The sequence below is a fragment of the Enterobacter sp. CFEC122 genome (genome assembly GCF_052983755.1).
Map to the genome: position 1 here is coordinate 1 of NZ_JBRIQR010000021.1, position 57275 is coordinate 57275.

A 57275-nucleotide genomic window follows, 5' to 3' on the forward strand; every position below is an offset into this window, starting at 1 on the left:
TGAACGCCGGGTGTATACAGCCCAGATATTCGCTTCCTGATACCACTGAGGCAACACGTGAACCAGCTCATCTCGTTCAATATACTGCGCAACATCCCATTCCGACCGCAATGTAATGCCATGGCCTTTCAGTGCCCAAATAAGCACCACACTGCCGCTGTTGGAAGAATGAAAACCGTTTAGTCGGCAATGTGTCTGCTGCTTACCGTCTGTTAATATCCAATTGCCAAATGCCGAGTTTTTTTCCTGAATCATCAGGCAATCATGCTGCACAAGCGCACTAACAGACTCTGGTTTGCCGTGGCGTTCGAGGTATTCAGGGGAAGCACACAGGATCCGTCGATTAGTGGCTAACTGCCGTGCGATATACAATTCGTTGATGTCATCCCCAACGCGAATTTCAATATCCACCCCCTCTTCCACCAGATCCACTTCACGATCCGTTAGCGTGAGTTTTACCGTAATATCAGGATAGGCGATCATAAATGACGACAGCGCCTCTGCGACATATTTATGCCCAAAACCAAATGAGCAGTTGATGGTGATATTACCAGCCAACACGCCACGTTGATTATCCAGACGACTTACAAAACCATCCATTTCACTGACGACCTGCATAGCCCCACCCAGCGCATTTTCGCCTTCCGGTGTGAGGCGCATCACTCTGTTATTACGAAAAAAAAGCCGGGCGTTGAGACATTTTTCAAGGATAGCGATACGTTTGCTGATATAGGAGGGAGATAGCCCCAACTCCAGCGCTGCCCGGGCAAATCCACCGTTGCGGGCAACGGTGACAAAAACGAAAAGATCTTCAACAGAAGGCCAGCTCTCAAGGGGCTGGCGATGTTTTTTTCCTACAGGTGTCGTTTTCATAGCATCAGTGCGAAGTTGCAAAGGATGACCGAGTTATAGCACTGAATGTAAAAAGGACTGAAGTTTCTGGATAAAGTACTCAGGGCACTCTTCCTGCGGGGAGTGTCCGCAAGGCAATGCTTCCCCTTGAACGTTCAGCGCCTTTTCTTTCCAAGTATCAACCACATCATACAGTTGCCCTACCGTTCCCAGTCCGCCCCACAGCAGCTGCAACGGGCACCGGATACGCGCCGACGTATCTGCGGCATCATCGTCCAAATCAATCGTCGCAGCAGCCCGATAGTCCTCACAGATCGCGTGGATCATCTCAGGATTCTGGTAACAGCGTAGGTATTCATTGAATGCTTCCTGCGAGGTCGCGCCCTCTATTTTGAGCTGACCCGAAATATGCTTACGCAGAAAAAATGCCGGATCGTGCGCAATCATCGTTTCGGGTAACGGGAAGGGTTGAATCAGGAAAAACCACCAGAAGTAACGCGTGGCAAAGGATTTATCGGTCAAGGCGTACATCGTCGCGGTTGGGGCAATGTCGATAAAAGTACAACATGTCACACGATCCGGATAATCCAGCGCGAGCCTGTGGCCTACGCGTCCTCCACGATCGTGCCCTACGAAGGCAAAACGGGAAAAGCCGAGCGCGTCCATTAACATGACAATATCCTGCGCCATGGTGCGCTTTGAATAGGTACGGTGCGCCGGATCGCTCGTTGGTTTATCGCTGTCGCCATAGCCACGTAAATCCGGCAAAATGACTGTATGATTTTGCGCCAATGTCGGTGCGACTTTCCGCCATGTCGTATGATTCTGCGGATGCCCATGTAGCAGTACCAAAGGTGAACCGCTGCCTCCGATAGCCACTCTTACCGTCAGACCATTTTCCAGACGAACATCCTTGAGCGCAAACCCCGGAATAAACGGAGAAGCGCCGCATTCAATCAGTGTACTCATCACTTTCTCCCGTCATACCAGCTAACAGATGATGTTAAATAACGGCTATCCCGGACGACATTACGCAGGGTTCCAATATGTTCAATCTCAACTTCAATAACATCACCATCGTATAAAAACAGCGGCGGAACGCGTTTTTTGCCCACTCCACCAGGCGACCCTGTGAGGATCGTGTCGCCAGGGGAAAGCAGAGTAAAGGTGCTTATATAAGCAATGAGTGAAGCGATAGGATGGATCATATTTGCCGTAGATTCGTTCTGCACCTCCCGTCCGTTTAGTCGCGTCAGTAAACGTAGCGCCTGGGGATCGGGAATGTCGTCTGTGGTCACCAGACACGGACCGAATGCTCCTGTCGAAGGCCAGTTTTTTCCAGCCGTAAACCAGCTATGCTGCCAGTCCCTCACTGAACCATCCATATAGCAGCTGTATCCGGCGACATAATCTAAAGCATCCTCAGCGCTGACACGGGAGCATGGCCGCCCAATTACTACGGCTAATTCACCTTCGTAGTCGAACTCATTGGTATTTTCAGGCTTCAGCAGCGGGCCATTATGCCCGGTCTGAGAATCCGCAAAGCGGACAAAAAGAGTTGGAGCCGGGTTGGTTTCATTAAACTCAATACGCTTATCGGCGTAATTCATTCCGACACAGATGATCTTCTGCGGATCGTCAATCACCGGCAGAAAGGCGACATCCTGGTAGTAATAATCCGCCGGCTCATCACACCATAACGCCGCATCCGTCAGCGCGTTAGCACATAGTAGAGATTTCAACGTGGGATATTTGTTGCCAAGCCGCCGCGAGAGATCGATTATTCCGGTTTCCTGCATAATGCCGTAGCATTTGCCACCGTTCACAAGATATTGAACCAGTTTCATTACAGTCTTCTTCCTTAACCGCGCGGGGATGCAGGGCGTTTCAACCACGGCCGCCGTGAATAATGCGCAACCTCAAAATTTTCAATATCCGGCAAGTATTGCAATGTCCAGGCTATCGCATCTTCGCCTGCGACCAGCATTTCCCGTTTGAGTTCACTGATTACAAAGGAGATCGTTTCCTCTGCCGCCGTAATTTCGCAGCGATCGAGTGAAACAGTGATAGCATTGGTATCAGCACTCGCGGCAAGCTGCGCCAGGCGCGCCAAAGCAGGTTCATCTAATGAGACAGTGAGGATCCCGTTGCGTTGGCAGTTATCATCGAAAATGCCTGCAAATGTGCTACCTATCAGCCCCCGTACTCCTAGTTGTTTTAATCCCCATACGGCGTGTTCGCGACTCGATCCACAGCCAAAATTGGGGCCAACCAGCAGGAATGTCGCGCTCTGCCAGCCCGGCATGTTCAGAATAAAATCAGGATTTGGTTGGCCGCCAGCCATAAAGCGACGATCGAAAAACACCCCTTTATCCAGCCCCTGGCGATCGATCCCTTTCAGGAACTGTTTTGGCATAATCACATCGGTGTCGATATTCGGTTCCAGCATCGGCGCAATTCGCCCGCTGATTTGCTTAAACGTATCCATCTTATTCCCCTGCCTGAAGTAATGAGCGAACATCGACCAGATGCCCAGCTACCGCCGCCGCTGCAACCATCGCCGGACTCATCAAATGCGTTCTTGCTCCAGCGCCCTGTCGTCCAGGGAAATTACGGTTCGTACCTGATGCACAGCGATCTCCGGGCGACAACACATCTTCATTCATCGCAAGGCACATTGAGCAACCTGACTGCCGCCATTCAAAACCGGCAGCAATAAAGATTTTCGCCAGCCCTTCTTCTTCCGCCTGGCGTCTGACCATTGTTGAACCGGGCACAATGATCCCGCGAACATGGCTGGCGATTTTGCGCCCTTCAAGCACCTTCGCAACGGCACGCAAATCCTCAATGCGGCCATTTGTGCATGAACCAATAAAAGCGTGAGAGATACGAATATCTTTCAGCAACATGCCAGCCGTTAATCCCATGTAATGAAGGGCCTTCTCAAGCGCCAGGCGTTTAAGCTGATTGGTTTCCTGTTCCGGGAAAGGGACACGTCCGGTGATGGAACCCGTTTGATCCGGGCTGATTCCCCAGGTGACTTTAGGCTCAAGATCATGGCAGTTGATCGCCACCGTCTTATCAAATACCGCTTCAGCATCGCTGCTCAACTGTGACCATTCCAGCAATGCCTGCTGCCAGAGTTCACCTACAGGCATTTGCGGTTTACCGTAGATATAGTCAAAAACCTTTTTATCCGGCGCAATAATGGCACCACGCGCCCCCGCTTCTACCGCCATGTTGCAGAGCGTCATTCGTCCTTCAACGCTCAACGCGCTGATGGCCTCCCCCTCAAATTCAATGGCATATCCGGTAGCGCCATCAGCGCCAATACGTTCAAGCAATTCAAGAACAATATCTTTTGCGGAACAGGCGAAAGGTAGCTCTCCCTGAACGCTTACGCGCATGGTTTTGAGCTTGCGGTAAACCAGCGTCTGCGTGGCCAGCAGATGTTCAATTTCCGACGTCCCGATACCAAAGCCCAGCGCGCCAAATGCACCGTAGGTTGTCGTGTGACTATCCCCGGCGGCGATCACCATTCCAGGCATCACTAGCCCTTGTTCATGAGCAACCACGTGTTCAATCCCCTGACGCGGATCCAGCACATCAAATAATGTGATGCCAAAGTCGGCGGCATTTTCCCGAAAGTAATCAACCTGTAGCTGTCCTCCCGGATCTGTCATTAAGACATCCCGTTGCGACCGAGTAGGATTAACATGGTCAATATTCAATAAAAACGTGTCGGGGTGCCGAACGGTGCGACCGCGCTCTCTTAACCCGCTAAATGCCTGCGGGCTGGTATATTCATTAAGTATTGAACGATCAATATAAAGTAAAACATGCCCTTCGTTATCAAGTTCACGAATGGTATGTGACTCAACTAATTTCTCATACAGCGTTTTAGCAGACATATATATTCCTGGAGCAACGAATATCCGGGTAGCCAAATATTCACAGTTTAAGCTTTTAGCTATAGTGACACATTAATGAAAAAATGATGATTCCATTATGGAAAGTATAAAAAAACACTTCGTGTCTATAATCAGAAAGTCTCCTGAATTGACTGTGTTTTGATTTGCGGTTGTTTCTCATATTTTGCGAAAATAAACCGGCAGATAAATAATCCAATCCCCAGCATCACCAGACATGATACCGCAATAGCATTCCATCCCTGCCAGGAGAAAAGATACCCGTTTAAATACCCCATTACTGCACCGCCAGAGTAGTAGCAAAGCAGATAAAACGATGTCGCCTGTCCTTTTGCTTTTGGACTCCTTGAACTGACCCAGGCTAATACGGTGGAATGAGCAGAGAAAAATGCGACTGACAGTAAAACGATACCTGAGATGAAAACCCACAGATAGGGGGCGATCAGCGTGAGAAATGCACCGACCATCATACAGATGAGCAGCATACTGATCGCATTCATCGACCCAATATTCAACGCGACACGGGCAGCATATGGCGCAAGAAAAAAAGTTAATGAGAAGCTGACAGGAATCAAACCTATCCAAGTGTAGCTCAGCTCATAAGGCGGTCGATGCAGGTAAAACGCCAGAAAATTAAAGATGGACGTAAAAGAGCCGAAAAGAATAAATCCAATGACAAAACATAATGATACGCGGATATTCTTAAAATGTTCCAACCCGCCTTTCAACACTGCACCAAGCTGTAGTGAAGGTGTAGGAATAAACTGTCGGGATGTCGGGAGAAACAACTTCACCGCGAGTGCCATAGCAATCAGAACACCACCGAAGATAAAGAAAATCGTATCTATAGATACGTGCTCCATCATCAAAGTTGCAAACACACGACCAGACATACTCCCTAGCGAATTGCCGAAAATAAAATATCCAGTAACAATCCCTGCCAAAGCAGGAGAGACTTCTTCACTGATATAGACTGTAACAGCCGCCGTAATACCACTTACTGCAATGCCGAGCAAAGCGCGGTATACCACCAGCATCGGCCATGATGATGCAGTTGCGCACAGTAGAGTTAAAGTACCTCCTGCCAGCAACGAATAAAAAATGATTGGCTTTCGCCCAAAACGGTCAGATAACGTGCCGCTAAATAACATGGCTAATGCCAGAAACCCCACCTCAGCAGACAAAATCATCCCTACCTGATTCAATGGGATATTATAAACCTCACTTAACTTTGGTAATAAAGCCTGGATTGAATATAAAGACGCCAACTCTGCCAACCCAGCCAGAGGTAATATCATTAAAATAGGCAAGTACTTACCTATTGTCTCTTCAATATTATTTTTCATACACAATGTTCCGTAAAAGATCCTGATTGCCATATGCCTGTTTGCCAACAAACATCCGCGTATACAATATTTATCTTTTACGTTTACAGAATTGACAGCGTTCACATTTTATTTTTCTTAATAGAGACAAAATGGAATCAAGTGTTTTATGAAATGTAGATCATCTAAGAATGACGCGGTAATGGCAACGTAGTAAGTTATGAACTATACCCGTGATCATTGAAGATGCTTGATTTCGAAGAAAATCAGGATCATGTTAACGGCTATGAATATTGAGCTGACCGCAGAACAAAAAATCGCACTCGAAGCATTGCAACGAAAAAGTCGTGCCCCCCATATCCGCGACCGGGTCCGCTGCGAATTGCTTTCGTCAGAAGTCTGGTCAACCGGCATGATTTGAATCGCCACGGATAATTGGACTGACCCCGTCTCCATAGACGATCCTGCCCTATAGTTGAGCATAGCAACTGTCCTCGAACCCGATTACGAAGCATGTTGGTGATACAACGGATCCCATGCTTCATTATTTTTCAGCATTGCGTTAAGGATGGTCAGTAGTTTTCTGATGCAGGCGGTCAGTGCAACCTTTTTTGGTTTTCCTGCGGCAACGAGGCGTGTATAGAATTCTTTAATTACTGGGTTGTGCCTCGTCCCGACCAGTGCGGACATATAGAGAGCTGTTCGGACGGAGGCTCGCCCTCCAAATACCGTTCGGCGACCGCGCATTGTGCCGGAATCTCTGTTTACTGGAGCAACCCCAATAAGCGCACTAATTTCACGTCGTGACAACGTTCCAAGCTCCGGAACCTCAGCCAGCAGCACGGCAACAGTCGCTGCACCAACACCTTTAACGGCGCTCAATAATGCAGATAATTCACTGAAATTTTTCGAAATATAGGCTGACATTTCAGCTTCTATACGAGCCATTTCACTTTTTAATACCGAAATAATAAATCTGATACTTTCGTGATTCTGAGGATGCGATGGATGCAATCTGTTTCGCTCAGCTGTAAGCATTATCGTTAATTGTCGGCGTCTGACCACCATTGCTGCCAGCAACTGCCTGTGAGCATCAGGTAAGGGACGAATATATTTTTCCCGCTCAGGATGCTGGTTAATAACTTTTGCCATTTGTAGCAGGACTCTGGCATCTATTTGGTCGGTCTTAGCCAGATAGCCCATTGCGCGGGCAAAATCTCGCGCCTGTCGGGGATTGATAACAACCACATCAAAACCTTCAGACTGAAGATAGCCAGCCACACCAGACTCAAGTCCCCCGGTGGCTTCCATCAGGATCAGTTGAGTTTCATTTCGCTTTAACTCTTTGAGTATCTGATTAAAACCGCCATCTTCATTTGGCACAGTGAATGACTGGGCAATATTGCTGATTGCAATATCCAGAGTGCTTTTCGAAACATCAATGCCTGCACAACGTTGATTTGACACGCTCATCTATACCCCTCCTTGCAAATACGATTTGAAGTTCAGACAACTGTTCGGGCTTCAGATGAACGACTCAGCCTGTGCGTCAGTCGCTATGCTGCGGGCTTGAATAACCCCAGGAGGAATCGGACTACACGGGCTTTGCCAAATCTAAGCCAGAACATAGTAATCCACTTTCAAGATACAAGGGGGAGCATATGGGCACACCACGTTTTACACCTGAATTTAAGGAAGAAGCCGTCCGTCAGATAACGGAACGAGGTTATTCCGTTGCCGAAGTATCCGAGCGCCTTGGCGTTTCTGCGCACAGCCTCTACAAGTGGCTCCGCGCTATCAAGCCTGATAACAGCGAACAGCATGCCCGGGATTTACTGGAAGCCAAAAGCGAGATCCTGAAACTACGGGCGCAGCTAAAACGCACCGAAGAAGAACGGGATATTCTGAAAAAGGCCGCGCGGTACTTTGCAAGGGAGCCCGACTGAAGTACCGCTTTATCAATGAACATCGCACTGTATGGGGTGTGATGACGATGTGTCGGGTACTGAATGTCGCCCGGGCCGGATTCTATGCGTGGCTGCACAACCCGGTCTCGGCGCGTGATAAAGATAACCAGCGCCTGCTGATGCTTATCCGCGACTCCTATTCACTGAGCGGAGGCGTATACGGTTACCGGCGGGTTCATGGCGATCTGAACGAAATCGGGGAAACCTGCGGTAAAAACCGGGTGGGTCGCATCATGCAACTGAACCGGATTAAAGCTGTACGCGGCTATAAAGTGCCACGTCGTTTCGCCGGCAGACCTTCCGTGGTTGCGCCTAATCGCGTGCAGCGGCAGTTTACCGTTGTCCGGGCCAATCAGGTCTGGGTCACCGATATTACTTATATCCGCACCTGGCAGGGATGGCTGTATCTGGCGGTGGTTATCGATCTCTTCGCCCGTAATGTGGTCGGCTGGTCAATGAAGCCCACTCTCTCACGCGAACTGGCACTCGACGCACTGATGATGGCGGTCTGGCGACGTAAACCGGACGGCGAGGTCATCGTACATAGCGATCAAGGTAGCCAGTATGGCAGTGACGACTGGCAGCGCTTCTGCCGGGCCAATAACCTGGCGCCGAGCATGAGCCGGCGTGGCAATTGCTGGGATAATGCGGTGGCTGAATCGTTCTTCAGTTCACTGAAAAAAGAAAGCATCAGGAAGAGAATATACAAAACCCGGGATCTGGCCCGGGCGGATATCTTCGATTAGATTGAAGTCTTCTATAACCGGGCCCGGCGCCACAGTCACCTCGGCGGCGTCAGTCCGGAGGCCTTCGAACAGGCCTCGTCGTGAGGACAGAATTTGTCTACTGTTGTGGGGGCAGTCCAAACTCATTTTTAGACATACCGTTCTCCTTAACTGATAACGTAAATGTTTACTCTTCAGAAGAGCTGGTACGCGCCCATTAAGCCCGCCTTACAACTGGCGCTCAACCCCCCCCTTTGCCAGCCCCAGCATCGGCTAAGGAGTTATCCTACCTAAAATAGTAGGCATTAAAATTTTAGTTTATGGTTTTTTAGCCGTTAACTATTAATGGCGATCCACTTAAAAAAATTACGCAGTAAAAATGTGCACCAGCGTAGTGCATGTGAAGGTCTTTTATGACAGCGTTTTTCCGGGCAAAAAAGAATGAAAGTCAACACCAGTAAAAAACATGAGCTACTTATTGAACGACTGTGTGAAACATTTGGCGCTCTATACCAGGGTAACGTGATTGATAAATCATGGCTCTGCGAAACGTTCGGTATAACAGAGCGTACGGCGTACCGCGATTTAGCCAGACTGTCTCATCTTCTTGATGAAGTCTCGACCGGGCGCTACAAACTTAACCCTCTCTTTCTGCCCTCACTTCATATCGGCCATCTCGCCGAGTTTGCCAGTTTTGCCGGTGTCGCCCACCTTTTTCCGCACAATGACGGCAAATCACTGCGTGATCAAATGAAAAATGCAGACAATATCAAGATCCAGGGAAGCAGCAGCCGGGATAATCATCAATTTAGTAGCCTGATGGACAAGCTTGATAACGCCATAACCGCTCACCGGGTGATAAGCTGCAATTATCGCAGTAAATCCCGCTTTATTCAGCCCTACCGCCTGATTAACCACTACGGACTATGGTATCTGGCTGGCGTCGATGAAGACAGCCTAAAAGCCTTTGAACTGGCCCGTCTTGAACAACTGGCGGTGACAGATAAACCCTTTTGTGCCGATCCCTCTGTGATAAAGGAACTCAACGAAACGACCGGCATTCGGTTCGGCAAGCGTACCGAAGCCACTTTGTGGGTTTCTGCTCATGCCTCCGCCTACGTCACCCGACGCCCGCTTTTCCCTGGGCAGCGCATCACACAAACCCACCCGGACGGTAGCCTGACGCTTATCACGGATGTTAGCGATCAGCACACGCTGTTCCGCTGGCTACGCTACTGGTTGCCCGATATTCGCATTCTGTCCCCGGTATCGCTGAAGGAGGCATTCAGCACAGATTTCCATACGCGGGCGACAACTTATGCAGAATACGATGCGGGCTGATGCAATAATCTCACGGCTGCATCTTTTTTTATAAGGCTTTTACCGGGAAGGACTGACACAACCTGTCTCAGGCTATAGATAAGATTTTACTGACCAGACGCATTGCTGTCAGACGCCATAAAAATTCCCGGCACAGACCACAGGACTTGATGTTCAGTGAACGCAAGGGCTGTTTATCTCCACCAGATGGTAATCATTGCGCTTTAGAAGGATGCTTTATGTCAGTTGATGTTGAAACGCCTCATTTACTTTATCAAAAAATATCTCTGGAGGTTGGGCGTATTATCAGCAATCTCACCGAGAACACTACCAACGAGAAGCTACAAGAAACCAATGAAGATGCGCGAGGGAAATTAGAAGCCTTCCGCAAGGCCTTAGATGCAAATATTGAGAGTCTGAAACGAAACGCAGAGTGGGATCGATTTACTATTGCTTTTTATGGCGAAACCAACGCAGGAAAATCAACGGTCATTGAGACACTGCGAATATTGTTAAAAGAAGAGAGCAAGCAACAACGTCAGAAAGCTTTCCGTGAATTTCAACACCACCACCAGCTCAATGATAGCGATATTGAAAAATTGCAACAGTCGCTGGATGACAATCAAAAAAACGCCAGTGAACTAACCCAGGCGATAGAAGCCATTAATTCACAGTACATTGAGCGGGAAACGACACTACAGCAGCAAATCAATGCCCTAAGCGCGCTCATTCTCGCGCAGCAGCAGTTGAGCTCCATATGGCAAAAATTGCTTAACTTGTGGCGAAAAACGCCAGAACAAAAAGAACATTCATACTTACTTGTGAAACAACGTGCGCTGGATATTGAAAAAGCCGCTGAATTAAAAGAGCTGGAAAATCAAAAAACTGACTGCGATGCGCAAACAGCAGAACTACAGCAGTTGCAGGCAGCACAACAGGCAAAATTTGCCGAATTAGCAAAACTGGCAGATGGTGAAATCATTGGCACGGGTGTTTCAGATTTTACCATGGACACTACACTCTATCCTTTCGAAGCCAATCAACAGCGCTTTGCCTTGCTGGATGTTCCGGGTATTGAAGGTAAAGAGAGCAAAGTGCTGGCACAAATCCAGCAGGCGGTAGAGAAAGCCCATGCCGTGTTCTACGTCACCAGCAAAGCCACAGCGCCGCAAAAAGGTGATGAAAATAACCCAGGCACACTGGAAAAAATCAAATCGCACCTTAATGCTCAGACTGAAGTCTGGACATTGTTTAATAAGCGGATTACTAATCCGATGCAATTAAACCGCCCGACGTTGCTAAGCCCTGATGAAGAACACAGTCTGGAGGATTTGAATGAAAAAATGCGCGAACAGCTTGGGGATAATTACTGCGATACCTGGACAGTAAGCGCAATGCCCGCATTTCTGAGCGTGGCTGAACATCTTGTCCCGGGCTCCGAGAACCTCAAAAAACAAAGTAAGTTATTAGAAAGCCTTGGCAAAGATGTTGTTCTCGATAAAACGGGGTTGACCGGTTTTTTAAACCTGTTGACACAAAAGCTTGTCGCGAACAGTAAAGAAAAAATTACCCATTCGAATATCAATAAAGCACGGAAAACAGTGGAAGATGCTACCGTAGAAATTACGCGTCTGCAGAAAGAAACCTACGGCAAATTGTCTAAGCAATTAGATGACGAAATGCAGAACGCCCATCAGTTGTTAGATATATCGCTTGCTTCTCTGAAATCACGCCTCTCAAACCAGGGCGAAGAAGCTGTCGAAAAATTTAAAAATAAAACCCGCAGACATGTTTATGCCGAGATCGACAGCGATATCAGCAATGACCGTTTCAAAAGCACACTGGAAAATTGTCTTACACGGCAACATGCGGAACTGGAAAAAGAACTTCCGGGGCTTCTCAAACGTGAACTGGATATTTTTAAGGATGAAACTGAAGATATCGTCCGACGCTTCCAACAGTATGCCAAAGAGATCCTGGCAACCTATTCCAGGCTGCAACAGCATAAGTTTGATGGTCAATTCGATGTAAAAATCGATATTGATAACGGTATAAAACTCACCAGTCTGCTGGCTACGTTTGTTGGCGGAGCTCTTTTGTTCTGGAACCCTGCTGGATGGATCGTGCTGGCGCCGGCGCTGGCCGGGCTGGTATTCGCATTTTACAAAGCCGTGCGCAGTTTCTTCAGTTCCAGCTACAAAATGTCGCAGCAGCGCCAGTCCGCGGATGAAAACCTGAATAAAGTCGCACGCAGCATCAATGAATCCATCAGTGAAGGGCTGACCAGCGCGTTCCCCGAACTTGAAGAGAAAGTGGAACAGCTAAAAGCCATGTTACGTGAACCTGTACGCCAGGCTTCGCATACTAACGAAATCCTAAAAGACGCAAGTCAAAAATTACAACAGTTATCCGAAAGCATTGGAATATCAGGAGCGAAATAATGGAAAAGACACTGGATGTATTTAAAACCCAGCAAACGCAAAATATTGAACTACTGAACAACCTGAGTCATTTCCTGCAACAGGGTGAATCTGTCGGTGTTCAGATGGATCCCAAATTGTTGCAGAAGTTGCAGGCCGCAAAAGAGAGTGCTGCGAATGGCAAGCTGCACATTGCTCTGATTGGTGGTTTTTCTGAGGGTAAAACCTCAATTGCCGCCGCCTGGATGGAAAAACTGGATAAATCCAGCATGAAAATCAGCCATCAGGAATCGTCCAACGAAGTCAAAATTTACGATGTGGGTTCAGATTTCGTGCTGATTGACACCCCCGGGTTATTCGGTTTTAAAGAGCAGTTCAATGAAGATATTCAGTCAATTGAAAAGTATAAGGATATGACGAAGAAGTACGTCAGCGAAGCGCACCTTGTACTGTATGTTATGAACTCCACTAATCCGATCAAAGAGAGCCACAAACAAGATCTGGAGTGGTTGTTTCGCACGCTGAATTTACTGGATCGCACTGTCTTTGTGCTCAGTCGTTTTGATGAAGTGGCTGATGTGGAAGATGAAGCCGATTATTATTCAAACGCCAGTATTAAACGTCAAAACGTTGCCTCCCGCTTACAAGACCTTATCGCCTTAACCCCGAAGGAACACGATGCATTGAGTATTGTGGCCGTAGCGGCAAACCCGTTTGATATGGGGATGGAATACTGGCTGGAGAATCCGGATAAATTTCGTGCTTTGTCACATATTAGTGAGTTACAGCAGGCCACCAGTAAAAAGATCGAGCATGGCGGCGGAATACTTGCGCTGGGTGAAGAGACAAAAAGAAGTGTTATTCGCGATGTTCTGACTCGCCAGTTACCAGTGGCGATTGAGAATGATGAACGGATTTCCCGGGAAGTTGCTGACCTTAGCGCGATCCATCAGCGCATGCGTAAAGAAATGGCTGCAATGGAAAGCAATATTTCAGAAACCCGCATCAAGCTAAAAGAATTCATCGTCGGCTATTTCAGTGACTTGATCCTGCAAGCCAAAGGATTGAGCCTGGAAACCTACACCGAATTTTTCGAACGTGAAGTTGGCGATAAAGGCATTATTATCTCCACGCGCTTAGAAAATGAATTTGAACGTCGGTTGCATACCGTTACTCAGGCATTACAACGCATGGAAATGGGTTATCAAGCTGATATCAGCCACTACAACGGCAATCTGACCGCCATGGGAAAACAGGGGCTGGATTATGTTGTAAAAAGCAAAATTATCAACAACACAACGGTTATCGCCGCGCGAGATGGCGTTGTTTCACTGGCGAAAATGGTTGGCGTTGATCTTGGTAAAATGCTGAAATTTAACCCGTGGGGGGCCTTAAACCTGGCTAAAGGATTGAATGGCGCATTGTCGGTACTGGGGCTGGCAATGGAAGCATGGGACTCATGGGAACAGCATAAGCGCGAAAAACTGTTTGCTGAGGCCGTTACTAAAATGGAAGAAAACTTCACCAGCCAGCGAGAGAACACGCTGGTAATGTTAGGTGCGTCAGATTTTATTCCTACATTTTTTACCGGTTACGCAAAACTGCACGATGAACTGGACTTACTTGAGCAATCGCTTAGTGAAAGTAAACAACGCCAGAAACGCTTTGCCGACTGGCGGTCACAAGCGGAGGCCATCGACGCTGAATTCACGCGTGTAAAGGCCTGAGAGATACGCTTACCGATGTTCTCCTGAAGAGGATGCGACATCAAACTAGCGTATTGCAACACGACAAAGCTCATAACGACCTTCGGCGTTCATATCCACTATTTTTTGGACTGCGCCCCAAAAGTTGATCACCGACTTAGTAAGGTGCAGTTTTCATCGCTCTGGCCAAATCATTAATCGCCACCTGACCGGAACCTGTCGATAGCAGTGGAAGGGATAGGGAATGCATATTTCTGACTGAACACCTTCGCCAGATACAGCAAGGGCCGGAGAGAAATCCCCGGCCCTTTTGCTTTTCCCGGGGATACTCCCAAACAGTAACCACGTTGATTTATGGCGATGTTACCACCCGTGGCAGTCACCTATTTTTTATGACTCAGGCAATCCCGATGAAATGCCACCCGCGCCATAAAAATCTCCCTCTGTTCATCAGTCATGTTACCTGCCATATCTCCGGGGTCGAGGCGCTTGCCGTTTTGCTCCAGCCTGATCAGGCTACGGGCAAGAAAATCCAGCCCGGTAAATGATGTACTGCTGTCGAATTTTGGTAGCGTGTTGACCTGCTCCCCGTTGATTAATACACCGCGATGTTAGTAATGTCTTCATAAGCCACATGAGGACATCCCCATGAAGAAGCGTTTTTAGGTATTTTGCCCTGTCGTTCATCCCGCAACTGCTTTACCCATCGCGTCATGGTAGAAAGACCCACATCCATAGCACTGGCCGCAGCTGCAACGGTGTAGTTCTGATCAAGGACCAACTGAGCGGATTCGCGTTTAAACTCTGCGCTGAAATTTCTTTTTTTCATTGAGGCACCTGTAATGTTCTGAGGTGAGCATATCACCTCTGTTCAGGTGGCCAAATTCAGTAAACCACTTCAGTTGAAATCAAAACTCGAATTAGTGAAAAAAGAGCAAGAGCTTATCAAAAAAAGAAAAATACCTGAATGGAACGGCGTAAACTTTATTGATAACAAAAAACAAAGATAAAAGAAAAGAGAATTTTCATAAAGAATGGGAAAGCACACTTTCAATCATTCAGAATATCTCAAGCCAGATAAATGATTACAGGCCTATATGGGTATTAGAAGATACACCGATGTTCTGGCAAACCGATCAGTTTTTACATGCTTATTATTATAAGCAAGTTCATCAGCAAGGTAATACTTATCCTTTTGAGGATTTTTATCGTACTAACAGTAAAAACCCACAAGCAGCATTGATGAGTATACTCTCCTGGTGGAAAAGCCTATCAGTTCCGCCGTCTAATGAGGATATTCATCTTGGGATTTACGCTCCCTACATTCACGAAAACTTGTCAAAAAATAATATTGGCTCATTGACTGAGGATAAGCTCCATCAAATATTCTATTCTACACATGCAACAATGGACCATGTGATAAAAATGAGTACTGAAACATTTGTCCAACCTGCCACAAAATCATTAAACAAGAAAGATCGTGCCGTTTTATTTACAAAATGAATCATGGGCCAAACAAATCAAAAAGGCGTGACTATTGCTGAATTACTCAATTATGTGCTCTACGGTGGAATGCCTTCTTTTATGTGGGAAAGGATCTATCAGGCAGGGAAAGATGAGCAATATAAATTCCAGCATTACGGTATTAACTCCATTGCTGAAGTTGTTGGCTGGGCCAGACCTGATGATACGCCTCCCAGAAATGGCAGAACCAATAAAGCATTGCGGGCATTGGGCCATCCAGTACATGTGAATATTTGAACATATCCCTCCCTACTCCAGTAAATATAACTCTCACTCAATGAAGCAGTTCAAAGGCGTGCTCAGTTGACTAGAACACGCCTACCGGTGACAGATAGTACAAAATAGAGTTATTTTACATATCAATACTCTATCCAATCGGCCAAAATCACTATGCATATTACTTTGAACCCAGAATGATTTTTCCCATTAAAGCATGCTTTGATTCAGGCACTTCGCGGCGTTTATGTGACTTTATGGAAGAAATGTACTCTCATACTGCAAGTTTCTCTGAAACTAATTTGCCACATAAGTCTCTTTTCTTACATGGGGCCATGGAGCTTTGCAAAATCAAACGGACTAACCCCTTTCTCCCGATTAGCATCCAGAAAATCAGCCCACCATTGCAGCATCAGTTTGCGTTCTTCAAGAAACTCCGCCCTGTGAATATAAGCTGCACGTACACCGTTACGTTCCTGATGGCTCATCTGGCGCTCCACTGCATCCCTGGACCATAATCCTGACTCAATCAGTGAGCTACAGGCCATAGCCCTGAAGCCGTGACCACATACATCGACCTTTGTATCGTAGCCCATCAGGCGTAATGCGTTATTCACCGTATTTTCACTCATGGGCTTCCAGGGATTGTGGTCGCCAGTGAAAATCAGTTCATGTTCTCCGCTGATGGTCTGTATCTGCTGCAGAATATCCAGCGCCTGAGTAGAGAGTGGCACCAGATGCTCTGTCCGCATTTTTGAACCACGATGCGAATACTTGACCCCGTCAATAGGTTTCCGCTCTGGAGGAATGGTCCACATGGCTTTCTTGAAGTCGATCTCAGTCCACCTGGCAAAGCGAAGTTCACTGGAACGGATGAAGATAAGCAGGGTAAGATTAGTTGCCAGTCGTGTGAGAGGTTGGCCTCTGTAAGCATCCAGTCGTTCAAGGAGCTCTGAAATGCGATTTAAGGCGAGAGCAGGGCGGTGCTGGCGTTTCACTGTCGTTAATGCGCCAGCCATATCGACAGCGGGATTATAGCTGATAATGCCGGACTGAGCAGCATAACGCATGATTGCTGTGATTCGTTGCTGGAGGCGGGCAGCTATCTCATATATCTCTTTGGCTTCGGCTGCTTTAACAGGAACAAGCAGGTCTGGTGTTTTCAGTGTGGTGATATCGCGTGAACCGATAAAAGGAAATACATGGGTTTCAAGGCTTTTAAGGGTTTTCTCGCTGTGCGACTCAGACCATTTTTTATTGCTGCTGTGCCATTGCCGGGCGATAGTTTCAAAAGTATGGGTGATATCGGGTACAGACTTCTTTGCTCGCTTTTGTTCGCAGGGGTCAATACCTTCGGCTATTTGCTTCCTGGCACTATCCCGCTTCTCTCTGGCCTCTGACAATGAGATGTCCGGATACACACCAAGAGCAAGCGTTTTTTCTTTGCCAAGGAAGCGATAGCGGAGGCGCCAGTAGCGGGAACCATTGGGATGAACAAGCAAAAACATATTGCCGCTGTCAGCGAGTTTATAAGGTTTTTCATCCGGTTTAGCTGCACGGATTTTAGCGTCAGTGAGCGCCATTGGTGAGGTCTCCTGATAGTAAAAGGGGTATAAATTTTATCGAATCAGACTATACCCTCAGTTGTACCCTCGCAAGGGACTTGATGTGGGTTGAAGTTGATTGAGTTGGGTGGAGTTAAAATATTATAAAGGTGTTGATTTCGGCGGGCTTTGAATGCAAAAACGGACCTCCGTGGAGGTCCGTTGATATGAATTTGGTGCCCGGACTCGGAATCGAACCAAGGACACGGGGATTTTCAATCCCCTGCTCTACCGACTGAGCTATCCGGGCAACGGGGCGCATTAAACCCGATCTGCCCGGTGTCGTCAACGAAAAATGTTGTTTTCGTTACGGACTGCGCAATCTCTCACCATTTCGCCGCATCCTTAAGCGAAAAAGTGCGTCCAGAGCGCGGAGAGCGGCATGGCGAGCAGCAGCGCGGGCAGCATGTTCACCACGGCAAACATCTTGATCCCACAGATGCGCAGCCCTGTTGCCAGCAGCAGCAGGCCGCCGACGGCGGTAAAGTCTGCCATCATCGCCGGCGTAGTGAGCGGGAGAATTAACGTGGCGCAGGTAGCCAGTGCCAGCTGGATAAGCAGCATCGGCACGCAAATCGCCGCGACGGCAATGCCGAGCGTGGTGGCAAAAATGGTGGCGGTGAAGAAATCCAGAAACGCTTTTGCAATCAAAATGCTCGGGTCGCCCGTCATCCCTTCCTGCATCGAACCGAAAATCCCGGTGCCGCTGGCGCAAAACAGAATAATGATGGCGACGTAGTTCTGAATAAACGTCTCGTGCGTGCCGTGCTTCGCCTTGCCCGGTCGGGCTATCAGGTTTTTGGCTTTGCCTACCGCATTATTGATGCCTTTTTCCAGATAGCAAAACTCGCCAATCAGCGCGCCGAGCAGGGTGGCCAACACCATCACCGGCAGGTTGGCGCATTTGACCACTAGCAGAATACCGATCCCTAACGAGGCCAGGCCGAATATCGAGGGCATGGATGAGCGGATACGCTCCGGCAGCCGCTGGCTCAGCACTGCGCCGAGTACGCCGCCCAGCAATACGGCTCCTGCGTTGATAAATGGCCCGATAACCACGCTTAACTCCTGTTATTTAATCATTGATATTGCATTATTATGGCACGTCAGCGCTGCGCGGGCCTTAGCTTTGGGTGATATTAGTGCATACTGATTCCTTCTTGCACCTCAAAATAAAAGGTGACATTATTGCGCGAATTTTCTCCTCCCTGTCTCACCGTTCGGTGAGGGTAATTGCGCTTATGAAAACCATGAAAATCGCCGTCAGCCGCGAGCTGCTCTCAACGGTGTCTACGCATCGCGAAAAGGTGACGCTGGACAGCACGGATTTCACCGATGTGGCAGCCGTCGTCATGACGACGACAGAGAGTCGCAGCGGCATCCTTGCCTTGCTGAAACGCACGGGCTTTCATTTACCGGTGTTTATTTTCTCTCAGGAGCCAACGGAGGTGCCTGACGGCGCCACCGCGGTCATCTCGGGTAAAGCTCAGGAGTTTCTGGAACTGGAGACTGCTGCCAGCCGTTACGAAGAGAACCTGCTGCCGCCGTTTTTCGACACCCTGAGTCAGTATGTGGAGATGGGCAACAGCACTTTCGCCTGTCCGGGCCACCAGCACGGCGCGTTTTTCAAAAAGCATCCGGCAGGGCGGCAGTTCTATGATTTCTTCGGTGAGAACGTGTTCCGCGCCGACATGTGCAATGCCGACGTGAAGCTGGGCGATCTGCTGATCCACGAAGGGTCCGCCAAGCATGCGCAAAAATTCGCGGCGAAGGTCTTCAACGCGGATAAAACCTACTTCGTGCTGAACGGCACGTCGGCGGCCAACAAGGTGGTGACCAACGCGCTGCTCACCCGCGGCGATCTGGTGCTGTTCGACCGCAACAACCATAAATCTAACCACCACGGGGCGCTGATCCAGGCGGGCGCCACGCCGGTTTACCTTGAGGCCGCACGTAACCCGTTTGGCTTTATTGGCGGGATTGACGACCACTGCTTTGACGACGCGTATCTGCGGGACCTGATCCGCGAGGCGGCGCCGGAGAAGGCCGACGAGCCGCGTCCGTTCCGCCTGGCGATCATTCAGCTTGGCACCTACGACGGGACGATCTACAACGCCCGTCAGGTGATCGACAAGATCGGCCATCTGTGCGACTACATTCTCTTTGACTCCGCCTGGGTAGGCTACGAGCAGTTTATTCCGATGATGGCGGAAACGTCCCCGCTGTTGCTGGAACTGAACGAGAACGATCCGGGCATTTTCGTGACCCAGTCGGTGCACAAACAGCAGGCCGGGTTCTCGCAAACCTCGCAGATCCATAAAAAGGATAACCATATCCGCGGCCAGGCGCGTTTCTGCCCGCACAAGCGGCTGAACAACGCCTTTATGCTGCATGCCTCCACCAGCCCGTTTTACCCGCTGTTCGCGGCGCTGGATGTGAATGCCAAGATCCACGAAGGGGAAAGCGGGCGCAGGCTGTGGGCCGAGTGTGTGGAGCTGGGCATTGAGGCGCGCAAGGCCATCATCGCCAACTGTCATAAGATCAAGCCGTTTATCCCACCGGTGGTGGCGGGGCGGCCGTGGCAGGATCATCCGACGCACGCCATTGCCAGCGAGCTGCGCTTCTTCAGCTTCGAGCCGGGGGCCAAATGGCACGGATTTGAGGGCTATGCGAGCGAGCAGTACTTTGTTGACCCGTGCAAGCTGCTGCTGACCACGCCGGGCATTGATGCCGAAACCGGGGAGTACACCGATTTCGGGATCCCGGCGACGATTCTGGCGCACTACCTGCGTGAAAACGGCATCGTGCCGGAAAAATGCGACCTTAACTCGATCCTGTTCCTGCTGACGCCTGCCGAAAGCAGCGAGAAGCTGGCGCAGCTGGTGGCAATGCTGGGACAGTTTGAACAACATATTGAAGACGACACCCCGCTGGCCGACGTGCTGCCGACGATCTTCCAGAAATACCCGGTGCGCTATCGGGATTATACCCTTCGCCAGCTGTGTCAGGAGATGCACGATCTCTACGTCAGCTTCGACGTGAAGGATTTGCAGAAGGCGATGTTCCGCAAGGAGAGCCTGCCTGAGGTGGTGATGAACCCGCAGGATGCCAATCAGGCGTATATTCGCGGGAACGTGGAGCTGGTTCGCATACGGGATGCCGAAGGGCGTATAGCTGCCGAAGGGGCGCTGCCCTATCCGCCGGGCGTGCTGTGCGTGGTGCCGGGTGAAGTCTGGGGCGGGGCGGTACAGCGTTACTTCCTGGCGCTGGAGGAGGGCATCAACCTGCTGCCGGGCTTCTCGCCGGAGCTGCAGGGCGTTTACAGCGAGAAGGATGCCGACGGGATTAAGCGGCTATATGGATATGTGTTGAAGTAGACTCTCCCCCGAACGTAGGCCGGGTAAGCGTTAGCGCCACCCGGCGATTTGCCCGGTGGCGCAAGCTTACCGGGCCAACAATATCGCTTCAGGCTTCTGCGCGGCGGTACATCCTCCTTGGATGCCCAATCTTGCCGTACAGCATCTCCACCGTCAGAAAACCCGCCTCCACGCAGTGCTCCAGATAGCGACGGGTGGTGGTTTTACTCAATCCCGTCTCGCTCACCACCTCATCCACGGTAAAGCAGTGCGTTGCCTTGTCGTTAAACAGCGACTGCACCCGCGCCAGCGTGTTTTCCTCAATGCCCTTGCTGCCGTTGTCCTGGCGGTAGTTTTTCGCCTGAAGCTGATAGAGCGAATCGACGTTCTGCTGGTCGACAATCTTCCAGACGCGCTGCTGTTCGGCAAACTGCACAAACCGCTCCAGCGACTGGCTGAGCCGCTTCCAGGAGACGGGTTTGAGGATGTAGTCGAACGCGCCGTTGCGGATCGCCTGGCTGCAGGTGTCCATATCGCTGGCGGCAGTAATAAAAATGACCGAGCAGTTGGCGCGGGCCAGCATGGGGTTATTGATCAGCGAGATCCCTTTGCCGTCCGGCAGATAGTTATCCAGCAGCACCAGCTGCGGCTGTTTGCTTGCAAGCTCTGCCTGGGCCGCAGCCAGCGACGAGGCAATGCCCACCAGCCTCAGACGCGGATGCTTGCTTATCAGCTCCGCGTGCAGTTGCGCCAGCTCGTTCTCGTCTTCAACAATCAGTACGTCGATAAGTTCATGTTGCATAGTCGGTGTCTTCCAGTTGCCGGGCGGTTCCCGTGGCCGGGATAAACAGGGAGAAAATGGCGCCGCGCGGGATATTATCGGCAACTTCTATCGCGCCGCCAGCCTGTGTGACATAGCTTTCGATCAGATACAGACCAATCCCATGATCGCCGCGCGTTTTGGTGGTGATGCCGCGCTCAAAGATCCGCTCACGGATCTCCGGCTTGATGCCAACGCCCTGGTCGGCCACTTCAATAATCAGCTCCTGGTCGCTGAGCTTTATCAGCACCTCCACCGGCGCGTGGGGAAGCGGCGACCGCTGCGTCGCTTCGATAGCGTTATCCAGCAGGTTGCCAATAATCGAAATCAGCTCTTGCTCCCCCAACGGCAGGAACGGCCTGTCCAGCCGACAGGCCGGGTCGAAACTCAGCTCGACCCCTTTCTCCCGCGCGCGGGCGGCTTTCCCCAGCAGCAGGCCGCACAGGGTCGGGGAGCTGAAGCGCGAAGAGATAAAGTCCAGCAGCTCCTGAGCGTGTTCAGACTGCGCCTGAATGTAGCCAATCGCCTCCTCATAGCGGCCCATATGCAGCAGACCGGAGAGGGTGGTCATCCGGTTTAACTGCTCATGACGCATGATGCGAAGGTTATCGACGTAGCGTTTGACCTGGCTGAGCTGGGCGCTCAGCGAGTCGATCTCGTTGCGATCGCGGAAGGTGATCACCCAGCCCTGCAGCGATCCCTCAAGCATGATGTGGACCCGGCTGGCAATCACCGTGAGATCGTTAAAACGGCAAATCTCATCATGGGTATCTTTCGCCAGCATCGTCTGCGTGTCGAAGAACGGGACCGGATCGATCACCTGGCTTATCAGCTGCCCGCGAAGCTCGCGGGCCGGCTGGCTCAGCCCCAGCAGCTTGCGCGCCGCCTGGTTGATGACTTCAATCCGCCTTTGATCGTCAATGGCAATTACGCCTTCATAAATAGACTCCATCAACGCCTTCTGCTGGCGCACCAGCAGGCCGATCTCTCGCGGCTCGAGGGAGAAGATCTGCTTCTTAATACTGCGGGTAAAGAACCAGGAGAAGATAAAGAGAGCAATCAGCAGCAGCACCGCGGCAATCAGGATATTGACCACTTTACTGACGGTAATGGTGTCCAGGTAGCTGGTGAGATAGCCGACCGAAACAATGCCGACCACCTGTCCGGCAGCGTTGAAGATGGGGGCCTTACTGCGCAGCGAAATACCCAACCCGCCTTTGCGGATGGTGGTGGTGCTTTTACCCTGCAATACGGCTTCGTTGTCACCGCCTACCAGCGTGGTGCCCACTCTGTCGGCGAAGACGGAGTGAAAAAGATGCTGGCCCTTATTATCACCAATCACAATAAAGCTGGCGTCACTGTGCGCAGAAATCTTCTGCATAAAATCATGGATGGCGGCGATATTCTTTTGTTCAACTTCATGTCGCAATGTTGGAATAAGCGCAATCTCTTCAGCCTGTATTTTGGCGCGCGTACTCATTTCCTGATAAAGCTGTTTCCCGACATCGGCATAATAATATCCGCCCAGTAACGCAAAAAGCACTGAGAAAAAGGCAACCAGCGAAATAAACAGCTTTATCTGAAAAGAGACTTTCATAACTCTCACGCAAGGTAGCGACAAAGAACGCCAATATATCATCTTTTTTCGCGCGGACGTCCGCTTTGCCGAAAACTTGTGATCCCTTGCACAGCGGGCGTTGTAAAAGCGTTATCCCAAAGACGGGTGGCCTCTGGCTGCACGAATAAATGTTATTTGTTTGTTCAATTCAGAAAAGAAACCATAAAAACCACGGCCATAAATAAGGCGTAAATCACATTAAATAAAAGAAACCATTAAAACCATAGCTGCCATTAAAACTTCGCTTTTAATATGCCATTCCTCACATAAAGTAAGCCTTTGTGACTCTAAGCTGAACGCACAAAATAACCAAGGGGCTTATTATGAGCACAACTGACGATTCTTTCTCTGTTACCCACGACCCGATTGAAATTCAGCGACCTTCGCTTAAAGAGCGCTGGTGGCATATTATGGATACCTGGAAAATCGGGATTATTCCTCTGCCGCTGTTCGTTCTGGCGGGCGCGCTGATCGCCATTGATTGCCTGGGCGGAAAACTGCCGAGCGATATCGTGGTGATGGTGGCGACGCTGGCCTTCTTCGGCTTTGCCTGCGGTGAGTTTGGCAAACGCCTGCCGATTGTCGGCAAGCTCGGCGCGGCGGCGATTTGCGCCACCTTTATCCCTTCCGCGCTGGTCTATTATGGCCTGCTGCCGGACGTGGTGGTCGAGTCTACGACCAAGTTCTACAAATCCACCAACATTCTCTACCTCTATATCTGCTGCATTATTGTCGGCAGCATCATGAGCATGAACCGCACGGTGCTGATTCAGGGCTTCCTGCGCATCTTCTTCCCGATGCTGTGCGGCGAAATCGTCGGCATGCTGGTGGGGATGGGCGTCGGCCTGGCGCTGGGTCTTGAGCCATTCCAGATCTTCTTCTTTATCATCCTGCCGATCATGGCGGGCGGCGTCGGGGAAGGGGCAATCCCGCTTTCCATCGGCTATGCCACCCTGCTGCATATGGACCAGGGCGTGGCGCTCGGACGCGTGCTGCCGATGGTCATGCTCGGCGGTCTGACTGCCATCATCATCTCCGGCTGCCTGAACCAGCTGGGCAAGCGTTATCCGCACCTGACCGGTGAAGGCCAGCTGATGCCTAACCGCGCCAATGCCGATGCCACCGTCTCTCAGCCTGCGTTCTCCGGCAAAGCGGATGTGACCACCATCGCCTCCGGCGCGCTGCTGGCGGTGCTGCTCTACATGCTGGGCATGCTCGGCCACAAGCTGATTGGCCTGCCTGCGCCGGTCGGCATGCTGTTTATGGCGGTGCTGGTGAAGCTTTGCAACGGTGCTTCTCCACGTCTGCTGGAAGGCTCGCAGGTGGTGTACAAATTCTTCCAGACCTCTGTGACCTACCCGATTCTCTTTGCCGTTGGCGTGGCCATCACCCCATGGCATGAACTGGTGGCCGCCTTCACGCTGACCAATCTGCTGGTGATTATCAGCACCGTCTCCGCGCTGGTGGCGACCGGGTTCTTCGTCGGCAAAAAGATTGGCATGCACCCGATTGATGTCGCCATCGTCTCCTGCTGCCAGAGCGGCCAGGGCGGTACCGGCGACGTGGCGATCCTGACCGCAGGCAACCGCATGAGCCTGATGCCGTTCGCCCAGATTGCTACCCGTATCGGCGGGGCGATTAACGTCTCCATCTCACTGCTGATTCTGGGCAACTTCCTCGTTTAAGTTTTCAGGAAAGAACAATGAAACTCGCAAGCTTTTTATACCAGGGAAAACGCAGCTACGGCATCGTCCAGGCCGACGGCGTGATTGATTTGGGCCGCCGTCTGGGCGACCGCTACAGCGACCTTAAGGCGCTGCTGCAGGGCAACGGGCTGGCGCAGGCCACCCGCTATCTGAACGATGCCGTGGACGTGCCGCTGAGCGCCATCACCTTCTTACCGGTGATTGAGCAGCCGGAAAAAATCCTCTGCGTGGGCATGAACTACGCCGACAAGCGCAAGGAGTTTGACCAGCACAACCCGGCCCCGACGCTGTTTGTCCGCTTCCCGGACTCACAGACCGGCCACAACGAGCCGGTGCTGAAGCCGCGCCACTCCAGCGAATTCGACTACGAAGGCGAGCTGGCGGTGATCATCGGTAAAGGCGGAGAGAACATCAGCCGCGACGATGCCCTGCGCCACGTGGCGGGCTACAGCTGCTACATGGACGGCTCCGCCCGCGACTGGCAGCACACCTGGTTCACCGCCGGTAAAAACTGGCGTCAGACCGGCGCGTTTGGCCCGTGGATGGCGACGGCGGATGAGATCCCCGATCCGCACCAACTGGCGATTCGCACCTGGCTGAACGGCCGCATGGTGCAGGAAGACAACACCAGCAGCATGATCCACAAGGTTGCAGAGCTGATCGAGTACATCAGCACCTTCACCCGCTTAAGTCCTGGCGATGTGATCATCACCGGATCCCCTGGCGGGGTGGGTAAAAAGCGTAACCCGCCGCTGTTTATGAAAGAGGGCGATCGCATTGAGGTGGAGATTGAGCATATCGGTCATCTGAGCAACGTGATCGTGGAAGCGCCAGCCGTCGGGCTTGCGGCAGCACATTAAGTAAGGCGGCAACATGCACTCGCAACCCATCGATTTTCGCCACACGCTGGTGGCGAAACATCCGGAACGCTTAAGTCAGATCCGTTATCTGCTGGCAGACAGCGGCCTTGGTCTGGACAACGACATCACGCTGTTCGTCGAAGCCTGGTCCGGCTCGCAGCTGGTGGGTTGCGCAGGGCTTGCCGCCAACGTCATCAAGTGCGTAGCGGTTAACGAGCAGCTTCGCGGCGAGAACCTCAGCGCGCGGCTGCTGGCGGAGGTGCAAAATGCGGCGCTGGAGCGCGGCCATTTTCACCTCTTCCTCTGCACCCGGCCGTGCAACCGGGAGCGCTTTGCCCGCAGCGGCTTCTGGCCTATCGCCCAGAGCGAGAACAACGCGGTGCTGATGGAAAACACGCCGCAGGGGATCGAACGCTACTGCCGTTCTCTGCGCGCGAGCCGCAGGTGTGGGGAGAATATTGGCGCCATCGTGATGAACGCCAATCCGTTTACCCTCGGCCACCGCCATCTGGTGGAGCAGGCGGCGGCGCAGTGTGACGCCCTGCATCTGTTCGTGGTGCGCGAAGACGCGTCGTTCTTCCCGTTCAGCGCGCGTCTCGAGATGGTGCGCGCGGGCGTGGCGCATCTGCCGAACGTGGTGGTGCATGAAGGCTCGCAGTACATCATTTCCCGCGCCACGTTTCCGGCCTACTTCCTGAAGGAGACCGGCAAGGTGCAGCAGGCGTGGAGCGAGATCGACGTGCTGATCTTCCGGGACTTCATCGCCCCGGCGCTCGGCATCACGCACCGCTTCATCGGCTCGGAGCCGTTCTGCGACATCACCCGCCAGTACAACCAGACGCTGCACGACCTGCTGGCCTCGCATATCGAGGTGGTGGAAATGCCGCGCATCAAGGCCACCGGTAACGCCATATCGGCGTCCGAAGTGCGCCGCTTACTGAAGACACAGCAGTTTTCCCGGATCCGGGAGATTGTCCCGGACTCCACCTTCACGCATCTCGAAACGCATTACCGTGCGAGTGCGGAAGTCGCTTAACTACCAGGAATTTATCATGAAAATTGTAAGGGAGGCGCTGGCCGGAACGCAGGAGTCCAGCGACCTGATGGTGAAAATTGCTCCCGCTCACGGTGAGCTGGAGATCGTCATCCACAGCGAAGTGATTAAGCAGTTTGGCGAACAAATTCGCCAGGTGGTCAACGACACATTGCGCGCCATGAACGTGCACCAGGGATTAATCATTATTGAAGACAAAGGGGCGCTGGACTGTGTGATCCGCGCCCGCCTGCAAAGCGCGCTGATGCGTGCCGCCGATGAACAGGCCATCAACTGGGGGGCGCTGAAATGAGCAAACTCCGCCGCAGTATGCTGTTCCTGCCAGGCGCTAACGCCGCCATGCTCTCTACCGCCTTTATCTACCGTCCCGACTCTATCATGTTTGACCTTGAGGACGCCGTTGCCCTGCGCGAGAAGGATACGGCGCGCATGCTGGTGTTCCACGCGCTGCAGCACCCGATGTATCAGGATATCGAAACCGTGGTGCGCATTAACCCGCTGAGCACGCCGTTTGGTCTGCTGGATCTGGAAGCCGCAGTGCGGGCCGGCGTGGACGTGATCCGTCTGCCGAAAACCGATACTCCGGACGACATTTACGAGCTGGAGGGCCACCTCGAGCGCATCGAGCAGGCGTGCGGCCGTGAGGTCGGCTCCACCCGCGTGATGGCGGCGATTGAATCGGCCATTGGCGTCATTAACGCCGTGGCGATTGCCCGCAGCTCTCCGCGCCTCATCGGCATTGCGCTGGCCGCCTTTGACTACGTGATGGACATGCAGACCGAGCGCGGCGACGGCACCGAGCTGTTCTACGCCCGCTGCGCCGTGCTGCACGCCGCCCGCGCGGCGGGTATCGACGCCTTCGACGTGGTGTGGTCAGACGTTAACGACGAGGCCGGGTTCCTGCGTGAGGTCGATCTGATCCGCAAGATGGGCTTCAACGGCAAATCGCTGATTAACCCGCGCCAGATTGACCTGCTGCACAACGCCTACGCCCCGACGCAGGAAGAGGTGGATCACGCCAGAAGGGTGATTGAGGCGGCAGAAGAGGGCGAGCGTAACGGCCTGGGCGTGGTGTCGCTCAACGGCAAAATGGTGGATGCACCGATTATTAACCACGCGCAGGTGGTGCTGGAGCGCGCGGCGGCCTCCGGCGTGCGTCGGTAAGGATAAGACAATGAATCAGACTGAACTTCTTCACGTGAATTTTCCCCATCTGCGGGACTTAAAACCGTTTGATACCGCCCACAGCGCCACGCCGTGGCTGGCGGACAGCGATGCGAAGCACAGCCGCAAGCTGTGTGCCTCCATTGAAGAGGCGGTTAAACGCTGCGGCCTGCATGACGGGATGACCATCTCCTTCCACCATGCGTTTCGCGAAGGCGACCGGGTGATCAACACCGTCGTGGCGCTGCTGGCGCGGATGGGCTTCAAAAACCTGACGCTGGCCTCCAGCTCGCTGATGACCTGCAACGACGCGCTGATCGAGCATATTGAAAGCGGCGTCATCACCCGGATTTACACCTCGGGCATGCGCGGCAGGCTGGCAGACGCCATCTCCCACGGGCTGATGGACGAGCCGGTGCAAATTCACTCCCACGGCGGGCGCGTGAAGCTGCTCCAGGACGGCGAGCTGAATATCGACGTGGCGTTTCTCGGCGTGCCGTGCAGCGATGCGTTTGGCAACGCCAACGGGACGCACGGAAAATCGTGCTGCGGCTCGCTGGGCTACGCCATGGTGGACGCGCACTTTGCCCGCAAAGTGGTGCTGCTGACCGAAGAGCTGGTGCCGTTCCCCAATATGCCCGCCAGCCTGGTGCAGGACCAGGTGGACTACATCGTGCAGGTGGAGAGCGTGGGCGACCCGGCGAAAATCAGCGTCGGCGCGGCGCGCGTCACCAGCAACCCGCGCGAGCTGATGATTGCCCGCTATGCGGCGGATGTGATCGAGCATTCCGGCTACTTTAAACCGGGCTTCTCGATGCAGACCGGCTCCGGCGCGGCGGCAACGGCCTGCACCCGCTTTATGGAAGAGAAGATGGAGCGCAGCGGCGTGAAGGCGCGCTTTGCTCTCGGCGGCATCACCGGAAGCCTGGTGGATCTGCACGAGAAGGGGCTCATCGAAAAGCTGCTCGATACCCAGTGCTTTGACGGTCAGGCGGCGGCCTCGCTGGCGCGTAACCCGAACCACGTGGAGATCTCCACCAACGTCTACGCCAACCCCGGCAGCAAGGCGGCAAGCTGCGACCAGCTCGACGTGGTGATCCTCAGCGCCCTGGAAATCGACGTCGAGTTCAACGTCAACGTTATCACCGGCTCCGACGGCGTGATGCGCGGCGCGTCCGGCGGGCACTGCGACGTGGCCGCCGCGGCGAACCTGACCATTGTGGTCGCGCCGCTGCTGCGCAGCCGCATTCCGACGGTGGTGAAGCGCGTTACCACGCGCCTTACGCCGGGGGAGAGCATCGATGTCCTGGTTACCGATCACGGCATCGCGGTCAACCCGGCGCGCCCCGAAATCCGCGAGCGGCTGCTGGAAGCCGGGCTGAAGGTTGTGGATATCAACGCGCTGTATGAACGGGCGATCTCCCTGACCGGCGTCCCGAAACCGATTGAGTTCACCGACAAAATCGTCGGGGTGATCCGCTACCGCGACGGCAGCGTGATCGACACCGTGCGACAGGTGAAGGAGGAAGTATGACTTTAGCGACACCCGTGCGGGCGGGTGTCAGCCTTGACGAACTGCTGGCGGCGAAAGAGCGCCGCGCAGCGCGCCAGGCTGACATGCTTGAGCACTATCAACAACCGGTGATCTCCCTCACGCTGGTCACGCCAGGGGAAATCAAGGACTGCCTGCGCTACCGCAATACCATGGGCGTGGCGCTGCAGATGTGCGACCAGCTGCTGTGGGAAAACCGTTGGCAGGTGCTGGACCGCCAGGTGCTGTGGCTCCCGACCGGGCCCGAAGCCCTGTGGTGCGTGGCCCATCCGGCGGTGGAAATCAAAGCGCACTGTGCGGATCTGGAGCAGACGCACCCGCTCGGCAGGCTGTGGGATCTGGACGTGATTTGCCCTCAGCACGGCCACGTCGGGCGTCAGTCGCTGGGGGCGAATCTCAGGCGCTGCCTGATCTGCGACGCGCCCGCCCACGCCTGTTCCCGTTCGCGCAACCACCCCGTTGAGCAGGTGGTTTCCCGCGTGGAGAAGACGATCGATGACTGGTTTGCTCGCGACTAAACCGCGCCCGGCTGACGTGCCCGCGCTTGCCGAAGCGGCGCTGTGGCAGGAGCTGGAGCTGACGCCCAAGCCGGGGCTGGTGGACAGGCTCAACAACGGTTCCCATCGCGATATGGACCACGCGCTGTTTGTCCGCAGCATTGCGGCGATTACGCCGTGGTTTTCGCGCTTTGCCGAGCTGGGCAGCGCGCATGCGGATAAACCGGCTGGGGAACAGCTACGACTTCTCCGCCCGATGGGGCTGGCCTGCGAGCAGGCGATGTATGCCGCGACGAACGGAGTGAACACCCACAAGGGCGGGATTTTTGCCCTGGGTTTACTGTGCTTCGCCGCCGGGCGTGTGAAAAATGTCTCCGCAGAGAGCCTCTGCTGTGAGGTGAGTAACATCTGCCGCGGGCTGGTGTCGCGGGAGCTGGCCGCACGCAGCGGACAGGCGACGGCGGGCGAGCGGCAGTTTAAGCAGTACGGCTTAACCGGCGCGCGCGGTGAGGCGGAGAGCGGCTTTGCGACGGTGCGTCAGGCGCTGGCGCAGTGGAATGGACATTCACTTCACGGCCTGCTGTTGCGTCTGATGGCCGTCAATCAGGACAGCAATCTGGTATCTCGCGGTGGCATGGAAGGGCTGCGCTACGTTCAGGGCTACGCGCGGGAACTGCTGGCTAACGGCTGGGACCGCGAGGCGTTGATCAGAATGGATAACGCACTGATTGAACGGAACCTGAGCCCGGGCGGCAGCGCGGATTTATTGTCGGTAGGGTGGGTGCTGTCTGGAATAAAATAGCCGGGTGGCGGCTTCGCCTTACCCGGCCTACGGTCTGGTTTTGTAGGCCCGGTAAGCGCAGCGCCACCGGGCACTACAATCAATGCGCGATCGGCTGCGCACCGTGTGGTTCACGCACGTGCTTGTACTTGAACAGTGCGATGAACGCGAAGAACAGCACCAGCGAGTACGCCGCGAAGATCAGCCACACCGGCTGCCAGTTGGTGATGCCGTTGGTGGTGTACATCTCAACCACTTTACCGCTCACCACGCCGCCCAGAATACAGCCGAAGCCGTTGGTCATCATCAGGAACATACCCTGCGCGCTGGCGCGGATTTCAGGCTTCACTTCTTTTTCCACAAACACCGAACCGGAGATGTTGAAGAAGTCGAAGGCGCAGCCGTAAACAATCATCGACAGCACCAGCAGCACGGTGCCGAACGGGCTTGGGTCGCCGTAGGCGAACAGACCGAAGCGCAGCATCCACGCCGCGATACTGATCAGCATGACGTTCTTGATGCCGTAGCGGCTCAGGAAGAACGGGATGGTCAGGATGAACAGCGTCTCAGAGATCTGAGAGATGGACATCATCACCGACGCATGCTCAACGATAAAGCTGCCGGAGAACAGCGGATTGTTATCGAAGCTGTGCAGGAAGGTGTTGCCGAACATGTTGGTGATCTGCAGCTCCGCGCCCAGCAGCATGGAGAAGATGAAGAAGATCGCCATGCGTTTGTTTTTGAACAGCGCGAAGGCATCCAGGCCGAGCATGGTGCTCCAGCTCTGGTTTTTCTGCTGGTTAGACACCGGAATGGTTGGCAGCGTCAGGGTGAAGATCGCCAGCAATACGGAGAGCGCCGCACCGATATAGAGCTGCATATGGCTCAGTTCGAAGCCCGCGAAGCTCACGCCCCACATCGCCATGATAAAGCCGATGGTGCCCCAGATACGGATTGGCGGGAAATCGGTCACGATATCCATATCCGCGGACTTCAGGCGGTAGTAGGAGATGGTGTTGATCAGCCCAAGCGTTGGCATATAGGCCAGCGAGTTAAGCAGGATCACCATGAACATCGCCCCCGGCGTGGTCACCTGGGCTGCCATAAACAGCGTCCCCGCGCCCACCAGGTGGCAAAGCATGTACAGCCATTTGGCGCTTAACCATTTATCCGCCACGATCCCCAGCAGCGTTGGCATGAAGACAGCCGCAATACCGAGCGAGCTGTAGACGGCACCGATTGACGCACCATCGAACTTGAGCGTCACAAACATATAGGAGCCGAGTGTAGTCAGCCAGCTACCCCACAGGCAGAACTGCAGAAACGACAATATTTTAAGCTGCAGCTTAAGGTTCATGTTACTTTCCTCACAAGTGAGCGGGAGATATGTTGTTATAGAAACATTCAGGGTTGTTATTTGATGCAATTCTATCAGTTGGCAACGATATGTTTTGTTACCTCCCGCAAAAAAATGCAATCCACATTAATTTGCAGTTTGGATTGTGATGCAAATAACATTTTCGTATGGGTGGGGGGAAGCAGAACACCTTCTCCTTGCAGGAGAAGGTGTGCGGATCACCGGCGACGGTAGTTCTTCTGCGCCGTATTCACCTTATACAGATAACGACGGGATTCCGCGGACGGGTGGCGGGTGGTCAGGGTGGCGTAGACATCCCCTGGCGCCATGCTGTTGATGATGTTTGCGGCCTGCACTTTGTCATTTGAGAAGACACGCAGCACGCTGCCCGCGCCGCCGTTATAGGCGGTGATCACCGCATAGCGACGCGACGTCGGGTTGTCGATGCCGCCGAGGTAGACATTGTTCAGCATCGCCAGATAGGCCGTGCCGGTATCAATGTTGCTCTGCGGGTCGAACAGATAGCTGCGGCTCGGCGTGCCGGATTTCCCCTGCGCGCGGAACACGTCTTTACCGGCGCTGTGCTGCACCACCTGCATCAGCCCCAGGGCGTCGGAACGGCTTACCGCATACGGGTTAAACGAGGATTCGGTCTGCATAATCGCCAGGATCAGCGACTCATCCACGCCGTACTTACGCGAGGCCTGACGCACCATGCCCAGATACTTATGCGCACGCTTGTCGAGGTGGTTCGGGACGAGGTTGATGGTGACGCTGTAGATAATCTTCAGACCGTTAGAGCGGCTCTTCAGGCGCGTTTGCAGCAGGTAGTCGGCAAATTTCGTGGCGCGACCTTCCCAGCGGATCGGCTGGCCGGTCTGATCGACGACCTGACCGTACAGGAACGGCTCTTTCGAGATGGTGATATCGTCGGCATCGGAGTAGAGATCGATAGAGCCCGGATCGTCACCCATCAGCAGGGTTTTGATAATGGCCTGACGGAGTCGAGCCGCAGGGTCTGTGCCTGCGATGGTCTCAATCGTGATCGTCCCCTCATCAAAGTTGATGTGGCTACGGGTCAGATAGGCGTCGGTGTACTTAACGTAGTCCTTAGGTCCGGCAATAAGAACTTCGTTAAATCCCCATATGTTCTCGATGTTGTGGGCAAACTGCCCCATCAAAATGTCAAAACCGTTGGTGTCCTTGATCCAGGCTTCGTTGTAATCATCGCCTTTTTTTGACGAACACGAGACGAGCAACGGCGCAACAAGGGCTAGCGCTAAAAGTTTTTTCATCATTCCGGGAGTGCGTGTTGTGTTTGCTTAGTCGTTGCTTTCGCCGGGTGGCGCTGCGCTTACCCGGCCTACAAAACCGTAGGCCCGTGCAAGCGAAGCGCCGCCGGGCAACAGCCGCTCGATGTTATTTTTCCGGTGGCGTATAGCCTTCGATGTGCACGTCTTTACCTTCGAACAGGAAGCTCACCATCTCCTGCTCCAGCAGCTTGCGGTGTTCCGGGTTCATCATGCTGAGTTTCTTCTCGTTGATCAGCATGGTCTGCTTTTTCTGCCACTGTCCCCAGGCTTCTTTGGAGATTTCATTGTAGATGCGTTTACCCAGCTCGCCCGGGTAAAGCTGGAAATCCTGGCCCTCAGCGTCACGCTGCAGGAAAGTACAAAAAATCGTTCTGGCCATACTCATTCCTCTTTTTCTTGTCGATGCTAAACCATTGCACCGGCACGTAATTGCTGTAACAGGCGCTCCACGGGAGCCGCCAGTCCGACTGATGGCGGTTGCGCTAAGTTATACCAGAGAGCGGTGCCTTCATCCATGCACGAGGCGACGGAGGACACGGGAAGCCACATCGGCACAATATCCAGATGGAAATGGCTGAAGGTGTGGCGAAACGCGGTCAGCTGCGTCAGGTTATCGGCAGCAATCCCGCGCTGTTTAAGCCATTCACGCAGCAAGTCTTCATCTTCAAACTGTGGGAAGCAGTATAGACCACCCCACAGACCGCTCGGCGGACGCTGGGCGAGGAAGACCTCATCGCCGTGCTGCATCAGCAGCATATAGCCGGTGCGCTCCGGCAGCGTCTGTTTGGGTTTCTTGCCCGGATACTGCGCCCAGGAATGGTTGGCATACGCCACGCAGAGGTTATTCACCGGGCAGAGTTCGCATTTGGGTTTTGAGCGCGTGCAGACCATGGCGCCGAGATCCATCATCGCCTGGTTGAAACGCTCGACGCCGTTGGCTGGGGTAACCGCTTCACTGATTTCCCAGAGGCGTTTTTCAACATCCTTCTTCCCCGGCCAGCCGTCAACGGCATAGCAGCGTGCCAGCACGCGCTTCACGTTGCCGTCGAGGATCGGGAAATGCTTGCCTAAAGACAGGGAGAGAATAGCGCCTGCGGTCGAACGCCCGACGCCGGGTAAGTCCGCCACCTCGTCGAAATTTTCCGGGAATTTCCCGTTGTGGCGCGTCGCAACCTGCTGAGCGGCCTTGTGCAGGTTGCGCGCGCGGGCGTAATAGCCAAGCCCGGTCCACAGGTGCAGCACCTCGTCAAGCGGGGCGTTGGCCAGATCGGTGACCGTCGGGAAGCGCGCCATAAAACGCTCGAAGTAAGGGATCACCGTGGCGACCTGCGTTTGTTGCAACATCACCTCGGAGAGCCATACTTTGTACGGCGTTTTTTCAATTTGCCAGGGCAGGGTTTTACGCCCGTATTTGTCGTACCAGTCCAGCACCTGGGCTGAAAATTGAGAGGCTTGCATGGTCATCGATTCGCATAATCAGGGACGCAGATTGCAGCACAGCGTCAATCTGCTGTAAACCGGATCTTTCCCATGCTTGCATAGAAGCCTTAACTTTGGATAATGCCCGTTTCCCGAACATTCTCACAAGCAGACAACTCTTTTATGAAAAACGACGTCATTTCACCGGAATTTGATGAAAACGGTCGCCCGCTGCGCCGTATTCGCAGCTTTGTCCGTCGTCAGGGCCGCCTGACAAAAGGTCAGCAACACGCGCTGGACAACTACTGGCCGGTGATGGGCGTTGAGTTCAGCGAGCAGCCTCTGGATTTCAGCGAGCTGTTTGGCCGCGACGCGCCGGTCACGCTGGAAATTGGCTTCGGTATGGGCGCCTCGCTGGTGACCATGGCGAAAGCGCGCCCGGAGCAGAACTTCCTCGGTATCGAAGTCCACTCCCCGGGCGTCGGTGCGTGTCTGGCAACGGCCCATGAAGAGGGCGTTGAGAACCTGCGCGTGATGTGTCACGACGCGGTGGAAGTGCTGCACAAAATGATTCCTGACAATTCTTTAACCATGGTTCAGCTCTTTTTCCCTGACCCGTGGCACAAAGCGCGTCATAATAAACGCCGTATCGTTCAGGCGCCGTTTGCCGAGCTGGTTAAAAGCAAGCTGAAGCTGGGCGGTGTCTTCCATATGGCGACCGACTGGGAACCGTATGCGGAACATATGCTGGAAGTGATGTCGTCGCTCGACGGTTATAAAAACCAGTCTGCGAATAACGACTATGTACCGCGTCCGGAATCGCGTCCGGTAACGAAATTTGAACAGCGTGGCCATCGTCTTGGTCACGGTGTATGGGACTTAATGTTCGAGAGGGTGAAATAATGGCAAAGAATCGTAGCCGTCGTCTGCGTAAAAAGATGCACATCGAAGAATTCCAGGAAGTGGGCTTCTCCGTTGCGTGGCGTTTCCCGGAAGGCACCAGCGTTGAGCAGATCGATCAGGACGTGGATGCGTTCATCAACGAGGTGATCGAGCCAAACAAACTGGCCTTCGACGGTAGCGGCTATCTGGCCTGGGAAGGTCTGATCTGCACCCAGGAAGTGGGTAAATGCACCGAAGAACATCAGGCCCTGGTCCGTAAATGGCTTGAAGACCACAAGCTCGAAGATGTCCGCGTCAGCGAACTTTTCGACGTTTGGTGGGACTAATAAAGCAGTCAAGGGCCAGCATTAGCTGGCCCATTTTGTCTGAGGGAGTGTTTAAGATGCGCAAAACGTTGCTGGCAGTTGCTTTGATGGCAACCGGATTCACCGCCCATGCGGATTATCAATGTAGCGTCACCCCGCGTGATGACGTGGTGTTAAGCCCGCAAACCGTGCAGGTCAAAGGCGAGAACGGCAATCTGGTAATTACGCCAGAAGGGAACGTCACCTATAACGGCAAGCAGTACAACCTGACTGCCGCACAGCGCGAGCAGGCGAAAGACTACCAGTCCGAATTGCGTACCGCGCTGCCGTGGATTAATGAAGGTGCCCTGACGCGCGTCGAAAAGAGCCGCGTGGCGCTGGATAAGATCATCACCAAAGAGGTGGGTGAGAGCAGTAACATGCGCACCCGCCTGACGAAGCTGGACAAGCAGCTTAAAGAACAGATGAACCGCATTATCGAGACGCGCTCCGACGGCCTGACGTTCCACTACAAGGCGATCGATCAGGTCCGTGCCGACGGGCAGCAGCTGGTGAACCAGGCGATGGGCGGCATCCTGCAGGACAGCATCAACGAGATGGGCGCCAAAGCGGTGCTGAAAGGCGGCGGTAACCCGCTGCAGGGCGTGCTGGGCAGTCTGGGCGGCCTGCAAACCTCCATTCAGAACGAGTGGAAAAACCAGGAAGATGATTTCCAGCAGTTCGGCAAAGACGTGTGTAAGCGCGTGGTGTCGCTGGAAGATAGCCGGAAGGCGCTGGTGGGGACGCTGAAGTAAGGTCCCCTAACCCTAACCCTCTCCTTTTAGGGTGTACGGTCCGGGGACATGGTAGACAGGTGTTCGGGGACATGGTGAACACTTTTTAACATCCTTTACCCATGGTGATCGACTGTTTCTTCAGGTCGATCATCTCTACACTCTGCCAGCCTTTCCCTCAGCCGGCAGAACGGGATCCAAAATCCTGAATCAGCCTTCAGCTTCTTCGGCGAGGAACAGCTCGAGAAGGGAATTGAGGAACAGTTTGCCGTGCTCGGTGATCTGCCAGTATTCCTCACATTCCGTGAGATACCCCTGCGCCAGCGCTTCGTCGATCTGCGGGCGAATCACCGACTCCGGCAGCCCGGTGTACAGCGCAAACTCAGCGCGCGGCGCGGCTTCCAGCAGACGGAAGCGGTTCATAAAGAACTCAAACGGCTTATCCGCCGCCTCGACGTCGTGCTGACGCTCCAGGTAGCGGCCTTCCATATACCCGCGCGGGTGGCGGGTTTTGGCAGTACGCAGAATACGCCCGTCCGGGAAGGTCACCTTGCCGTGCGCGCCGCAGCCGATGCCCAGATAGTCGCCAAAGCGCCAGTAGTTCAGGTTGTGCTGACACTGATAGCCCGGCTTTGCATATGCCGACGTTTCGTACTGCTGATAGCCCGCAGCGGTTAACAGCTGGTGACCCTGCTCGAAGATATCCCACAGCGCGTCGTCATCCGGCAGCACCGGCGGACGCGAGCCAAACAGGGTGTTGGGCTCGATGGTGAGCTGGTACCACGACAGATGAGGGGGATTCAGCGCAATGGCCTGGCGCAAATCGTCCAGCGCCTCGTCCAGCGACTGATCCGGCAGGCCGTGCATCAGATCGAGATTAAAGCTGCGAAGATTAAGACCGGTCGCCAGGTTTGCCGCGCGCTTCGCCTCTTCCGGGCCGTGAATACGCCCCAGGCGCTTCAGCTTCGGCTCGCTAAAGCTCTGCACGCCGATGGAGATGCGGTTCACGCCCGCGCGCTGATAGTCGACAAAACGGTCGGCTTCAACGGTGCCGGGGTTGGCTTCCATCGTAATTTCAGCATCCGCTGCCAGGTTCAGGCGCGCACGCACGCCGTCCAGCAGCGTTTGCATCGCCGGGCCTGACAGCAGGCTCGGCGTACCGCCACCAATGAAAATGGTCTTAACTTCGCGTCCCTGTGCGTAAGGTACATCGGCATCCAGGTCGGCCAGCAGATGCGCAACGTAGTCATCGTGCGGCACTTCGCCCTTCAGCGCGTGCGAGTTGAAATCACAGTACGGGCATTTTTGCACGCACCACGGGATGTGAATATAAAGACTCAGAGGTGGCAAATTAGCCATTACGCAGTGCTTCCAGTAACAGTTTCAGCGCGCGTCCGCGGTGGGATATCGCGCTTTTTTCTTCGCGGGTCAGTTCCGCAGCGGTTTTGCCCTCGGAAGGGACAAAGAAAATCGGGTCGTAACCAAAGCCGCCGTTGCCAGCCGCTTCACGGGTAATCACGCCCGGCCAGCTGCCGTGGCAGACGATCGGCGTAGGGTCTTCCGCGTGACGCAGATAGACCAGCACGCAGTGGAACTGCGCGGTGCGCTGTTCGTCCGGGACGTCTTTCAGGGCGACAAGCAGCTTTTCCAGATTCTGCTGGTCGGTAGCGTCAACGCCGGAATAGCGGGCAGAGTAGATCCCCGGCGCGCCGCCGAGGGCGTCTACGGCCAGGCCGGAGTCGTCGGCAATCGCGGGCAGGCCCGTAATCTGCGCGGCATGGCGTGCTTTGAGGATCGCGTTTTCGATAAACGTCAGCCCCGTCTCTTCGGCGGAATCCACGCCAAGATCGGTCTGGGCGACCACGTCCAGACCAAAATCATTTAATAGCGAGGCCAGCTCGCGCACTTTACCGGCGTTGCCGGTCGCGAGAACAACTTTCTGCATGGTTTAGTCCTGTTCTGTCAGAGCCGCGACTTCCGTCGGGATAGATTGCGGATTAAGGATTTTTACTTGTTTATGTCGCCCCAGTTCGCCTTTTTCAATGATGACCTGGCTTTTGGCGACGCGAAACTGTTTTGCCAGATATTTGGTCAGATGCGCGTTCGCCTGGCCGTCAACGGGCGGGGCAGTGATGGCGACTTTTAACTCGTCGCCATGCAGTCCAACAATACCGTCACGGCTGGCTTTCGGCTGAATATACAGCCGTAAAACCAGCCCGTCAGCGCAGGTGCTTACGGCACTCATAGCGCCATCCACAGCCCCGGCAGCAGCATATCGCCCGTGGACTGCAGCAGTTCAGCGACCCCCATGTTGATCACATAGAGCAGCAGAACCAGGATCATCGGCGAAAAATCGATGCCGCCCATAGACGGAAGCAGGTTACGGATCGGGCGCAGCAGCGGCTCGGTCAGCTGAATCAAGGCGTACTCCACCGGGCTACGGCCCTGGCTCACCCAGCTCATGATCGCCATGACCAGCAGCACCCAGAAGATCAGCAGACCGATGGTTTTGATCAAAATCAGGACGGCGACAATCCAGATGATCGGCTGGAAGGTGAAGACCATAAACAGCACAATCGCTTTGATAACGCTCAGAATAAACGCCACCAGCAGAGACGAACTGTCGATGGGCCCCATGGCCGGGATAATACGGCGCAGCGGTCCGACAACAGGCTGCGTGATTTTCACGACAAACTGCGAGAACGGATTGTAAAAATCACAGCGGGCCCACTGCATCCAGACGCGCAGCAAAAGCGCCATCGTATACAGCTCAATGACCGTTGAGAGCAGGAAAGTCAACGTCTTCATGGCGTTCCTCAGGTTTCCTTATTATTTTGAGTAGTCGCGCGCACCGAAAATTGCCGTGCCGATGCGCACCATCGTGCTGCCTGCCGCAATGGCGGCTTCCATATCATCCGACATGCCCAGAGAAAGCGTGTCTACCGTGTTATAGCGCGCTTTAAGCGCCTCAAATGCTACAGCCATTTGCTGTGCCACGGCAAACTGCCTTTCATAACTTGACTCAGGCGCCGGGATTGCCATCAAACCACGCAGGCTTAAGCGCGGCAGTTCGGCCACCTCGGCTGCCAGCGCATCCAGCTCGCTCAGCGCAATACCGGACTTGCTGTTTTCATCGCTGATGTTGATTTGAATCAGCACGTTAAGCGCTGGCATCTCTGCCGGACGCTGGTCGTTCAGGCGTGTCGCAATGCGCAGACGGTCAACGGTATGGCACCAGTCGAAGTGCTCCGCCACCAGACGGCTTTTGTTCGACTGCAGTGGGCCGATAAAGTGCCACTGCAGATCCGTCTTCCCCTGTTCCTGGAAGTAGCGAATTTTATCCACGCCTTCCTGGACGTAGTTTTCACCAAACGCCCGCTGGCCTGCGTCAATGGCTTCTGCGATGGCGCTCGCAGGCTTGGTTTTGCTGACTGCAAGCAGCGTAATTTCTTCTGAAGCCCGGCCGCAACGCGTTGCGGCGGCTGAGATTTTGTCCCGGACCTGTGCCAGGTTATGCGCAATGTCGTTCATTTTCCGAGGAGTAGTCTATGGATGTGGAAGAAATTGTGGCCCTTAGTGTAAAGCATAACGTCTCCGATCTACACCTGTGCAGTGATTCGCCACCTCGCTGGCGCAGAACGGGCCGCCTTGAACCGGCACCGTTTCCTTCTCCGGACCTCGGGGCGTTGTTAAAAGCGTGGCTCAACGATGAGCAGCAGGGGATATGGTGGGCCAGCGGGCAGGTGGATTTTGCCGCTACGGTGGCGGGAGGCCAGCGCCTGCGCGGCAGTGCCTTTAAGCAGATGCGCGGAGTCTCTGTGACGCTGCGGCTGTTGCCGCGTACCTGTCCGCAGCTCGCTTCGCTGGGCGCGCCGAGGGCAATCCCGGAACTGTTAACCAATGCGTCCGGGTTGATTCTGGTGACGGGGGCGACCGGCAGCGGCAAATCCACGACGCTGGCGGCGATGGTCGATTTTCTCAACCACCATACTGACGGCCATATTCTCACGCTCGAAGATCCGGTGGAGTTTATCTATCAGAGCGAGCGTTGCCTGATCCAGCAGCGGGAGATCGGCCAGCACAGCCCGTCATTTGCCGATGCGCTGCGCAGTGCCTTACGCCAGGATCCGGACGTGATTTTGCTGGGAGAGCTGCGCGACAGCGAAACGATCCGCCTGGCGCTAACGGCAGCGGAGACCGGGCACCTGGTGCTGGCGACGCTGCACACGCGCGGGGCATCGCAGGCGATTGAGCGGCTGGTCGATACGTTCCCGGCGCAGGAGAAAGATCCGGTGCGTAACCAGCTGGCCGGCAGCCTGCGGGCGGTGCTGGCGCAGAAGCTGGTTCCTGACTTACAGGACGGGCGCGTCGCGCTGTATGAGCTGCTGGTGAATACCGCGGCGGCGGCAAATCTGATACGAGAAGGAAAAACGTGGCAGCTGCCCGGCATTATTCAAACCGGACAGCAGGCAGGCATGCAGAATTTTGACCAAAGCCTGGCGGAGAGACGGGCGCAGGGGCGGCTGTAGGCCCCTGTGCTTAAAAGCCCTGCTCGAAATAGCTTTCGAGGATGATGACGGCAGAAGCGGAGTCCACGCTGCCTTTATTGAGCGCCCGGAAGCCACCGTGCTCAAACAGACCCGCACGCGCTTCGACGGTGCTGAGACGCTCGTCGTGCAGCTTCACGGAGACACCAAAGCGACCATGGATTTTATTGGCGAACTTACGCGCCCGGGCAGTCAGCGGCTGTTCGGTACCGTCCATGTTGAGCGGTAATCCGACAATCACGTCATCCGGCTGCCACTCTTTGAGCAGACGCTCAATGAGGTTCCAGTCCGGCGTACCGTCGTTGGCCTTCAGGGCGGTAAGCGGACGCGCGGTACCGGTGATGCGCTGCCCCACGGCGACGCCGATGCTTTTGGTGCCAAAATCGAAGGCCAGAAGCGTTCCGCTCATCAGGCGTGCCCCGCTACGCCAGGCATGGTCAGGATATCAATGCCAATCAACTTCGCCGCGTCGCGCCAGCGATCGGCAATCGGCGTTTTAAACAGGATATTCATGTCCGCAGGGGCGGTGAGCCAGGCGTTATCGAGGATCTCCTGCTCAAGCTGGCCTTTCTCCCACGACGAATAGCCCAGCGCCACCAGCACTTCAGAAGGCTGCTCTGCGGTGCCCAGCGTTTCGAGCACGTCACGTGAGGTGGTGATGACGGTGTTATCCGAAATTCGAATACTGGAAGAGAACACCGGCGGCGTATGCAGGATAAAGCCGCGATCTTCTGCAAGAGGTCCACCCAGCATCACGGGCTTATCAAGCCGGATCTCCGGCAGTCGGGCTTCAGCCGGGATTTTCAGCTTGTCCAGAATCCCTTCAACCTGAAGATTTTCCAGCGGTTTATTAATGATAATACCCATCGCGCCGTCTTCATTGTATTCACAAATATAAACCACGGCGCGGCGAAAAATCGGGTCCTGGAGAGCAGGCATGGCAATAAGAAAGTGATGCTGTAAATTCATTGTCAGAGGTACTGTTTCCTGGTTTAAAAAGCGACAGCGACCAGTATGCGGAGAAACCCGGGCGCTGTCACTCATTGGTGGGTTATTTCTGCAGGCGTTTTTCGATGGCGTCCATCAGCATTCCGGTGATCGAGACCGGGAATTCCGCTTCAATTTCACGAATGCAGGTCGGGCTGGTGACGTTCACTTCGGTCAGACGATCGCCGATGATATCCAGTCCGACGAAGATCAGGCCTTTGGCTTTCAGCGTTGGGCCGACGCGGCGGGCAATTTCCCAGTCGCTTTCGGTCAACGGACGCGGTTCACCCCGGCCACCGGCCGCCAGGTTACCACGGGTTTCGCCACCCTGCGGGATACGCGCCAGGCAGTAAGGGACCGGTTCGCCATCCACCACCAGCACGCGTTTGTCGCCGTCCTTGATTGCCGGAATATAGTTCTGTGCCATGCAGTAACGGGTGCCCAGTTCGGTCAGGGTTTCGGCAATCACGCCAATGTTCGGGTCGCCTTCTTTCACGCGGAAAATCGACGCGCCGCCCATCCCGTCCAGCGGCTTCATGATGATGTCGCCGTGCTTCTGCCAGAATGCCTTCAACTGCGCCTTGCTGCGGGTCACCAGCGTTTCCGGCGTCAGGTCAGAGAACCAGGCGGTGTAGAGCTTCTCGTTACAGTCGCGCAGGCTCTGCGGCTTGTTGACGATCAGCGTTCCCTTCTCTTCGGCACGTTCGAGAATATAGGTGCAGTAGATGTACTCGGTGTCGAACGGCGGATCTTTACGCATCAGAATGACGTTGAGATCGGCCAGGGCAATGTCCTGCTCTGTGCCAAATTCATACCATTTGTCGTAGTTCTGCTCAACGTTAACGATGCGGGTGCGCGCGCGGGCTTCACCGTTGATCAGGTAAAGATCGTTCATCTCCATATAGTGGAGTTCATAGCCGCGACGCTGCGCTTCCAGCAGCATGGCGAAGCTGGAATCTTTCTTGATGTTGATGTTTGCGATGGGGTCCATCACGATGCCGAGCTTGATCATCTTTCTCTCCAATAATGCGTCAACCCAGATCGCCAAACCGTACCTGTAGCGCGGTAATGGCCGTGAGTGCCGTTGTCTCAGTGCGCAGAACGCGAGGTCCCAACAGAATATCAGTAAACTGGTAACGTGCCGTCATCGCAATTTCGTCCGCCGACAGGCCGCCTTCAGGGCCAATCAGCAGGCGAACGCGCTCAACGGGCAGCGGCAGCGTATTGATGCTGGCGCTGGCGCGCGGATGAAGATTGAGCTTCAGCCCACTGTCCTCTTCTGCACACCACTCCTCCAGATCCATCGCCGGGCGGATCTCCGGAATACGGTTGCGGCCACTCTGTTCGCAAGCCGCGATGGCAATTTTCTGCCACTGCTGGATCTTTTTGTTCAGACGTTCCGCATCCAGTTTAACGCCACAGCGCTCAGAAAAAAGTGGCGTAATGAGGCTTACACCCAGTTCAATGGATTTCTGAATCGTAAACTCCATTTTCTCGCCGCGCGACATCACCTGGCCCAGATGGATATGCAGCGGTGATTCCCGGTCATCCACTTCACCGCGCAGGACGTTCACGTGTACGCTTTTTTTATCCGCCCGCGTGATTTCCGCGTCGAAAACCTGGTTAGAGCCGTCGAACAATTGTATTGCCTGGCCGGCGCCCATGCGCAGCACGCGGCCAACGTGGTTGGCGGCGTCATCAGACAGGGCGATTTCACGGCCTGCGGTAATCAGTTCAGGATGGTAAATGCGGGGAATGCGCATAGTCAGAAATTCCATGTGTCATGCGATATAAGCGAATTGCCGTAGTGTAGGTTAGCTCTTTTGCGCCTGGCAAGCCCGCTGGACGTAAGGGTTGTGATTCCCCTGGACTCTGGCGATACGCTCGTCGCGCTGGCATTCCCACTCCGTCACCGGGTACTGCTTGTCCCAGGCGTTGAACAACTGGGTCTGCTGGCGGGAGAGGTTGAGATCGTAACGGTCACGCATATAGAAATAGGTGCGGGCAATGCTGCCGCGCGCGCGGGCAGGGGGCTCGGCGACTTTCTCTTTAAAATCAATCTTCATACCGCACTGGCCGTACTGACCTTCGCCACCGTTCCACTGGCTGTACATGAAGTTGCCGCGATCGCCGTTCACTTCGCCCACCGCGGGCTGCAGGTTATGCATGTCGCTTTCCATCTGGCGGTAAACCGGATCTTTGGCGCAGTTTTTACGTCCACCATCCTGCCAGCACTGGCGCTGGTGGCCAAACTGCCATGCCGGAACGACATGTTCCCATTCAATACGGCTGGCGCGGTTTTCGTTTTTACGCACCTTGTAGCCGCAGGACTCAAGGTCTACGACCCCTTTTTTACCCTGCCAGTTAATTTTACAGCCGCAGTAGAAATCACCCGGTACGTCAGCGTTGACCTTTACACCGGCCGCTTTGGCCTGAGAGAAACTGTTGATACCGTCGGCCAGGGCGTGGCCTGAGAGCGCCGTCGTCAGAAAGGCGACCGCGAGAGAAAAATTACGGGACATCTTACACTCCGTGTCAAAACGAGCCCGCAACGTAACGAATGTTGTTCCTGTATGCAATCAGTCAGATCAGGAAAGTTCCTGAACGTTCAGATAATTATTCCGCCACCAGCGGCTCGCCGCATTTCACGCAGCGGTAGGTTGCCTCGCCGCGCACCACGCGATTATGGCGGCGGACGGTAAGCTGGTGCTGCTGGCACTGACAGCGGTAGGGGAAGGTATTGCGGCGCACCGATTCCAGCTCGAACTGATGGGTTCTGCGCGCCGGAACGCCGAGCACCGCTTCCATCATCCACTTCCACTCCTTGCCGTGGGGGGCGACGCGTCCGAAGTGTTTCCACACCAGCAGGTGCGCCAGCTCGTGCGGCACCACCTCATCAATAAACGCCTGCTGGTTTTCCATCATCAGAACCGGGTTCAGGCGGATCTCATAGGATTCCAGCCAGGCGGTACCGGCCGAGGTGCCACGCTGCTGGTAGACGAGTTTGGGTTCAGGGTAATTGCGACCAAGCTTCAGGTTCGCCTGGGCGAGTTTTTCCCGCAGGCTGCGCATAACGGCTTGCTGAATGGCGATGGGGAGACGGGGAGCTTTCATAGGGGCAGAGCATAAAGCGGGAAGCGGGGAGGCGCAAGAGGCGCCTCCCGCAAGAGGATCAGTCGTGAGCGCCGATTTCGCGCAGCGGGCGACCTTTCATCAGGTTACGTTCAATATGTTCCAGCGAAACGTGTTTGGTTTCCGGAACCAGCCAGATAGTCAGCACAATAAAGAAGATGTTCAGACCGGCGTAGACCCAGAAGGTATTGGCATTACCCAGAGTGTTGAGCATGGTCAGGAACGTTGCGCCGACGATCATGTTGGCAATCCAGTTGGTTGCGGTAGAGCAGGTGATACCAAAATCACGCCCCTTCAGCGGCTGGATCTCAGAGCACAGCACCCAGATCAGCGGCCCGGCGCTCATCGCAAACCCGACGATAAACATCAGCAGCATGCCTACCGCAAAGTACTGGGCGGTTGGGGAGTGAATGCCCAGATGCATCATGGTACCGAGGACGCCCATACCGGCCGCCATCACCAGGAAGCCCAGCGTCAGGGTTGGCTTACGTCCCCAGCGGTCCACCAGACCGATGGCGATAAAGGTCGCCAGCACGTTGGTCAGACCCACGATGACGGTCCCCCACATCTGCTCGGTGGTGTTGGTATAACCCGCCAGCTCAAAGATTTTGGGCGCGTAGTACATGATGACGTTCATCCCGGTGAACTGCTGCATCACCTGGAGCAGCACGCCGAGGAACACCGCCCGGCGGAAGTTGCTGTTCTCTTTAAACAGCGCCCAGCCGGACTGTTTGACCTTCAGGCTTTCGCGGATCTCTTCCAGCTCGTTTTTCGCCTCTGCGCTGGTATCACGCAGGCGCATCAGCACGCGTTCGGCATCGTGGAAGCGACGTTTTGCAGCAAACCAGCGAGGGCTGTCCGGCAGGAAGAAGACGCCAATCAGCAGCAGAACTGCAGGGATGATGATCACGCCGAGCATCCAGCGCCATGCGCCGCTGTAGCTAAACGCGGTATCGGAAAGGTATGCACCGAGAATACCGATGGTGATCATCAGCTGGTACATCGAAATCATACTGCCGCGGATTTTCTCCGGCGCGATTTCAGACAGGTAGAGCGGGGCGGTATAGGACGCCACGCCCACGGCCAGACCGAGCAGCACGCGGGAAACCAGCAGGACCTCAACGTTAGGCGCTGCGGCAGAGAAGAGGGAGCCGGCAACGAACAGGATCGCGCCGATCATCAGGCTCTTTTTACGTCCGAGCTTGAAGGAGAGCCAGCCGCTGCCGACGGCCCCAACGGCCGCACCGAACATCATGGAGCTCACCACCCACTCCTGAGTGTGAGCGCTAATCTGGAACTCGTCAGTGATGAAAGGTAATGCACCGGCAATCACGCCGATATCCAGGCCAAAAAGTAATCCTGCCAGGGCGGCGAGGAAACAGACGAAGAATGTCATCGCCTTGTTGGACGTACGCCCCTGTTTTTTATTGTCAGGCATTATGCCCTCCAGTTGGGTTATCAGTTTTATTGATGGTAAGGGTAGGTGAGCGACCCGTAAAAATATGTGAGATTAATCACATAGGTGTAATCGGTTACACTCGCGTGCAACCGTAAATAAAATTAAAGCTTTGAAAATATAGAGGTAAATGAAGTGAGGCGCATCGCGAAAGGAGATATTTCAGACTTAACTGAAAGGGAATGTAACAGCAGAAGAATGGCGATCATGCAAAGAGAATATTCTGAAAGCGGAGGGGTGCCGGTGCGGTGTAATCGGTTCCAAAGAGTACACCTTTCAGCCGGGTGGCGGCTGCGCCTTACCCGGCCTACAAATGCCCAAAACCCGTAGGCCCGTGCAAGCGAAGCGCCGCCGGGCAAGGATGATCGCACAAATGCAAAAGGCCAGCCCGAAGGCTGGCCTTTTAAAAGCGATGACAGTCGATTACTTCAGACCGGCAGCTTCACGCAGCAGGGCGGCTTTGTCGGTTTTTTCCCATGGGAAATGTTCACGACCAAAGTGACCGTATGCAGCGGTTTCTTTGTAGATTGGGTGCAGCAGATCCAGCATCTGAATCAGGCCGTATGGGCGCAGGTCGAAGAACTCGCGCACCAGCAGGGTCAGCTGTTCTGAAGGCACTTTCTCGGTACCAAAGGTTTCCACCATGATGGAGGTGGGTTCAGCCACGCCGATGGCGTAGGAAACCTGAATCTCACAGCGGTCAGCCAGGCCGGCAGCAACGATGTTTTTCGCCACATAACGTGCCGCGTACGCTGCAGAACGGTCCACTTTTGATGGATCTTTACCGGAGAATGCGCCGCCACCGTGACGCGCCATGCCGCCGTAGGTATCAACGATGATTTTACGACCGGTCAGGCCGCAGTCACCCATTGGGCCGCCGATAACAAAGCGTCCGGTTGGGTTGATAAAGAATTTGGTGGCGCTGCTCAGCCATTCGGTTGGCAGAACCGGCTTGATGATCTCTTCCATCACTGCTTCCTGCAGGGATTTCTGATCGATATCTTCGGCATGCTGGGTAGACAGAACCACCGCGTCAATACCGACGATTTTACCGTCGTCGTACTGGAAGGTGACCTGGCTCTTCGCATCCGGGCGCAGCCACGGCAGGGTGCCGTTTTTACGCACTTCAGCCTGACGCTGCACCAGACGGTGTGCGTAGGTGACCGGCGCTGGCATCAGCACGTCGGTTTCGTTGGTTGCATAGCCGAACATCAGGCCCTGGTCGCCCGCGCCCTGTTCCAGCGGATCGGCACGGTCAACGCCCTGGTTGATGTCTGGAGACTGTTTGCCAATTGCGCTCAGTACCGCGCAGGAGTTGGCATCAAAGCCCATATCAGAATGCACATAACCGATCTCACGCACCGTGTTACGGGTGATCTCTTCGATATCAACCCATGCGCTGGTGGTGATCTCACCGCCAACCAGAACCATGCCGGTTTTGACATAGGTTTCACACGCGACGCGTGCTTTTGGATCCTGCGCGAGGATCGCATCCAGCACCGCATCGGAGATTTGGTCAGCAATTTTATCAGGATGTCCTTCTGATACGGACTCGGACGTAAACAGGTGTTTTGCCATGTTTTATTTCACCTAAGAGGAATTTGGTTAGCTCAAGCTGCTGTGTGGAATAGCCAAAGGAGATAATTCTACCAAGGCCTGCAGGTTTTTGACACTGGCAGTATGAGTGTTAATCAGTATAGATGGATTAACATCTGGATGGCTATTTTAGGTCACTTCTTCACCCGATTTCCAGTTTTTTTTGACTCATCTCTCACTCAGTTGAAATTGCTGCTGGCAAAAATTCCTGACGGTGCTGGCAACACGCGCATTTTTGTTTTGCTTTTTAGCCCCCTTCTCGGTATAAAACGCGGCGCGCGGCTCATATAAAATAAGCGCTCGATGAACTCATCGTGTCGCCACTTCCAGCCGGGTAAAGCAGTGAACTTTTAGCTTTGGCTTGGGGTCCGTTTCAGCAGAGGCGGCCGTGGAGGTGATACGAGATAATGAACCATCGTTTTCCGCTAATTCAGCGCAGCCGTTCTGGCGCGCATTTGATTCCCGCAACCCGCATTTCTAGTCTGCAAACCTGCCGATGTTATACCCATCTCGGCGCTTCTCAGGATTCCAGGGCCGGTCACGCTTTGTGAAAACTGAACAAGGGCGCTCTTGTTAATACAAGAGTTTTCTCGTGGTTTCGCCGAACCTTGTCATACAGAGTTCGGATACGTGTTTTACAATGATATGAATAAGAAACCGGTCGCACGGTCTGGATTTCAGCATACTCTGCTGGGAAACGGAGCCGTTTATGGGTTGTTATCGCCGTATAACGCTGCGATAGTAGTCAACTGTTTTACACTTAATACAAAGAGTTGAGGTTCGCTATGTCTGACGACATGTCTTCTTTTTCGCCTTCGTCAGCGGGCGAACAGGGTGTACTACGTTCTATGCAGGAGGTTGCGATGAGCTCCGAGGAAGCCAGCAAGATGCTGCGCACTTACAATATTGCCTGGTGGGGCAATAACTACTACGACGTCAACGAACTGGGCCACATCAGCGTCTGCCCGGATCCGGACGTCCCTGAAGCGCGCGTGGATCTCGCCAAACTGGTGAAAGCCCGTGAGGCTCAGGGCCAGCGTTTGCCTGCACTGTTCTGCTTCCCGCAGATCCTGCAACATCGTCTGCGTTCGATTAACGCCGCGTTCAAACGCGCGCGTGAATCCTACGGCTATAAAGGCGACTACTTCCTGGTTTACCCGATCAAGGTAAACCAGCACCGCCGCGTGATTGAATCGCTGATCCACTCCGGCGAGCCGCTGGGGCTGGAGGCGGGTTCCAAAGCCGAACTGATGGCCGTGCTGGCGCATGCGGGGATGACCCGTTCAGTGATCGTCTGTAACGGCTATAAGGACCGTGAATACATTCGTCTGGCGCTGATAGGCGAGAAGATGGGCCACAAGGTCTATCTGGTTATTGAGAAGATGACTGAAATCGCCATCGTGCTGGAAGAGGCCGAGCGTCTGAACGTGGTGCCGCGCCTTGGCGTGCGTGCGCGTCTGGCGTCGCAGGGTTCCGGAAAATGGCAGTCCTCCGGCGGTGAAAAATCCAAGTTCGGCCTGGCGGCCAACCAGGTGCTGCAACTGGTGGAAATTTTGCGCGAGCGCGGGCGTCTGGACAGCATTCAGCTGCTGCACTTCCACCTCGGCTCGCAGATGGCCAACATTCGTGATATCGCCACCGGCGTGCGTGAATCGGCGCGTTTCTACGTTGAGCTGCACAAGCTTGGCGTGAATATTCAGTGCTTCGACGTGGGCGGCGGCCTGGGCGTGGACTATGAAGGGACCCGCTCACAATCTGATTGTTCCGTGAACTACGGCCTGAACGAATACGCGAACAACATCATCTGGGCGATCGGCGACGCCTGTGAAGAGAACGGCCTGCCGCACCCGACGGTGATTACCGAATCCGGTCGCGCGGTGACCGCGCACCATACGGTGCTGGTCTCTAACATTATCGGCGTTGAGCGCAGCGAAACCACCGAAGCGACGCCGCCGGCAGACGATGCCCCGCGTTCCCTGCAAAGCATGTGGGAAACCTGGCAGGAGATGCACGAGCCCGGCACGCGTCGTTCCCTGCGCGAATGGCTTCACGACAGCCAGATGGATCTGCACGACATTCACGTCGGCTACTCTTCAGGCACCTTCAGCCTGCAGGAGCGCGCGTGGGCAGAGCAGCTCTATCTGAATATGTGCCATGAAGTGCAGAAGCAGCTCGACCCGAGCAACCGCGCCCACCGTCCGATAATCGACGAGCTGCAGGAGCGTATGGCGGATAAGATTTACGTCAACTTCTCGCTGTTCCAGTCGATGCCGGATGCCTGGGGTATCGATCAGCTGTTCCCGGTTCTGCCGCTGGAAGGATTGAATCACGCCCCGGAACGTCGCGCGGTGCTGCTGGACATCACCTGCGACTCTGACGGCGCTATCGACCACTACGTGGACGGCGACGGTATCGCCACGACGATGCCAATGCCGGAATACGACCCGGAGAACCCGCCAATGCTGGGCTTCTTTATGGTCGGCGCGTATCAGGAGATCCTCGGCAACATGCACAACCTGTTCGGCGATACCGAGGCGGTTGACGTGTTTGTCTTCCCTGACGGCAGCGTGGAAGTTGAGCTGTCTGACGAAGGGGATACCGTGGCGGACATGCTGGAATACGTTCAGCTGGATCCGAAAACCCTGCTCACGCAGTTCCGCGACCAGGTGAAAAACACCGGGCTGGACGATGCGCTGCAGCAGCAGTTCCTGGAAGAGTTTGAAGCGGGTCTGTACGGATATACGTATCTGGAAGACGAATAACGTTCGAAAGGGGCGTTAAAAAAAGGGTCTGACGAAAGTCAGACCCTTTTGTTTTAGCTGTACTGCTCGTCGGTGAAGGTAATGGTTACCGGAGCATAGATATCAATCGGTCGATCGATTTGCAACGCCTTCCACTGTGGACGCGCGTTCATCGCACCTTTGCTCATGTCGCCATTCCACTTCTTGTGTTCCGGCGTTTTCGGCATGTCCATCCCGGTCTGACCGGTGGACGACCCCGGAGAAAGCTTAACGTCATTCCCTTTGGCGTTGCTGGATGGCGCAACGCCGTTGGTCATGTCGCCATTCCACTGCTTGTGTTCCGGCGTTTTCGGCATATCCATCCCGGTCTGACCGGTGGACGAACCCGGCGAGAGCTTGACGTCATCGCCTTTGGTGTTGCTGGATGGCGCAACGCCGTTGGTCATGTCGCCATTCCACTTCCTGTGGTCCGGTGTTTTCGGCATGTCTTTACCGGTTTTACCCGTTGCAGAGCCAGGAGAGAGCACCGGATAGTTAGTTTCCGGTACGGCCCATTTCTTCACTGGCGTAACCGTTGTGGCTTCTGGTTTCGCTTTTGGCGTAACCGTTGCGGCCTCTGGTTTCGCTTTTGGCGTCAGCGGCTGGGACGTTGACGGCGCAACGTTTGGCACGGCTTCACTGCGTGCGGTTTCAGACGCGACGGCCTCCTTATGGACCACCGAAGAGGCGGACGTGGAGGTCGTTGTCGCCGTCGTTTTCTCAATCGTCATATGCTGAGAATCAGACGTTGTACGCGTCGTGGTTGTCGTCTGCTGCTGCGTTGAGCCTGGCTTAGTCGGCGTACACTTCTGAGGGCAGCCGCCATCGTCCGTATGGCCGTCATCCGGCTTCGCTGGAGTATCGCTGTCTGCGTCAGCGCCGCTTTTCTTCTTCTTACGAATCCCCGGATCGGCAAGCGTGTAGGAAATGTTATTTCCTGCTTCTTTCTCATCACGCGTGACAACCGACATTTCATCTTTATTGGTATTGAGATCGCCATTCACTGCCGCACTGGTGGTGTCACCCACGGCGATAGTGGATTTCTGCGTTTCGTTGTAGTGAATTTCATCCACGGTGTCGACGTAGATGTTACCGGAAGGCACTACGCCATTGCTCAGGCCAATGCCGCCACCGCCGTACAGACCATCCTGCTCAACGTGGTCTTCCAGCGTTTTCGCATTGATATCACCCGCAACGTTCACCGATCCGGTGCCATCCTGAGATACCAGATTAGCCCCGGTCATATTGAGGTCGCCTCCGGTTTTCACATTCAGCTCGCCGCTGGTATTGATACCGGATTGCTTCGCTGTTTTAGACGAATCGTAACTTTCAGAGCCGCCGCCCCCGTTGACGGACGCGTTCGGGATGATGCCCGCTGCCGAGACGGAGATGCCCACAGAAGCGCCCCAGTTACCGCGGCTGCTTTCGGTGTGCTCGGTATTCTGCACGGAGGTGATATTCATATCGCCTGCAACGTTAACATCCGCTTTTTCTGCATCGATGTTAGCGCCCTTCATGTTCATATCACCGCCAGCGTTCACTGTCACCGTGTTGCCGTTGATAGTACTGTTCTTATACGACGTAGAGTTACCCGAGCCGTGTTCCGTACTGCCGTTGTAATCGACTGAAATACCGCCGCTTGCGCCAGTTATATCCACTCCCACGCCTGCGGTAAGACCGCCTTTGTGTTTTTCGGTTTCATTGGTGTAAGAGGTTGTTGATTTCGCTGCGTTAATGTCCACATTACCACCCGCATTGATCTCCGTATTCTGCGAGTTCACGTTCACGCCGTTGAGCGTGGTATCGTTGGTCGAATTAATGCTGACGTTTTTAGCATTAATATTGGTGGTATTCTCCGCCGTTGCGGTGCGCGTTTCTTTCGTTTTTGTCGTGTTCCCGCCGAAAGTGACGGAGCCGCCAGCAAGATCGTTTAGCATGATGTTGGACACATCGCCCAGCACTTCCGCCGTCGTGGTTCCGCTGTTAATCGACTGGCCTTGCTGCGATTTATCAATGAGATTCCCGGTTTTGTCGATCGCATCAACTACCGCACTGTGGGCCTCACCTGAAACACCGACAAAGCGGTCTTTATGTGTGACGGTGGTTTTGGTTTCATCCTCGTATTTGGTGCTTGCGACATCTTTCGCGTTAATGCTGAGCTTATCTCCGGCGGAAAGGTCAGCGCCGCCAATATCCGCCGTTTTTCCTGCATTTACGGAACCGGAATCGGTAAAATTAATGGACGCGTTGGTGTTCTGCTTGCTCTGGGTCGACACGGTATCGGTTGTGTCTTCCATACCCACCCTGAAACCGGCAGTATCGGTGATCGGTGCGCGGCCCGGTTTGGCACCAATCGCGGAGGTTTCAGAATTACCGCCTGCGCTGGTGTAGTCGCCAGAGGTGGTATTTTTTGTGGTGCCCTCGTTTTTGCCGTAGGAAGCCGAGGCGGATTTACCGGCGCCGCTGATGCCGGCCTCAGCAACAAACTGGCGAGACTGTGTGGTGTGTTCCTCAGCGGACACGTTTTCAGACGTCTTTATCTCAACGTTTTCTGCCGCGTTGATGGAGCCGCTTTTCGCGTCAATGCTGCCGCCTTCGATGACCACATTCTTGCTGGCATCAATCTGCACATTGCCGCCAGCCTTGACGGTTGCGCCGATAGCTTCGCCGGTCACCGTTTTGGTGTCGGTGGTGGTATAGCTGGACAGACCGTTGATCTCGGTATTGATGGTACGGTTAGAATCAATCTGATGCAGGTCGTTGAAGGTGACGTCACCTTCGCTCGCCTTCATATTCACGTCCTGGCCTGCCGTAATATCAGCCGCGTTGGAAGTGATGGTTTTCGCCTGCATGTTGATACTGCCGCCTGCGGTGACGCCATCATCGTGCGCATGAATCTTCTGCTTGCCGTCTTCGCCGTGTCCGACAGATGCGGTCAGGGTGATGTCGCCCTTTTCAGCCTTCATGTCAATGTCGCCACCGGCGTTCACTGCCGCGCCGTTTGAGGCAATGCTGCCATTTTCCGACGTCATTGAGACGTTACCGCCCGCCGAGATGCCAGCATCTGTCGCATTGCTGATGTTGTTAATATCCCCTTTGGATTTCAGCGTGACGTCACCCTTAGAGGAGAGGGTACCGTTCACGTTGTTAATGGCGGTGGCATCAACTGAAAGGCTATTTCCGGCTGCAATGGACGCTGTGCCTTTACTGATATCACCGTTAGCCAGCTGGCTAAGGGTTTCAGGGCAAAGGTAGACCACCGGCACCAGCACTTCCGTCCCTTTGATGTTCTGGCTCACGAACCAGACGATATCCTGGGTTAGCCCATTGCGCTGCTCTTCGCTCAGAGGCTGCCCCACCACCAGATTTAGATCGCTGTTTTTCGCCGCAATACCGGCGTTATCCATCAGGTTTTGTACCAGCGCATCGCCTTCAAGACCGTCTCGTATCGCAAACATGCTGCCTACGGAGCGGCTGATCTCTCGACGAATCAGTTCGGAGATAAAGTAGTTATCGCCAATGACGTTAACGGTTTCGGTGGTAGTGTAATCCACCTTGTCGAAATAGTAGTCAGAGCCGCTGTACTTGCTCTGATCGATCATTTCCGGGCGCGTTTCGAAAATCGGAATGATGTGGTTGGCCGGGCCGCTGTATTCGGTACCGTTTTTCGCCGCCTCAGAGGCTTTTTTGAATTCGTCAGTGACTTCAAACATGCCCGGCAGAGAGACCAAATCCTTGATGGTCGGCAGTGGGCTGATCCCCATGGCCAGTTCATTCAGCTTTTTGGTATTGATGGCAACATCATAGCCCGCGACGGCGGTGTCGATGGTGTAGTCACCCACGTCGATATTCTCAATTTTGGCGTTTTCTTTGATTGTGCCAGCGTTAGCCAGGCCGTTATCCAGCGTGCCGCCATTGTGCGTAAAGTTACGACCCGCCGTGATTTCACCTTTTTCTGAAGGCACGAAGTAGATCATATTCGTCTTCAGAGGGGTAATGCTGGTGTCATTGCTTACCAGGTTATGCCATGCCGTGTTCAGGGTCGCGTAATCATGCGAATTCCACGTTTCACCAAACACTTTGCTCATGACATAGTTGAGCTGGGTTGAGTCATTCGCGGCGTCGAGAAGCGATTTATAGCTACGCTCTCTGTTTGGATCCTGGGTACCGCTTTTGGTTGCAGGTGCGCCGTCACCAAAGATGAAATCAAGGTATTGATAGAGCGAGTTGAAGGTCAGCGTCGTGTAGTGCTCTGCTGCCACTTTCCAGTAGTCGGTCAGTACTATCGGTTGCTCAAGGATGAGATTCAGATAGTCATACATGGATTCGGAGGTATAGGTTGGCGAGTTCAGCAGATTACCCGTGATGGTGATATCACGTCCCGCCTGGATCAGGCCGCCGTTATTTTTAACCTCTTTTTCGTCGAAAATGCCGCGCTGGTTAATATTAATATCTTTCCCGGCGCTGATTTCGCCGAGCTTACTCATAGCGATATCTGACGCCAGAACCGGGATGTGCAGAACCGTGGTAATCCTGACCTGCGTCATCACATTATCAATACCGGCCCATTGACCCACGGCATCCTGCGTTTGGGTTTGCGAAATGGTGCCACCCGTATATGTGCTCTGGTTTTCCAGAGAGGCCGCATCAATATTGATGTTCTGTTCGGAGCGAATGATCCCGGCGGAGTTGATAATCGTTTTCGCGATGAGCGACATGTCACCCATGCTCAGCACGTTACCGTTATAGTCATTAACAAAGGCACCGTCGTGGGCATTAATATCCATCTTCCCTAACGACCAGAGCAGGCTGTTGCTGTTGTTCATTACCTCATTAGCGTTGATGCGTAAATCACCCCCCGTGACCACAGACTTGCTGTTGATCACCTTACCGTCTGCCTGGAGCGTCAGGTTGCCGATGGCTTCCATCATGGTGTTGTTGAACAGCGAACCTTCGGTGCTGAGCGTCATATCATGACCTGCACGAATACTGCGGTTATTGTCATTCAGCGCGATGGAGTCTTTTACCTTGAGCAATAAATCATGACCCGCTTCGAGGATGCCATTGATGTTATTGAATGAACCGGTATGGATGTTGAGGTCGTTTCTGGCAGAGGTCGTGCCGGAATCATGATTATTCAGCTGCGAGGCATTAATCGTGATGTTATTCCCGGCGATCAGGGCATTTTTTTCGTTGCTAATCGTCCCGCCCGCTACGTTAAGGTTCGTATTGTTGGCACCCGATAGTACCGCTGCATTGGCGTTGATCAGATTATTAGCGACATTAACTGACAGATCGCTCTGCGTCGACACAATCACCGCCTGTTCGGTGTTAAGCATGTTTTGCGCATTGATCGTAATGTCGCCGCCCGCCACGAGAGTGGACACCGACTGCTGCCCGTCCTCTGCGGTGAGGCTGCCAATGTTGCTCAACGTGTTGGCGACAATCTCCAGCGGGCCGTTTACAGCCTGAATGACACCGGCCGTGCGGTTGGTCAGAACGCCGATGGCGTTCAGCACCGTCTGCATATTGGCGGAGATGACCGCGCCGTCGCTGTTGATGAGCGACTCAACGTCTTCAATCGTCAGGTTACGCAGTGCAGCTAAAACATGCCCTTCACCTGTGTTGGCCAGGTTTTTGACGTTGCGAATAATCAGATCCAGACCTGCCTGAACCACACCGTCGTTTTTCAGCTCCTCAACGGCATCGAT

General features: G+C 54.1%; 53 protein-coding genes, 1 tRNA gene and 2 pseudogenes (1 of these 56 running past the window's edge). 24 read left to right on the forward strand and 32 right to left on the reverse strand.

Annotated elements, in window-relative coordinates; all coding sequences use genetic code 11:
* The 6 genes from ACVCAM_RS15500 to ACVCAM_RS15525 all read right to left on the reverse strand — a co-directional run.
* Positions 1-873, reverse strand: an 873-nt coding sequence (locus ACVCAM_RS15500) for a LysR family transcriptional regulator (RefSeq protein WP_447093624.1), incomplete at its 3' end; no start/stop codon positions are given.
* 33 nt (positions 874-906) lie between these two features.
* Positions 907-1821 (reverse strand): alpha/beta fold hydrolase, encoded by a 915-nt coding sequence (locus tag ACVCAM_RS15505; RefSeq protein WP_047373146.1) that lies wholly within the window; start codon positions 1819-1821, stop codon positions 907-909.
* A complete protein-coding gene (locus ACVCAM_RS15510; protein ID WP_047373147.1) occupies positions 1821-2699 on the reverse strand; it encodes a fumarylacetoacetate hydrolase family protein in 879 nt (292 codons plus the stop codon). The genes ACVCAM_RS15505 and ACVCAM_RS15510 overlap by 1 nt, the downstream gene beginning before the upstream one ends.
* 14 nt (positions 2700-2713) lie before the next feature.
* Positions 2714-3340 carry a 3-isopropylmalate dehydratase small subunit gene (gene leuD / locus ACVCAM_RS15515; RefSeq protein WP_047373148.1) on the reverse strand — a complete coding sequence of 209 codons (627 nt, stop codon included), beginning with the start codon at positions 3338-3340 and terminating at the stop codon, positions 2714-2716.
* Position 3341: 1 nt separating this feature from the next.
* A complete protein-coding gene (gene leuC, locus ACVCAM_RS15520) occupies positions 3342-4763 on the reverse strand; it encodes a 3-isopropylmalate dehydratase large subunit (protein WP_447093625.1) in 1422 nt (473 codons plus the stop codon).
* Positions 4764-4894: 131 nt separating this feature from the next.
* Positions 4895-6133 carry an MFS transporter gene (locus ACVCAM_RS15525; RefSeq protein ID WP_103281690.1) on the reverse strand — a complete coding sequence of 413 codons (1239 nt, stop codon included), beginning with the start codon at positions 6131-6133 and terminating at the stop codon, positions 4895-4897.
* A 259-nt stretch (positions 6134-6392) separates the two neighbouring features.
* Here ACVCAM_RS15525 and ACVCAM_RS15530 point away from each other — a divergent pair, with 259 nt between their 5' ends.
* Positions 6393-6527, forward strand: coding sequence for a hypothetical protein (locus tag ACVCAM_RS15530; protein WP_047373151.1), 135 nt, complete (start codon positions 6393-6395; stop codon positions 6525-6527).
* Between the two features lie 83 nt (positions 6528-6610).
* On the opposite strand, the gene ACVCAM_RS15535 is transcribed toward ACVCAM_RS15530, so the two are convergent.
* On the reverse strand, positions 6611-7579 hold the full coding sequence (locus ACVCAM_RS15535; protein ID WP_047369795.1) for an IS110 family transposase: 969 nt from the start codon (positions 7577-7579) through the stop codon (positions 6611-6613).
* Between the two features lie 188 nt (positions 7580-7767).
* On the opposite strand from ACVCAM_RS15535, the pseudogene ACVCAM_RS15540 reads away from it, so the two are divergent.
* The 4 genes and pseudogenes from ACVCAM_RS15540 (at position 7768) to ACVCAM_RS15555 (ending at position 14265) form a co-directional block, all read left to right on the forward strand.
* Positions 7768-8903, forward strand: a pseudogene (locus tag ACVCAM_RS15540) (IS3 family transposase).
* A gap of 336 nt (positions 8904-9239) precedes the next feature.
* A complete protein-coding gene (locus ACVCAM_RS15545) occupies positions 9240-10139 on the forward strand; it encodes a helix-turn-helix transcriptional regulator (RefSeq protein WP_047373153.1) in 900 nt (299 codons plus the stop codon).
* A gap of 218 nt (positions 10140-10357) precedes the next feature.
* Positions 10358-12559, forward strand: coding sequence for a hypothetical protein (locus ACVCAM_RS15550; RefSeq protein WP_047373154.1), 2202 nt, complete (start codon positions 10358-10360; stop codon positions 12557-12559).
* On the forward strand, positions 12559-14265 hold the full coding sequence (locus tag ACVCAM_RS15555) for a LeoA/HP0731 family dynamin-like GTPase (RefSeq protein ID WP_047373155.1): 1707 nt from the start codon (positions 12559-12561) through the stop codon (positions 14263-14265). The genes ACVCAM_RS15550 and ACVCAM_RS15555 overlap by 1 nt, the downstream gene beginning before the upstream one ends.
* 362 nt (positions 14266-14627) lie before the next feature.
* Here the strand turns inward: ACVCAM_RS15555 and ACVCAM_RS15560 are convergent, their stop codons facing one another.
* Positions 14628-14840, reverse strand: coding sequence for a hypothetical protein (locus ACVCAM_RS15560; protein ID WP_082137110.1), 213 nt, complete (start codon positions 14838-14840; stop codon positions 14628-14630).
* Between the two features lie 65 nt (positions 14841-14905).
* Positions 14906-15073 (reverse strand): annotated as a pseudogene (locus ACVCAM_RS15565) (transposase); the annotation flags it as partial.
* A gap of 158 nt (positions 15074-15231) precedes the next feature.
* Here ACVCAM_RS15565 and ACVCAM_RS15570 point away from each other — a divergent pair.
* On the forward strand, positions 15232-15747 hold the full coding sequence (locus tag ACVCAM_RS15570) for a hypothetical protein (protein WP_082137111.1): 516 nt from the start codon (positions 15232-15234) through the stop codon (positions 15745-15747).
* A gap of 3 nt (positions 15748-15750) precedes the next feature.
* Positions 15751-16005, forward strand: a complete 255-nt coding sequence (locus ACVCAM_RS15575; RefSeq protein WP_223883573.1) for a hypothetical protein — start codon at positions 15751-15753, stop codon at positions 16003-16005.
* Positions 16006-16307: 302 nt separating this feature from the next.
* Here the strand turns inward: ACVCAM_RS15575 and ACVCAM_RS15580 are convergent, their stop codons facing one another.
* The 3 genes from ACVCAM_RS15580 to ACVCAM_RS15590 form a co-directional block, all read right to left on the reverse strand.
* The gene (locus ACVCAM_RS15580) at positions 16308-17567 is read right to left on the reverse strand and encodes a tyrosine-type recombinase/integrase (protein ID WP_047373156.1); all 1260 of its coding nucleotides are present in this window, start codon (positions 17565-17567) and stop codon (positions 16308-16310) included.
* A gap of 195 nt (positions 17568-17762) precedes the next feature.
* Positions 17763-17838: transfer RNA gene (locus ACVCAM_RS15585), tRNA-Phe, on the reverse strand.
* A 95-nt stretch (positions 17839-17933) separates the two neighbouring features.
* A complete protein-coding gene (locus ACVCAM_RS15590) occupies positions 17934-18647 on the reverse strand; it encodes a DUF554 domain-containing protein (protein WP_008499781.1) in 714 nt (237 codons plus the stop codon).
* 182 nt (positions 18648-18829) lie between these two features.
* On the opposite strand from ACVCAM_RS15590, the gene ACVCAM_RS15595 reads away from it, so the two are divergent.
* The gene (locus tag ACVCAM_RS15595) at positions 18830-20965 is read left to right on the forward strand and encodes an ornithine decarboxylase (RefSeq protein WP_126288419.1); all 2136 of its coding nucleotides are present in this window, start codon (positions 18830-18832) and stop codon (positions 20963-20965) included.
* An 88-nt stretch (positions 20966-21053) separates the two neighbouring features.
* Here ACVCAM_RS15595 and ACVCAM_RS15600 read toward each other — a convergent pair whose 3' ends face one another.
* Positions 21054-21746: a response regulator gene (locus ACVCAM_RS15600; RefSeq protein WP_021242092.1), complete on the reverse strand. Its 693-nt coding sequence runs from the start codon at positions 21744-21746 to the stop codon at positions 21054-21056.
* The gene (locus ACVCAM_RS15605; protein ID WP_023294533.1) at positions 21736-23361 is read right to left on the reverse strand and encodes an ATP-binding protein; all 1626 of its coding nucleotides are present in this window, start codon (positions 23359-23361) and stop codon (positions 21736-21738) included. Before ACVCAM_RS15605 ends, ACVCAM_RS15600 begins: the two co-directional genes overlap by 11 nt.
* A 344-nt stretch (positions 23362-23705) precedes the next feature.
* Here ACVCAM_RS15605 and ACVCAM_RS15610 point away from each other — a divergent pair, with 344 nt between their 5' ends.
* From ACVCAM_RS15610 to citG, 8 genes are read left to right on the forward strand one after another with little or no spacing between them, the layout of a single operon-like run.
* Positions 23706-25067 carry a 2-hydroxycarboxylate transporter family protein gene (locus ACVCAM_RS15610; protein WP_021242090.1) on the forward strand — a complete coding sequence of 454 codons (1362 nt, stop codon included), beginning with the start codon at positions 23706-23708 and terminating at the stop codon, positions 25065-25067.
* A gap of 17 nt (positions 25068-25084) precedes the next feature.
* The gene (locus tag ACVCAM_RS15615; protein ID WP_126288421.1) at positions 25085-25948 is read left to right on the forward strand and encodes a fumarylacetoacetate hydrolase family protein; all 864 of its coding nucleotides are present in this window, start codon (positions 25085-25087) and stop codon (positions 25946-25948) included.
* A 13-nt stretch (positions 25949-25961) separates the two neighbouring features.
* The gene (gene citC, locus ACVCAM_RS15620) at positions 25962-26984 is read left to right on the forward strand and encodes a [citrate (pro-3S)-lyase] ligase (RefSeq protein ID WP_126288423.1); all 1023 of its coding nucleotides are present in this window, start codon (positions 25962-25964) and stop codon (positions 26982-26984) included.
* A gap of 16 nt (positions 26985-27000) precedes the next feature.
* The gene (gene citD, locus ACVCAM_RS15625) at positions 27001-27294 is read left to right on the forward strand and encodes a citrate lyase acyl carrier protein (RefSeq protein ID WP_008499773.1); all 294 of its coding nucleotides are present in this window, start codon (positions 27001-27003) and stop codon (positions 27292-27294) included.
* On the forward strand, positions 27291-28166 hold the full coding sequence (gene citE, locus ACVCAM_RS15630) for a citrate (pro-3S)-lyase subunit beta (protein ID WP_023326048.1): 876 nt from the start codon (positions 27291-27293) through the stop codon (positions 28164-28166). Before citD ends, citE begins: the two co-directional genes overlap by 4 nt.
* Before the next feature lie 10 nt (positions 28167-28176).
* Positions 28177-29700, forward strand: a complete 1524-nt coding sequence (citF, locus tag ACVCAM_RS15635; protein ID WP_407223639.1) for a citrate lyase subunit alpha — start codon at positions 28177-28179, stop codon at positions 29698-29700.
* Complete coding sequence (gene citX, locus ACVCAM_RS15640) at positions 29697-30236, forward strand: citrate lyase holo-[acyl-carrier protein] synthase (RefSeq protein WP_045351703.1); 540 nt, start codon at positions 29697-29699, stop codon at positions 30234-30236. The genes citF and citX overlap by 4 nt, the downstream gene beginning before the upstream one ends.
* Positions 30214-31017: a triphosphoribosyl-dephospho-CoA synthase CitG gene (gene citG, locus ACVCAM_RS15645; RefSeq protein ID WP_126288427.1), complete on the forward strand. Its 804-nt coding sequence runs from the start codon at positions 30214-30216 to the stop codon at positions 31015-31017. The genes citX and citG overlap by 23 nt, the downstream gene beginning before the upstream one ends.
* A gap of 79 nt (positions 31018-31096) precedes the next feature.
* On the opposite strand, the gene ACVCAM_RS15650 is transcribed toward citG, so the two are convergent.
* The 4 genes from ACVCAM_RS15650 to mutY form a co-directional block, all read right to left on the reverse strand.
* Positions 31097-32353, reverse strand: a complete 1257-nt coding sequence (locus tag ACVCAM_RS15650; protein ID WP_008499767.1) for a nucleoside permease — start codon at positions 32351-32353, stop codon at positions 31097-31099.
* Positions 32354-32571: 218 nt separating this feature from the next.
* A complete protein-coding gene (gene mltC / locus ACVCAM_RS15655) occupies positions 32572-33648 on the reverse strand; it encodes a membrane-bound lytic murein transglycosylase MltC (RefSeq protein ID WP_021242082.1) in 1077 nt (358 codons plus the stop codon).
* A gap of 124 nt (positions 33649-33772) precedes the next feature.
* Entirely contained in the window at positions 33773-34045 is a 273-nt protein-coding gene (locus ACVCAM_RS15660) for an oxidative damage protection protein (protein ID WP_008499765.1), read from the reverse strand.
* 26 nt (positions 34046-34071) lie between these two features.
* The gene (mutY, locus tag ACVCAM_RS15665; RefSeq protein ID WP_407223638.1) at positions 34072-35124 is read right to left on the reverse strand and encodes an A/G-specific adenine glycosylase; all 1053 of its coding nucleotides are present in this window, start codon (positions 35122-35124) and stop codon (positions 34072-34074) included.
* Between the two features lie 144 nt (positions 35125-35268).
* Between mutY and trmB the strand changes: the two genes are divergently transcribed.
* Genes trmB through ACVCAM_RS15680 form a run of 3 tightly spaced genes read left to right on the forward strand, consistent with a single transcriptional unit; the run spans position 35269 to position 37087 of the window.
* Complete coding sequence (gene trmB / locus ACVCAM_RS15670) at positions 35269-35988, forward strand: tRNA (guanosine(46)-N7)-methyltransferase TrmB (protein ID WP_023294526.1); 720 nt, start codon at positions 35269-35271, stop codon at positions 35986-35988.
* Positions 35988-36314 (forward strand): YggL family protein, encoded by a 327-nt coding sequence (locus tag ACVCAM_RS15675; protein ID WP_003862421.1) that lies wholly within the window; start codon positions 35988-35990, stop codon positions 36312-36314. Before trmB ends, ACVCAM_RS15675 begins: the two co-directional genes overlap by 1 nt.
* A gap of 56 nt (positions 36315-36370) precedes the next feature.
* On the forward strand, positions 36371-37087 hold the full coding sequence (locus tag ACVCAM_RS15680; RefSeq protein WP_008499762.1) for a YggN family protein: 717 nt from the start codon (positions 36371-36373) through the stop codon (positions 37085-37087).
* Between the two features lie 189 nt (positions 37088-37276).
* Here the strand turns inward: ACVCAM_RS15680 and hemW are convergent, their stop codons facing one another.
* Genes hemW through ACVCAM_RS15705 form a run of 5 tightly spaced genes read right to left on the reverse strand, consistent with a single transcriptional unit; the run spans position 37277 to position 40597 of the window.
* Complete coding sequence (hemW, locus tag ACVCAM_RS15685) at positions 37277-38425, reverse strand: radical SAM family heme chaperone HemW (RefSeq protein WP_039024092.1); 1149 nt, start codon at positions 38423-38425, stop codon at positions 37277-37279.
* The gene (locus ACVCAM_RS15690; RefSeq protein ID WP_025912468.1) at positions 38418-39011 is read right to left on the reverse strand and encodes an XTP/dITP diphosphatase; all 594 of its coding nucleotides are present in this window, start codon (positions 39009-39011) and stop codon (positions 38418-38420) included. The genes hemW and ACVCAM_RS15690 overlap by 8 nt, the downstream gene beginning before the upstream one ends.
* Positions 39012-39014: 3 nt before the next feature.
* Positions 39015-39311 carry a DUF167 family protein YggU gene (yggU, locus tag ACVCAM_RS15695; protein WP_008499758.1) on the reverse strand — a complete coding sequence of 99 codons (297 nt, stop codon included), beginning with the start codon at positions 39309-39311 and terminating at the stop codon, positions 39015-39017.
* Positions 39308-39874, reverse strand: coding sequence for a YggT family protein (locus tag ACVCAM_RS15700; RefSeq protein WP_008499757.1), 567 nt, complete (start codon positions 39872-39874; stop codon positions 39308-39310). The genes yggU and ACVCAM_RS15700 overlap by 4 nt, the downstream gene beginning before the upstream one ends.
* A 21-nt stretch (positions 39875-39895) precedes the next feature.
* Positions 39896-40597, reverse strand: coding sequence for a YggS family pyridoxal phosphate-dependent enzyme (locus ACVCAM_RS15705; protein WP_008499756.1), 702 nt, complete (start codon positions 40595-40597; stop codon positions 39896-39898).
* A gap of 17 nt (positions 40598-40614) precedes the next feature.
* Between ACVCAM_RS15705 and ACVCAM_RS15710 the strand changes: the two genes are divergently transcribed.
* On the forward strand, positions 40615-41595 hold the full coding sequence (locus tag ACVCAM_RS15710; protein ID WP_025912467.1) for a type IV pilus twitching motility protein PilT: 981 nt from the start codon (positions 40615-40617) through the stop codon (positions 41593-41595).
* A 10-nt stretch (positions 41596-41605) separates the two neighbouring features.
* On the opposite strand, the gene ruvX is transcribed toward ACVCAM_RS15710, so the two are convergent.
* From ruvX to metK, 8 genes are all read right to left on the reverse strand, one after another.
* On the reverse strand, positions 41606-42022 hold the full coding sequence (gene ruvX, locus ACVCAM_RS15715; RefSeq protein WP_021242076.1) for a Holliday junction resolvase RuvX: 417 nt from the start codon (positions 42020-42022) through the stop codon (positions 41606-41608).
* Positions 42022-42582 (reverse strand): YqgE/AlgH family protein, encoded by a 561-nt coding sequence (locus tag ACVCAM_RS15720; RefSeq protein ID WP_008499752.1) that lies wholly within the window; start codon positions 42580-42582, stop codon positions 42022-42024. The genes ruvX and ACVCAM_RS15720 overlap by 1 nt, the downstream gene beginning before the upstream one ends.
* Positions 42583-42664: 82 nt before the next feature.
* The gene (gshB, locus tag ACVCAM_RS15725; RefSeq protein ID WP_008499751.1) at positions 42665-43612 is read right to left on the reverse strand and encodes a glutathione synthase; all 948 of its coding nucleotides are present in this window, start codon (positions 43610-43612) and stop codon (positions 42665-42667) included.
* 19 nt (positions 43613-43631) lie between these two features.
* Positions 43632-44363, reverse strand: a complete 732-nt coding sequence (rsmE, locus tag ACVCAM_RS15730; protein WP_021242075.1) for a 16S rRNA (uracil(1498)-N(3))-methyltransferase — start codon at positions 44361-44363, stop codon at positions 43632-43634.
* A 51-nt stretch (positions 44364-44414) separates the two neighbouring features.
* The gene (endA, locus tag ACVCAM_RS15735) at positions 44415-45122 is read right to left on the reverse strand and encodes a deoxyribonuclease I (protein ID WP_021242074.1); all 708 of its coding nucleotides are present in this window, start codon (positions 45120-45122) and stop codon (positions 44415-44417) included.
* A gap of 94 nt (positions 45123-45216) precedes the next feature.
* Positions 45217-45714, reverse strand: coding sequence for a SprT family zinc-dependent metalloprotease (locus ACVCAM_RS15740; protein ID WP_021242073.1), 498 nt, complete (start codon positions 45712-45714; stop codon positions 45217-45219).
* A gap of 58 nt (positions 45715-45772) precedes the next feature.
* Positions 45773-47170: a galactose/proton symporter gene (galP, locus tag ACVCAM_RS15745; protein WP_055322221.1), complete on the reverse strand. Its 1398-nt coding sequence runs from the start codon at positions 47168-47170 to the stop codon at positions 45773-45775.
* 441 nt (positions 47171-47611) lie between these two features.
* The gene (gene metK, locus ACVCAM_RS15750; RefSeq protein ID WP_008499745.1) at positions 47612-48766 is read right to left on the reverse strand and encodes a methionine adenosyltransferase; all 1155 of its coding nucleotides are present in this window, start codon (positions 48764-48766) and stop codon (positions 47612-47614) included.
* Positions 48767-48904: 138 nt separating this feature from the next.
* Between metK and ACVCAM_RS15755 the strand changes: the two genes are divergently transcribed.
* The 4 genes from ACVCAM_RS15755 (at position 48905) to speA (ending at position 51546) form a co-directional block, all read left to right on the forward strand.
* Complete coding sequence (locus tag ACVCAM_RS15755) at positions 48905-49075, forward strand: hypothetical protein (protein ID WP_045335271.1); 171 nt, start codon at positions 48905-48907, stop codon at positions 49073-49075.
* A 116-nt stretch (positions 49076-49191) separates the two neighbouring features.
* A complete protein-coding gene (locus ACVCAM_RS15760) occupies positions 49192-49335 on the forward strand; it encodes a hypothetical protein (RefSeq protein ID WP_418250466.1) in 144 nt (47 codons plus the stop codon).
* Positions 49336-49429: 94 nt separating this feature from the next.
* Positions 49430-49561, forward strand: a complete 132-nt coding sequence (gene yqgB, locus ACVCAM_RS15765) for an acid stress response protein YqgB (protein WP_127312443.1) — start codon at positions 49430-49432, stop codon at positions 49559-49561.
* An 8-nt stretch (positions 49562-49569) separates the two neighbouring features.
* Positions 49570-51546, forward strand: coding sequence for a biosynthetic arginine decarboxylase (gene speA / locus ACVCAM_RS15770; protein ID WP_008499744.1), 1977 nt, complete (start codon positions 49570-49572; stop codon positions 51544-51546).
* A gap of 53 nt (positions 51547-51599) precedes the next feature.
* Here speA and ACVCAM_RS15775 read toward each other — a convergent pair whose 3' ends face one another.
* On the reverse strand, positions 51600-57275 hold the 3' portion of the coding sequence (locus tag ACVCAM_RS15775; RefSeq protein WP_407223637.1) for a two-partner secretion domain-containing protein. 2583 nt of this gene lie beyond the right edge of the window; 5676 of the gene's 8259 nt are visible here — the last part of the coding sequence; its start codon lies beyond the right edge, outside the window; it ends in the stop codon at positions 51600-51602.

Bases quoted from the DNA above. Each gene is read 5' to 3' on its own strand.
- metK (WP_008499745.1), bottom strand. From the start codon at position 48,766: ATGGCAAAACACCTGTTTACGTCCGAGTCCGTATCAGAAGGACATCCT.
- yqgB (WP_127312443.1), top strand. From the start codon at position 49,430: ATGAATAAGAAACCGGTCGCACGGTCTGGATTTCAGCATACTCTGCTG.
- ACVCAM_RS15650 (WP_008499767.1), bottom strand. From the start codon at position 32,353: ATGAACCTTAAGCTGCAGCTTAAAATATTGTCGTTTCTGCAGTTCTGC.
- leuC (WP_447093625.1), bottom strand. From the start codon at position 4,763: ATGTCTGCTAAAACGCTGTATGAGAAATTAGTTGAGTCACATACCATT.
- speA (WP_008499744.1), top strand. From the start codon at position 49,570: ATGTCTGACGACATGTCTTCTTTTTCGCCTTCGTCAGCGGGCGAACAG.
- ACVCAM_RS15545 (WP_047373153.1), top strand. From the start codon at position 9,240: ATGAAAGTCAACACCAGTAAAAAACATGAGCTACTTATTGAACGACTG.
- citD (WP_008499773.1), top strand. From the start codon at position 27,001: ATGAAAATTGTAAGGGAGGCGCTGGCCGGAACGCAGGAGTCCAGCGAC.
- ACVCAM_RS15550 (WP_047373154.1), top strand. From the start codon at position 10,358: ATGTCAGTTGATGTTGAAACGCCTCATTTACTTTATCAAAAAATATCT.
- ACVCAM_RS15760 (WP_418250466.1), top strand. From the start codon at position 49,192: ATGAACCATCGTTTTCCGCTAATTCAGCGCAGCCGTTCTGGCGCGCAT.
- mltC (WP_021242082.1), bottom strand. From the start codon at position 33,648: ATGAAAAAACTTTTAGCGCTAGCCCTTGTTGCGCCGTTGCTCGTCTCG.
- citX (WP_045351703.1), top strand. From the start codon at position 29,697: ATGACTTTAGCGACACCCGTGCGGGCGGGTGTCAGCCTTGACGAACTG.
- trmB (WP_023294526.1), top strand. From the start codon at position 35,269: ATGAAAAACGACGTCATTTCACCGGAATTTGATGAAAACGGTCGCCCG.
- ACVCAM_RS15555 (WP_047373155.1), top strand. From the start codon at position 12,559: ATGGAAAAGACACTGGATGTATTTAAAACCCAGCAAACGCAAAATATT.
- citC (WP_126288423.1), top strand. From the start codon at position 25,962: ATGCACTCGCAACCCATCGATTTTCGCCACACGCTGGTGGCGAAACAT.
- ACVCAM_RS15530 (WP_047373151.1), top strand. From the start codon at position 6,393: ATGAATATTGAGCTGACCGCAGAACAAAAAATCGCACTCGAAGCATTG.
- mutY (WP_407223638.1), bottom strand. From the start codon at position 35,124: ATGCAAGCCTCTCAATTTTCAGCCCAGGTGCTGGACTGGTACGACAAA.
- ACVCAM_RS15675 (WP_003862421.1), top strand. From the start codon at position 35,988: ATGGCAAAGAATCGTAGCCGTCGTCTGCGTAAAAAGATGCACATCGAA.
- ACVCAM_RS15580 (WP_047373156.1), bottom strand. From the start codon at position 17,567: ATGGCGCTCACTGACGCTAAAATCCGTGCAGCTAAACCGGATGAAAAA.
- ACVCAM_RS15660 (WP_008499765.1), bottom strand. From the start codon at position 34,045: ATGGCCAGAACGATTTTTTGTACTTTCCTGCAGCGTGACGCTGAGGGC.
- ACVCAM_RS15720 (WP_008499752.1), bottom strand. From the start codon at position 42,582: ATGAATTTACAGCATCACTTTCTTATTGCCATGCCTGCTCTCCAGGAC.
- citE (WP_023326048.1), top strand. From the start codon at position 27,291: ATGAGCAAACTCCGCCGCAGTATGCTGTTCCTGCCAGGCGCTAACGCC.
- ACVCAM_RS15700 (WP_008499757.1), bottom strand. From the start codon at position 39,874: ATGAAGACGTTGACTTTCCTGCTCTCAACGGTCATTGAGCTGTATACG.
- yggU (WP_008499758.1), bottom strand. From the start codon at position 39,311: ATGAGTGCCGTAAGCACCTGCGCTGACGGGCTGGTTTTACGGCTGTAT.
- ACVCAM_RS15690 (WP_025912468.1), bottom strand. From the start codon at position 39,011: ATGCAGAAAGTTGTTCTCGCGACCGGCAACGCCGGTAAAGTGCGCGAG.
- galP (WP_055322221.1), bottom strand. From the start codon at position 47,170: ATGCCTGACAATAAAAAACAGGGGCGTACGTCCAACAAGGCGATGACA.
- ACVCAM_RS15705 (WP_008499756.1), bottom strand. From the start codon at position 40,597: ATGAACGACATTGCGCATAACCTGGCACAGGTCCGGGACAAAATCTCA.
- ACVCAM_RS15755 (WP_045335271.1), top strand. From the start codon at position 48,905: ATGGCTATTTTAGGTCACTTCTTCACCCGATTTCCAGTTTTTTTTGAC.
- ACVCAM_RS15510 (WP_047373147.1), bottom strand. From the start codon at position 2,699: ATGAAACTGGTTCAATATCTTGTGAACGGTGGCAAATGCTACGGCATT.
- ACVCAM_RS15600 (WP_021242092.1), bottom strand. From the start codon at position 21,746: ATGCAACATGAACTTATCGACGTACTGATTGTTGAAGACGAGAACGAG.
- ruvX (WP_021242076.1), bottom strand. From the start codon at position 42,022: ATGAGCGGAACGCTTCTGGCCTTCGATTTTGGCACCAAAAGCATCGGC.
- hemW (WP_039024092.1), bottom strand. From the start codon at position 38,425: ATGGCTAATTTGCCACCTCTGAGTCTTTATATTCACATCCCGTGGTGC.
- ACVCAM_RS15615 (WP_126288421.1), top strand. From the start codon at position 25,085: ATGAAACTCGCAAGCTTTTTATACCAGGGAAAACGCAGCTACGGCATC.
- endA (WP_021242074.1), bottom strand. From the start codon at position 45,122: ATGTCCCGTAATTTTTCTCTCGCGGTCGCCTTTCTGACGACGGCGCTC.
- ACVCAM_RS15710 (WP_025912467.1), top strand. From the start codon at position 40,615: ATGGATGTGGAAGAAATTGTGGCCCTTAGTGTAAAGCATAACGTCTCC.
- ACVCAM_RS15505 (WP_047373146.1), bottom strand. From the start codon at position 1,821: ATGAGTACACTGATTGAATGCGGCGCTTCTCCGTTTATTCCGGGGTTT.
- ACVCAM_RS15610 (WP_021242090.1), top strand. From the start codon at position 23,706: ATGAGCACAACTGACGATTCTTTCTCTGTTACCCACGACCCGATTGAA.
- citF (WP_407223639.1), top strand. From the start codon at position 28,177: ATGAATCAGACTGAACTTCTTCACGTGAATTTTCCCCATCTGCGGGAC.
- ACVCAM_RS15605 (WP_023294533.1), bottom strand. From the start codon at position 23,361: ATGAAAGTCTCTTTTCAGATAAAGCTGTTTATTTCGCTGGTTGCCTTT.
- ACVCAM_RS15535 (WP_047369795.1), bottom strand. From the start codon at position 7,579: ATGAGCGTGTCAAATCAACGTTGTGCAGGCATTGATGTTTCGAAAAGC.
- ACVCAM_RS15680 (WP_008499762.1), top strand. From the start codon at position 36,371: ATGCGCAAAACGTTGCTGGCAGTTGCTTTGATGGCAACCGGATTCACC.
- ACVCAM_RS15575 (WP_223883573.1), top strand. From the start codon at position 15,751: ATGGGCCAAACAAATCAAAAAGGCGTGACTATTGCTGAATTACTCAAT.
- leuD (WP_047373148.1), bottom strand. From the start codon at position 3,340: ATGGATACGTTTAAGCAAATCAGCGGGCGAATTGCGCCGATGCTGGAA.
- gshB (WP_008499751.1), bottom strand. From the start codon at position 43,612: ATGATCAAGCTCGGCATCGTGATGGACCCCATCGCAAACATCAACATC.
- citG (WP_126288427.1), top strand. From the start codon at position 30,214: ATGACTGGTTTGCTCGCGACTAAACCGCGCCCGGCTGACGTGCCCGCG.
- rsmE (WP_021242075.1), bottom strand. From the start codon at position 44,363: ATGCGCATTCCCCGCATTTACCATCCTGAACTGATTACCGCAGGCCGT.
- ACVCAM_RS15595 (WP_126288419.1), top strand. From the start codon at position 18,830: ATGAAAACCATGAAAATCGCCGTCAGCCGCGAGCTGCTCTCAACGGTG.
- ACVCAM_RS15740 (WP_021242073.1), bottom strand. From the start codon at position 45,714: ATGAAAGCTCCCCGTCTCCCCATCGCCATTCAGCAAGCCGTTATGCGC.